This is a genomic window from Nocardia sp. NPDC050175 (assembly GCF_044459885.1).
Classification (GTDB): domain Bacteria; phylum Actinomycetota; class Actinomycetes; order Mycobacteriales; family Mycobacteriaceae; genus Nocardia.
Map to the genome: position 1 here is coordinate 55,318 of NZ_JBITJI010000009.1, position 54,380 is coordinate 109,697.

Sequence of the window (54,380 nt, forward strand, 5' to 3'; positions counted from 1 at the left end):
TCACTTTGGCCAGCGCGGAACTGATGGTCGCGCTGGTCTACGTCGTGGTGGTGTTCATCGGGCTCGGCGTCGCCGTGCTCGCGCTGCTGATCGTGCATCAATTCGCGCGCGGCAAGCTCTGGGCGCGCACCATGCTGACCATCGTCGGCGCGTGGTTGGTGGTGATCGGGGTCGGCGCGCTGTTCGCGTTCGGCGCGGTGGCCGGTGCGGCCTCGCTGGTGGCGGGCGGCGCGGCGATCGTGCAGGCGGTGCTGGCGGGCGGTTCGATCTATTTGTCGCATCGTCCGGAAGCAACCGCTTATTTCCAGATGAGCCGACGGTGAACGGTTGGCGCCCAAGTTTGTCGGGGCACCGTCGGCATGTATCGTGAGGGTTGTCACAGTGGACATGGGAACCGGTAGTTGTTTGTCAGACGTTGTCTTGCATTGCGTAAGAGAATCAGTCAGATGGCTCCGGGGAATCGGAGGCAGCAATGCGAGTGGTGATCCAACAGCCGCAGAGCATTCGGCGGGAATTGGCCGTGCTGAGCCTCTTGGTCCTGTTCGGAGTGCTGACCGTCGTCGTCCTGCTGTGGCCCGGCCTCACTCGCTGATTCTGTCTTCTCCCTTGTTGATTCGCGACGCTGTGGGCGTCGCGTGACCGAGGAACCCGCCGATTCCGGCGTGCTGTTCGCCGAGCCGGGTGCGCGCTGGCGCACCGTGGCCTACGGGCCCATTCTGTGCGTCATCATTCTGATCATCGAAATGGCGACCGGTAGTTCGGTGCACTGGTTCGCCCTCGTCTTCTGCGGCTCGCTGATCGCGATGTTCGTTGTGCTGCAAGTGATCGCGGGGCAGCGCCACGTCAGCGTCGAACTCACCGCGACCACGCTGCGCGACGGCACCGAGACGCTGCCCCTCACGTCGATCGATGCGGTGCTGCCCGAACGCGACGAAGACGCCTGGGACGACGAGGAGTGGGAGGAGGCGCGGGCGCTCGGCGAATTGACCGGCGTGCCACGCCGACGCACCGGCATCGGGTTACGGCTGGCCGACGGCAGCCTGGTGCAGGCTTGGGCGAAAGACCATCGAACGCTGCGCGCCGAATTGACCGCGGCCATCGGCCAAGCGCCCGAACCCGCCGACGAGCCGACGCCCGACACCGACGACAAGCACAGCGAGAACGGAGTGGACCGTTGAGGACCTGGATCACGGTGGCCGCCACCGAACTCGGCCTGGTCGTACTCGGACTCGTCGCGGCCGTGCTGAGCTGGCAGCAGGGCATCCAGACCACCACCTTCGCCGCCATCGGGCAGGCGCCGGAATTCGTCGCGACCCGCTACGTCGCGCCCTGGTTGCTGCTCGCCGCGGTGCTGGTCGCGCTCGCCGGACTGTTCGCGATCGATGCGGTCAACCGGGTCGTGCGCGCGCGCCAGTCCCGCTGACGATCGCCGCCGCGACAACCGTTTCGGCCCGCCGATCGCGGGAATATCGCACCCATGAAGCCCACAGTCACTGTCAAGCGGATTCTCCTCGGTGCCGCGGCCGTCGGCATGATCGGCGCGGCGACGGTGGCCCCGGCGGTCGCGGCCCCCGCCGAGGTTTCCCCTGCTCCACCGACCGCAGTGGTGCCCGTACTCATCGAAACCCCACCCGCACCCTTGCTACACGTCCTACCGGCCCCGCTGGCCTGCCTGGTGACCACCGGCTTCGCCCTATGGTGCATCGGCATCACTTAGAGTCGCAGCAACATCGGCGTCGCGGCACCCGAGTCGGGCCTGGATATCAGGCGTGACGGACAAGAATCTGTGTGCGCCCGTTAGTATTTCGGCCGTAATCGTGTGACTACACCTAGGATTGGGTTTGATGAATCGGCTTGCTGTGAAAGTCTGTGCCGCACTGGCGATTACCGCCGCGATCGGGATCGGTGCCGGGCCGGCGGGTGCGAACCCCGGACTTCCGCTCGAGCCCGCGGGCGACACCTCGATGAGTCAGGTCGACGCACCGGTGCTGGTGCCGGATTCCGGTTCCGCGGGCCCGTACAACGCGTTCATGTGCTACCTGCACACCATTTCGGCCCAGGCGCCGTGCATGTACAGCTGAGCGTGGCTCAGTTCCAGTTCTGATACATGTCGAGCACGCGGCCGTTGCGGGTGCCAGGGGCGTTGACGAAGAGGGTGATCGTCCCGTCGGAATGATTGGCCGCCTCCATGATCGCCTGCCGCAGCGACGCGTGCACGCCGCCGTTCTCGTCCTTGTAGATCCCGGTGTCCGCCTTCAGGCCGACGCCGATCCGGTTGAGCGGCACGAACATGGTGACCACGGCCGGGATCGGGCCGTCGGCCATCGACTTGGTCTCCTCATGACTCAGTTGCAGGCCGATCCGATCGGGCTGCGCGACCGGCTCCACCGCGGCGGCCGTACCGGCGCCGAACACGACGGCCGCACCGACGAGCGCGGTGGAAACAGCAGCACTGACCATGGCAAACCGCATAGAAATCCTCCGGGGCAGATGAATGGTGACGCTCGAGATTACGCATCAGCAATCTCGGGGCGATCGAATACGGCGTAAACAGCGGCCCGGCGTGTTGCGGTCTACGTCACGCCCACTACAGAGCGCTTGCGAGCCGCGAATGCGCGAGGCCGCACACCCTGTCGTCGACCCGTTCCGATCGGGCTGAGACACTGGAGGTCGTGAGTTCTTCTCCGCGCGTGACCAGCGCATCGGTGCCGGTTTCTGCTCAGCTCTTCGACCGGGCGTGCTCGGTGATTCCCGGGGGTGTCAACTCTCCGGTGCGGGCCTTCAACTCCGTCGGCGGCACACCGCGATTCATCGCGTCCGCGCACGGCTACACCCTCGTCGACGCCGACGGCAACGAGTACGTCGACCTGGTGTGCTCGTGGGGCCCGATGATTCTCGGGCACGCGCATCCCGCGGTGGTCGAGGCGGTGCAGCGGGCCGCGGTCGGCGGCCTGTCCTTCGGCGCGCCCACCGAGGCGGAGATCGAACTGGCCGAGGCCATCATCGAGCGGGTCGATCCGGTGGAACGGGTGCGCCTGGTGAACTCGGGCACCGAGGCCACCATGAGCGCGGTGCGGCTGGCCCGCGGCTACACCGGCCGCGCCAAGATCATCAAGTTTTCCGGCTGCTACCACGGCCACGTCGACGCGCTGCTCGCCGACGCGGGCTCCGGCGTCGCGACCCTCGGGCTACCGACCTCGCCCGGCGTCACCGGCGCGCAGGCGGCCGACACCATCGTGCTGCCCTACAACGACCTCGACGCCGTCGCCGCCGCGTTCGCCGCGCACCCCGGCGCGATCGCGTGCGTGATCACCGAGGCCGCCGCGGGCAACATGGGCACGGTGGCGCCGCTGCCCGGCTTCAACGCGGGCCTGCGCACGCTGACCGCCGACAACGGCGCGCTGCTCATCATGGACGAGGTGATGACCGGGTTCCGGGTGAGCCGCGCGGGCTGGTTCGGCCGCGAGGGCGTTGTCGCTGATCTCTACACCTTCGGCAAGGTGATGAGCGGTGGCCTGCCCGCCGCCGCGTTCGGCGGCCGCACCGAGATCATGAACCACCTGGCCCCGCTCGGCCCGGTCTACCAGGCAGGCACGCTCTCCGGTAACCCGGTCGCGGTCGCCGCGGGCCTGGCCACGCTGCGTGCCGCCGACGACGCGGTGTACGCCGCGCTGGAACGGAACGCGCAGCGGCTCGGCGCATTGTTCGGCGAATCGCTCAGTGCCGCAGGCGTCGAGCATCAGGTGCAGTTCGCAGGCAATATGGTGAGCGTGTTCTTCGCCGAACGCCCGGTCACCGACTACGCCGCCGCCAAGGCGAGCCAGACCTGGCGCTACCCAGCCTTCTTCCACGCGCTGCTCGACGGTGGCGTGTACGCGCCGCCGAGCGCGTTCGAGACCTGGTTCGTCTCCGCCGCACTCGACGAGGACGCATTCGACCGCATCGCCGCCGCCCTGCCCGCCGCCGCACACGCGGCCGCGGCCGCCACTCCCGAAGGATCCCGCGCGTGAGCTCCGATCACGATCAGCCCGATGCCGACAAGCGCGAGCTAGCCAAGTCCGCCACCGAAGCCGCCGAGGCAGCTGCCGACACCGCCGGGTCGGTCGCTGGGCTCGGCGCGGCTCCGGTCGCTGAATCCGGTGCCGCCGAGCCGAGTACCGAGCCTGCCGCCGGGGCGATCGCCGGCCTTGGTGCCGGGCCGGTCGTGGACGCCGACGCCGATTCGACCGTGATCGACGCGGGCGCGCACTTCGCCGCCGCCGCATCGGGTCCGGCCGATCCCGCAGTAACGGAAAGCGACAGCGCCGCAACGGATTCCGAGCCGAAGCCGAGTGCCGCGAAGGAACAGCGGATCCACGACGGTGGCACCGCGCCGGTGGAGACGATCGTGCACGTGCTGCGCCACGGCGAGGTGCACAACCCGAACGGGATCCTCTACGGCAGGCTGCCCGGCTTCAGCCTGTCGGTCACCGGCCGCTCGCAGGCCGGCGCCGTCGCGCGGGCGCTGGCCGATCACGACATCGCCGTGGTCATCGCCTCGCCGCTGCAGCGGGCCCAGGAAACCGCGGAACCGATTGCGGCACAACATCATCTGATCGTGCGGACGGACGAGAACCTGATCGAGGCGGGCAATACCTTCGAGGGCCTCCGGGTCTCCGTCGGCGACGGCGCGCTGCGCAAGCCGCGGCACTGGTGGAAGCTGCGCGACCCGTTCACCCCGTCCTGGGGCGAGCCGTACCTGCAGATCGCGCACCGCATGCTGGCCGCGGTGAACAAGGCGCGGGTCGAGGCGGCCGGGCGCGAGGCGGTGCTGGTGTCGCATCAGCTGCCGGTCTGGACGCTGCGCCGGTTCCTGCAGGGCCAGCGGCTCTGGCACGACCCGCGCCAGCGGCAATGCTCGCTCGCGTCGCTGACCTCGCTGGTCTACCAGGGCGACACGCTCGTCGACATCGTGTACTCCGAGCCCGCCGGTGGCTCGGACCCGTCGGTACACGGCGCATGATTTGGCGCACCGCGTCCGTCGCACCGCCTGCCGCCTCGGCACGGCGGGTCGTTGCCGTCCTGCTCGCCTGCGTCGCCCTGGTCGCGGCGCTGGCCGGTTGCTCGGGCGGTAAGGACGCGGTGGCCTCCGGCGGCACCTTCGAATTCGTCTCGCCCGGCGGCAAAACCGACATCTTCTACGACCCGCCGAGCTCGCGCGGCACCATCGGCAAGCTGGCCGGACCCGACCTGATGACCTCGGGCAAAACCACCTCGGTGGAGGATTATCCGGGCAAAATCGTGGTACTCAATCTGTGGGGCCAGTGGTGCGGACCCTGCCGCGCGGAGTCGCCCGCGCTCGAAAAGGTCTATGCGGCAACGAAAGACAACGGCGTCGCCTTTCTCGGCATCAACGTCCGTGACCCGCAGCAGGACAAGGCGCAGGACTTCGTCGTCGACAACAAGGTCGGTTATCCGTCCATCTACGACCCGTCCATGCGCACCCTGCTCGCCCTCGGTGGCAATTTCCCGACCAGTGTCATTCCCACCACCCTGATCTTGGATCGTCAGCACCGCGTCGCCGCGGTGTTCCTGCGCCCCCTGCTGGCCGACGATCTGCAACCGATTGTTCAAAGACTCGCCTCGGAGGAAGCACAGTGAATCGCGATCGTCGTACCCGTACCCTGCGTGCCTGTCGCCACCGGCAGGGCGCCCGCCGAATCGGTGGTGCCTGGGCCGTGGACGACCGATGGAAGGGCATCGCCACCGTGCCGCGCAGCGTAGCGGCGGACTCGCTGCTCGACTTCGGCGTGCTGTTCGACGCCGAGAGCACCGAACAGCGCGTTGTGTTGCGCGGCGACACCGACCCGGCCGAGGAGACGCCGGAGGGGGAGGGCGCTTGAGTCCCCGCGTAACAGCGGTGGCGCGCTGATGGTGCTCGCCGCCGTAGGGGATTCGTTCCAGCAGACCGCCGCGACCGGACCGTTGCTGCTCGCGTTGGGCGCCTGCCTGCTCGCCGGGCTGGTGTCCTTCGCCTCGCCGTGCGTGGTGCCGTTGGTGCCCGGTTATCTGTCCTACCTCGCCGGACTCGTCGGTGCCGAGGCGCCGCCCGCCACACCCGCGCAAGCGGCCGGGGCGCAATCGAGTTCGGTGGCCGTCGAGTCGGCGAAGCAGGCCGCGCGGGCGGGCCGGATGCGGGTGGCCGGTGCGGCGGGGCTGTTCGTCGCCGGGTTCACCGTCGTCTTCGTGCTCGCCACCGCAACGGTTTTCGGGGTCATTCAGACGCTGAACGTGAATCGTGAACTGCTGCAACGCATCGGCGGCGTGGTCACCATTCTGATGGGTCTGGTCTTCATCGGCCTGATCCCCGCGCTGCAGCGCGACACCAGGATGGAACCGCGCAGGCTGACCAGCATCGCGGGCGCGCCGCTGCTCGGCGGCGTCTTCGCGCTCGGCTGGACGCCGTGCCTCGGGCCGACGCTGTCCGGCGTGATGGCGGTGGCCGCGGGCACCGATGGGACCACCGCGGCGCGCGGGGTGGCGTTGATCGTCGCCTATTGCCTCGGGCTCGGCCTGCCGTTCGTGATCCTCGCGTTCGGGTCGGCCAGCGCGCTGCGCGGTGTCGGCTGGCTGCGCCGTAACTCGCGCACCATCCAGATCATCGGGGGCATGCTGCTCGTCGCGGTCGGCGCCGCGCTGGTCACCGGGGTGTGGGACCAGTTCGTCGGCTGGGTGCGCGACGCGTTCGTTTCCGAGGTTGTGCTGCCGATATGAGTATGAACAGCATTGATTCGATGAGGGGTGGTGGTCGGGCGACGGGTGGGCCGGAAAAACCGCTGACCGAACCGGCACCCGTGGCCCGGCAATCCCCGCTCGGCAGGGTGTGGGCCTTTGTCCGCAATACCTGGCGTGGACTGACCAGCATGCGCACCGCGCTGGTGCTGCTGTTCCTGCTCGCGTTGGGCGCGATTCCCGGCGCACTGCTGCCGCAGCGAAACCTCAACGAGCAGAAGGTCGATCAGTACATCGCGAACCGGCCGACGCTCGGTCCGTGGATGGACCGGTTCGAGCTGTTCGACGTGTTCGGCAGCTTCTGGTTCACGGCCATCTATGTGCTGCTGTTCATTTCGCTGGTCGGCTGCATCCTGCCGCGCTGCTTCGATCACTATCGCGCGCTGCGCACCCCGCCCGTGCGGGCGCCGCGCAACCTCAGCCGGTTGCCGCACCACTACGCGGGCAGCGCCGACGAGACGCCCGACGAAGTCGTCGCGCGGGTTCGGAAAGAGTTGCGCGGCTGGCGAACCGAGGTCAGGCCCGGCACTCGCGACGGGGAGATCACCCTCGCCGCGGAGAAGGGGTACACCCGCGAACTCGGCAACCTCGTCTTCCATCTCGCGCTGGTCTGCCTGCTGGTCGCCATCGCGGTCGGCAAGCTGTTCGGCTACGAGGGCAACGTGATCGTCATCGCGAACAACGGACCGGGCTTCTGCACCACCTCGCCCGCCATCTTCGACTCGTTCAAGGCGGGCAACGTCAACGACGGCACCGGCATGGCGCCGATCTGCGTGCGGGTCAAGGATTTCAAGGCCGACTACCTGGAGAACGGTCAGGCCGAGATGTTCACCTCGAACATCGAATACCAGGCAGGCGCCGATCTGCAGAGCAACACCTGGCGCTCGACGGCGATCCAGGTGAACCATCCACTGCGGGTGGCGGGCGACCGAATCTATCTGCAGGGCCACGGTTTCGCGCCGACCTTCACCGTCACCTTCCCGAACGGGCAGACCCGCACCGAGTCGCTGCAGTGGCGGCCCGACGACGCGCGGACCTTCCTGTCCAGCGGCGTGCTGCGGATCGATCCGCCCGGCGGCATGTACGCCACCGACGAGGAGCGGCGCAAGAACCAGATCGCCATCGAGGGCCTGTTCGCGCCGACCGCGCTGTTCCACGGCAGCCTGATGACCTCGTCGTTCCCGACGATGAACGATCCGGCCGTCGCCGTCGACATCTATCGCGGCGACACCGGGCTGGACACCGGAAAGCCGCAGTCGCTGTTCGCGCTGGATCCCGAGCAGGTCAAGCAGGGTCGACTGACCAAGGAGGCCAGGGTCAACCTGCGCCCCGGCGAGTCGACCAGCCTGCCCAACGGCACCAGGGTGACCTTCGACGGCGCACAGGAATTCGCGAACCTGCAGGTGTCGCACGATCCGGCGCAGCAGTGGGTGCTGGTGAGCGCGGTGACCATGATGCTCGGCCTGCTGGTGTCGTTGCTGGTGAAGCGGCGCCGGATCTGGGTCCGGGTCTACCCCGCCGAGGAGCCAGCCGGTACCTTGGGCAAACGACGCACCGTAGTAGAAATGGGCGGGCTGGCTCGGACCGATCAGGCGGGCTGGGGCAGTGAGTTCGACCGACTACGCGCGCGCCTGCTGGACGCCACGCCCGATTCGGCGACGGACGCGAAGACCACGGGAGAGTAAAGATGCCGATCAACGAGACCATCGCGCGCTACAGCGATTTCTCGTTCAAGACCGCGATCGTGGTCTACGCGCTGGTGCTCGTGCTGCTGATCTGGCAGTACGCCACCGCGCGCAGCCGTCAGGTCGCGGAGCGTGAACTCGTCTCGGTCGGTGGACCGGCCAGCGATCCCGCGGTGCCGGGTCGCGTCGTCGGCCCGCCGGAGAAGTCGATGTCCGAGCGCCTCGGCAACATGGCGTTCTCGGTGCTGGTCGTCGCCATCGCGCTGCACATCGGCTCGATCGTGTTGCGCGGCTTCGCGACCCACCGGTTCCCGCTCGGCAACATGTACGAGTTCGTCACCATGGCCACCGCGGCCGCGGTGCTGATGGGCGCGCTGTTCCTGCGCGAACAGCGCTACCGGTCGATGTGGGTCTTCCTGCTCATCCCGGTCGTCATCCTGCTGTTCCTCGCGGGCACCATCCTCTACGCCGACGCGGCTCCCGTTGTCCCCGCGCTGAAGTCGTACTGGCTGCCCATCCACGTCACCATCGTCAGCATCGGCAGCGGCGTCTTCCTCTTCGCCGGCGTCTCCAGCATGTTGTTCCTCTACCGCCTGCGCCAGCCCGAAGGCCAGGAGTCGAACAACATCCTCGGCGTCATCGCGCGCCGCCTCCCCGACGCCCGCACCCTCGACCGCCTCGCCTACAAAGCCACCATCATCGGCTTCCCCCTCTTCGGTGCGGGCGTCATCCTCGGCGCCATCTGGGCCGAGGCCGCCTGGGGCCGCTTCTGGGGCTGGGACCCCAAAGAAACCTGCTCCTTCATCGCCTGGGTCCTCTACGCCGCCTACCTGCACGCCCGCGCCACCTCCGGCTGGCGCGACACCAAGGCCGCCTGGATCAACATCGCCGGCTTCATAGCCATGCTCTTCAACCTCTTCATCATCAACATGGTCATCAGCGGCCTGCACTCCTACGCGGGACTGAACTGAGCGGCTTCTACCTGCGGATTCGGGTCGTCCCCATCATCGGTAGAACCCAGCTCATCGGCTTCGGTACGCAGTGAGTACGCAGTGGAACCGGGCCAATCCCGGATCGCAGCACCGACCGCGAGACGGGTTGTCTCGTCTGCGTCGGGCCACAGATGGGCGTAGTAGCGCAGGGTGGTGATCGCGCTGCCGTGGCGAAGGCGAGCCTGCACGGCCTTGATGTCAGCGCCGCGACGGATCAGCAGGGACGCGTAGAAGTGGCGGAAGTCCTGAAAGCTGAACTCCTCAGGCAGACCCGGAACCTTCGCCTTCGCCGCCCGCAGGTGCCATCCGATCACCCACGGCGAGACCGGCTTGCCGAACTCGTCGCACACGAGGTTCTCGCCAGGGAACGTCCGCGCCGACTCCTCCAGCATCGCGACGAGTTCCGGCGGTACCGGCACCGGTTTGGCACTCGACTCGGTCTCGAGTGGACGCGCTGGCCACTGCACTTCAGGCTGGACGACACCGTTGCCGAAGTCGACATCCTTTGGTCCGAAGTCCGGCGGCCTCCGAGACACGCAGCCCCACGAACGACCCGAGCAGCACCGCAACCCTGAGGCGGGCAGGCATCGCATCATGCAGCGCCCAGACCTGTTCTGATGTAGCCACGTAGACCTTCTGCTGTCCCGTATTCGGTGATGTGCGCCGCGAGCATGGATTGCGCGCCAACAGCCCATCGTGCATCGCGTCGCCCAGGATCTGAGCCAGCCGCGAGTGGAGGCTGTAGACGTAGCTGTCGGCCAGGCCCTCGGCCTTGAGCGCAACCATCCATTTCTTCACGGTGGAGGGCCGAACTGCTGACAGTTGCAGCGACCCGAGCCCAGCGTTGATCTTCTTGACGTGCCAGCCCGCCAGCTCGACAGTCTTTTCGCGATGGTTCGCGTACCCCTTCAGCCAGTCGTTGGCCCACTGCTCCACGGCCTGCTGGGAGTCACGCGGTGCAACGTGAATGCCCTGTACCAGGCTCGAAACCTGCGCATCGAGCCACGCCTTCGCATCCGTCTTCCGGGTGAATCGCTTGCTGTGCTCGATACCACCGTCATCGACATAGCGTGCGCGCCAACGCTTTCCCTTGCCGTCGAGCTTGGAGGGAACCCGCAACACTGTGCCGTCTGGCTGCCGTTCGTCCTTGGTCCATAGGTCCTCTACGCCTGCGCGACGGTTTCGGCGAACCCCGGTCATGCGGCATCACCGAGGACGGCACTTGCTTCCTGCTCTGCGATCCAGGCCAGTACGACCGACTTGCGCCAGACGCGTCGGCGCGCTCCGAGTTTGAAGCTGGCAGGTCCCTGCCCGACATGAGCCCACCACCGCCATGTCGCTTCCGGAATCCCAGTCAACGCTTCGCAGTCCTTCGCCCGCAGGTAAGTCTCATCTTCAAACATGCCGATTCCCTCTTCCCTACGCTGCTACTCGCTGAGTTGCTGAAGTTGCCGAAGTTTCTGGTGGCTCCGGTGGTGGGTCGGCTGCCAGCTGCGCTTTGACGTACTCCGCACGCCACGTCGAACGTTTCGCGATCGAACCCAGGATCAGATGTTCACGCAGGGGCCGGGACTTATCGCCCGGTTCGACCGGCGTCACCTTGAAGTGACTCGTGTCCGGTTTGGTGATTCCGGCGTCGGCGAGCAGTTGCCGAACAAACTCGACCCGGTCCTGCTTGTGATCCATCAAGGTTTTGCCGGACCACTTGCGCGACACCAGCACACGACGACCAGGCAGGCCGAGAGTGTCGCGGCGGTGTGCTTTGCCCCGGCAGCGACCCGGCACCGTCTTGTCGCTGGCACCTTGGGGGACGATGCCGTATTTCAGCCAGACCGCGCAGCGAGGCGAACACGGGGTGTGCTGCAACTGCGCATGCAACCGGTCGTAATGCTCGGTCGCCCGATCCGATTGCGGCTCAACGATTTCCGCGATCGACTTCACCAGGTACTTGGTGACGTAGCCGATGGTCCGACCGGCCTTTTCCGTCCCCGCCCCCCGCGATACCGGTGATCTGCTTGCGATCCATCTGCGGCCCGAACCGCACCGTATGCGCAGGCTCGAGGTCATCGACAGCGTCGAGGATGTCCAGCGCGTCATCCCAATAGGTCAGCGCCTTACCGGTTTCGGGATCTACGAAGGTGGCCTTCTTGTGATCCCACACCGGAATGTGCGTACCGCCGTACACCTGGTCCTCGGCATCGAAGCGAGGCCACCACACCTGATGGTAGGTAGCCGCGGTGACCTGCTTGAGGATCTCGCGGGAAACCACACCACGGATCAGGATGTGCAGGTGCGGGGCACCACGCCGCTGGGGTTCCACCGTTGCGAAGTACTGCACGTCGTAGCCGACGCAGCGGCGCAGGTTCTGAATCCAGCGATCGACCAGCTTGGAGAAGAACACGATATCGCGGGCCGCGCGGGGGTAGTTGTAGTGCTCGGGGTCGACCGGGGAGCCGTCCGAGCAGGGTTGGCCTTTGTCGTTGACTGCGCCGTCGGCGTGGATCTTGCCGTAGCTGTCCATCGTCAAGGTGACGAACATCGAGGACAGGTGCCCGCCGACCGGCCGAGCCTGGTTCAGATGCTCGACAGCGGGTTGATCCCGGTCGTACATGCCGGACAGCCAGAAGTCATCACCGCCGTACGCGCTGCGACTCCCGGATCGGCCTGGACCGTCGCCCAACTCTGGTGTCCACGCGACATCGCACGATCGCGAATCATCGACCGAGACACTGGTGACGTTGACGCTCGCCTTGCGGCATGGGACGCCACACCCCCGTTGGCCGATGCCGATATCAGCGCCGACACCGGAGCGCTAGCCCCCACTGCATGTGCCGACGCGATCCTCCGCACGGTGGAGTCCCGGTGACCCCTTTCGACGTCGTCGTGCCCGCGGCTCACCATCCGGAAGAGCGGTGGCGCCGTTGACTTCCCCGCCACCCGTCGCTATGCCGAACGAGCTGCCGGGACATGGGTCGACTACTTCATCCTCTCGGGTTCCACCACCAGAGGAGACCTTCTCCACTCAGAGCAACGCGCCGCGATCGTCGATCTATGGCTTGAAGTCGCCAAGCCATCCCGGCTTCTTCCGTGTTGCTGGGAACCTGTCGACTTCGACCATGCGGTAAGTCGGGAGGTGACCCCGATGGCTGTGCTGCACCACGTTGAGGGACTCGACGCGTTGGCGTTCCTTCGCCAGCTGCCCAGTCCTGCAACGATCTACAGCCACTCCATGTTCGAGGGTGCGGTATTCGATGCTGCGCTTGCGAAAGTTGCCCGCGCGGCCGATGTCCTGCCTATTGGTGGAAAGATTGCCAAGGTCAACACCGCTGAGGTTGGTGCTATCCATGAAGCCGCGGGCGATGCCTTCCTTAGCCCGCAACCAGCGGACCAGCACGAGCGCTCCGGCGATCACGGCAGCACCTACCAAGACGGTGCCGTAATCGACCGGAGCCTCTTGCTTTTTCCGGCGATGTTTCGCCAAACCCACCACCTCCTCCCTGGGCGCGATGTGTGGACCATGTCCATCGCCCCCCCGGAAAGAGGTGTGTCTGCCCTACGCCATCGCTAGGCCCGAAACCGTTGAAGCACAACAGATTCCCTCGGACCCGCAGCATCCAGCGATCCCCAACCTATTCGTCGTCAGCAACCCTCACCGATAGCGCTAATTGGGCCACCGGAATCGCCCTGGCAGGAGTCTTTGCCGCCCTCTATTTCCGCACCCATGCCCGAGCTGCCACTCTTGCCCTTGCCCGCCGGGCTACCCGGCTTGTCCTTCCCCTTGCCCGCCGGGCTACCCGGCTTGTCCTTCCCCTTGCCTGCCGGGCTACCCGGCTTGTCCTTCCCCTTGCCTGCCGAGCTACCCGGCTTGTCCTTCCCCGGTTTCCCAGAGTCCGACACGGCCGGTTTTTGCGACTTAGCCACTGGCTCCTTCATCACACCGAAGTCCGGGACCTGCGCCGACGCCGCACCGGTGGCAAGACCGGCGCAAGCCACCACGACGAGTAGGCCGCTTCCCAAAGCTGCCAACGTTGTGCGAATCATTATGTAACCCTCCTCGAGTCAGAGCGGACCGATCAACACCGCAACGGCACACCAACCCGTTCGGCGCACACTCTCCTATTCGATCCTGCGGACTGCGCGGATCGAACGGATGTGTAGACGCGCGAACCGCGAGAACTCGCCTACGCAGGTTGCTGCCGAATTCCGCCATTGAGAATCAAGGAGCGCCTACGGCGGGCGCTACCGCGCCCGCAAGGTCAGCTCCATGACACTCTTGGTCGCTTTGGGCATATCCGAGTAAGTGTGGGCACGACGAGAGCCGTTCCCGACCTACCTCCGCAGCCAGGATCGAAGCCGCGGAGCTCGTAACGGGGTGACTGGCTGTGGTGCCGATCATTGGAGTCAGCGAGGAATCGGCCGGCGCCGTGTCGAGGTGGTTGCGCGTGGTTTCGTAGATCCCTGCCTCCTCATGGCCCAATTGTCTGACCTCACTCGGACGAGTCAAGGGAAAGAACGCCCTTGACACGACCTCCCTCCGCTCAGGGGTCGCCAGTATGAGGAAGCAGGGGAAGGGAAGTCGCCGGGATGTGTCCGGGCACGACAAAGCCGCGGGGGTGTCATTCCCGCAGCTTTGGTACGCAATCAGTACGCAGTGGCACCCACCGATGCCCTATTCAGCCAACGCCACAGCCCAGAATCCCCAGGTCAGGCCCACCGCGTCAGTTCCAGCCCACCAGCACAAACGCAGGGACCGATGTTCATCAACATGGTCATCAGCGGCCTGCACTCCTACGCGGGACTGAACTGAGCGGTCTCGTCGATGGCACCACGCTGAGCGGGCGCTGTTGGGTCGCAACAGGTTTGGGCTTATTCGCCATGGGAATGTCAGGTGGACAAGCGGCAGCCCCGCAGCTCGATCGGGCACGAGGGCGGGGCTGCCGGCCACCGGGGCGGGTGCCCCTGCTTACACCTCCAGGTCTTCCTCGATGCCCTTGAGGCGGTGGCGGGCCAGTGCGAGATTGGCTCGGTTGCGGTCCAGCGCGAGATAGAGGAACAGGCCCTTGGACTTTCGGCCGGTCATCGGGCGGATGATGTGGTACTGGCCGGATAGTGTGATGAGGATGTCTTCGATGTTGTCGGCCAGGCCGAGCTGTTCCATGGTGCGCATCTTGGCGCGCACGACCTCGGTGTTGCCCGCAGCGGCGACCTGAAGGTCCAGCGCCTTGGAACTGCCGAGGGTGCCTAGCGCCATGCCGCTGTTGTAGTCGACGACGGCGGCGCCGAGCGCGCCGTCGATCACCATCATGTCCTTCAGTGACAAATCCAGGTTGGACATGCCTATTCCTTTCCTTGGGTTTTCGGTCCCTGGTCTTTGCCGAGGTTGTTCGCCATGGCCGCCATGTGGTCGGCGATCGTGCGGGCCACCGGCCGGGACTCCAGGTGCAGCCTGCCGACGTTCACCTCGGGGCCCGCCAAAACGGTCAATGAGGTCCAGCCCGCCGCGTAGACGACAACGTGCCCCTCGGTGCCGTGCACAACGACCTCGTGGAACCCGCCGCCGTTCGCGGTGATCGCCAACCGATAGGACAGCGAAAGCTGCGCGGCGGCCAGCGCGGCCATTCCGGCGGGCTCGATATGCGCGGGTAGATCGTGCGCGACAAGTAATCCGTCGCTGGACGCCACCACCGTTCCGGTCAGCCTCGGCACGCGTTCGCGTAGCGCCGTCAACTCCGCGAGCACCGCGGCGTTCGGTTCGGGTCCGGACATCGACACCTTGGTCAACCTTCCCATCAGTTCGCCGAGCAGTTTTTTCCGCGCGGTCACGCGTCCTCCAAAGCAGCCCGCAGGCGGACAAGCAAGTCGGGGTCGACCGGCTTCCAGCGGTCCGGGGCCGGAACCGGTGCGGTCGGTCGCACCCGGCGTCGGCGGGGTGGTGGCGTCGCCTCGATGACCGGCGGGGCGGTCGGCGATTCGGCGGGCATGACCTGGACGGGTGGCTCGATGAGCCCGGCCGCGGTCAGTTCCCGCACCGCGACCAGACACCCGTAGCTGGTCCGGCCGAGGTAGTCGCCGATGCCTGCGACGCTGCGTCGAGCGTCCGCGGCGGCGAGCACTTCGGCCTGGCCGCCGGTGAGGACGACGCGCCGGCGCCTGCCGCGGCGGACGGGTACGACCGGCGCGCGATCGACCAGCTGCGCGGGCCATGGCGTCGACTCGGGATCACCGCGCCGCTCGCACTCGTGGACAAGTACGTGCGGGGTGATCCGGCAGACGGTGGCGAGCCAATGTGGTGGCGCGGGCCGGAATTCGGGCACCGAAGGTGACGCGAGCAGGAAGTAGGCGGCATCGAATACCGAGAGCATTGCCAGGGTTTCCAGCCTCGGCTGTTCCAGCAATCGGCCGGCGTCGCCACCCTCGGCTCGGCGCCAGTCGTCCGCGGTCGCCACGCCTGCCTCCATCACGAGCCGGGCAAGTCCGCTCGTGCGCAGGCAGTCGGCCGAGGTGATCGCTCCCTCGGTGAGCTGAAATGCGCCGTCGCCGACGAATAGCACGCCGGTGCCTTTCGCTATTTCCAGTCGCCGCAGTTCGTCGGTCAGTTCAACGGTCATGACCTGGCCCGACGAATTCGGCGAGAATTCCGCGGAGCCGGAATCGCGCCATCGCCAGATTTCCGGTGTCGTCGTCGAATAGGACGTGCATGAAAAGGCGACCGTCGAAGTCGCCGTTCACCAGATTGAGCAGATGGAATCCGTGGGTACCGCAGACGATGAGCTCGGTGAGGTCCTCGCCGTCGCGACCGGTCGTCAGCGCGGGGCAGTCGAGCACCGCGCGCATCACGTCGGTGGTGGCCGCGGCACCTTCGTGCTGGTCGACGACGTCGTGCCGGCCCGCCGCGGCAATTGCCAGGCCGCTCGCGCCATCCACCAGGGTCGCGCTGCGCGCACCGGGAATGTCCATGATGCGTTCCAGACAGCCGTCAACACCGATCACTGCGTCACCACTTGTCGTATCAGGGGTTCAAGAATTCCAGAGATTACACACTGCTGGTGCGTGACGCGCGGTAAATGCCGCAAAACTTTGCTCTAAAAATCGGACCGGGCCGGAAAAGGAAACCTGTCGGTATTCGGACCTTGCAGTATCTATTACCTTTCAGTATTGAATACCTCACGGTTCGCTGATTCGGCTTGCCGCCATAATTTGCCATCGGTCGGGTGCCGGGCTGTGTCGACCACTGGCTCGGTCTTCCGGAATCACTCGGCCCGTGGCGTTGGGGCGGTTCGAGGCGGGTGGTCGAGATCGCGGCCGAGCGGGGTGTGCGGGGCGGGTCAGTGCGGATTGAGCCGACGGCGGCAAACCTCAGCGGGCCGGCTTCGATTCGCGGGCGACCGGTGGGGGGATGGTCAGCGTGACTTCACTGGAATTAGTTCGGCCGAAGAGTCCGTTTTCGGAATAGTGTCCGGCATCACTGAGCTTCTCGGGTAATAGCCAGCGCGCAAACAGTGGCACAGATCACGTGCTACCCGGCGTGCCGTTCCGCGAAACGCCGTGTCCTGTCTACAGGCGATGCGCTGACCCGGCGCACAGACGGTTGAGGAGCGGGCTCTTGGATTCCGATTACTTCACCTATCTCCCGGCTGCGGTGGCTGACGCGGACGGGAGTTTGGTAGAGCAGTTGAATGACGGTGCGTTGCGCAAGCTGGTGCAGACGGCGGCCGGGCTCTCCGTGGAGGCGCAGCACTACCTGGCGATGCTCGCGAATCGACTGCGTGCGAGCGAGGGCTTACACGCGCGCAACTACGCCGATGGTGAGATGTAATGCGCGGGAGGGGATCCGGGCCGAGCGCTCAGCGCTCAGTGGAGTCGGAGTCTCCGTTGCGGTGCTGGCGGGATAGCCGCCAGAGGAACTCGGGGTCGTCGTCGGGTCCGACGACGCGCTTGCGTTGCGGTGAACGCGAGTGGGTTGCGGACGGTCCGGCAGTTCTCTCGGGGCCGAACGCTTTCCAGCACAACACCGCGACTGCCACGACCGCGATGAGTGCCAACAGGTACGTCACGTCGCTCACCTCCTGGTTACGAGGGTAGTCCCGTGCGTAGCTCTCGCACACCGCAGACGTGAAATAGATACGCCGGGTGGGCGCGGGCCCCGGCACGATGGGCCCGCGCGGCCCGCAGTCAGCGTGCGGTCGCCTCAGTAGTGAGCGACTTGAGCAGCTGCATTACCTCTGATTCGCGGAACCGGCGATGTCCGCCCGGTGTGCGCAACGACCCGAGACGCCCGGCATGAGCCCATCGGGTGACCGTCTTGGGGTCGACGTGGAACATGGCAGCAACCTGCCCTGGTGTCAGCAGGGTGTCCTGGCCGCCGACGGTGATCGCACTCATAGCAAACCTCTCCGTTCTCGACAGTTCCCTCATCAGATGGCGTCATCGTTGCACTGAAACCCCTAGGTACTCGAACCACCTACTGTTGGTAAAGGGGAAGTAATAGACAAATCGGATATGCTGCCGACCTCGGCGACAGGCGCGCGCTGAGGGCGGGCAACAGCTTCGCATAGGCTGAGCGACGTGAGTGACGCAACTCCACCGGATGGTGCTCCAGGACAGCAAACCGCTGGCGCGGGTCAGCGCCTTGCCCGCAACCTCGGTCTGTACACGGTCGCCAGGCTGGCCCTCGTCGTGCTGATCACGCTGCTGATCGTGGGGCTGGCCCGGCTGGTCAAGGTGGACATCCCGCTGGTGGTCGCCGCCCTGTTCGCCCTGATCATCGCCATGCCGCTGTCGCTGATGCTGTTCAAACGGCTGCGCGTGCGGGTCAACGAGGACATCGCGGTGGTGGACGAGCGCCGCCGCCACGACAAGGCGCAACTGCGCGCCCGGTTGCGCGGCGATGGCCCTGAGGACAATCAGGGGGCATCGTGAAGTCCTGTGATCGCAGCATCCCGCGCGACTGGGTGGACAACGCGGTCCGGCTGATCGACGCCGACGCCCAGCGCAGTGCCGACACCCACCTGCTGCGGTACCCGCTGCCCGTCGCGTGGAATGTCGAGCTGTATCTGAAGGACGAGTCCACCCACATCACCGGCAGCCTCAAGCATCGGCTGGCCCGGTCGCTGTTCCTCTACGCGATCTGCAACGGCTGGGTTACCGAGGGCACCACGGTGGTCGAGGCCTCGTCGGGCTCGACCGCGGTGAGCGAGGCGTATTTCGCGAAGCTGCTCGGCCTGGATTTCGTCGCGGTGATGCCGGCGAGCACCTCGCCGCAGAAGATCGCGCTGATCGAAGCACAGGGTGGCCGTTGCCATTTCGTGCGGCGCCCGCCCGACATGTACACCGAGGCGGCGCGACTGGCCGCCGAATGCGGCGGCCACTACATGGATCAGTTCACCCACGCCGAGCGCGCCACCGACTGGCGCGGCAACAACAACATCGCCGAATCCATCTTCGAGCAAATGACGTTGGAGTCGCATCCGGTGCCGGACTGGGTGGTGGTCGGCGCGGGCACCGGCGGCACCAGCGCCACCATCGGCCGCTACATCCGATACCGCAGGCACGCAACGAAATTGGCCGTGGTCGACCCGGAGAACTCCGCGTTCTACGGCGGCTACGAGACCGCCGACTCGGGCTACGAGACCGGAATGTCCTCGCGCATCGAGGGAATCGGCCGCCCGCGGGTGGAGCCGTCGTTCGTCGGCCAGGTGGTCGATCGGATGATCGGCGTGCCCGACGCGGGTTCCATTGCGGCAGCTAGGTATGCGAGCAAGGTGCTCGGCCGTCGGGTCGGCGGTTCCACCGGCACCAACCTGTGGGGTGTGTTCGCGATCATCGCCGAAATGCTCGCCGCCGGTCGCGGTGGCAGCGTGGTCACCCTGCTGTGTGACGGCGGAGATCGTTATGCCGGAACGTATTTCGACGACGCCTGGGTCGAGTCGCAGGGCCTGAGCCTGGTCGAACCGACCGCGATCCTTGACAAGTTCGCCGCCACCGGCGAGTGGGCGGGCTGAGGCGCACCGAACCACCCTGATCAACCGAAGGCCACCTTCATTCGGGACATCCACCCGATCGAAGGTGGCCTTCGTGCTGTGTCGGGTGTTCGCCGACCGTGAACAACCTTCGCGTCAATTTTTGTTGACATCCGCCCGGTGCGTCAATCAAAATTGACGACATGACTGAAGCAACCACTCTGGCGGCCGCCGCGGGCAGCCCCGACCCCAAGGTCGGGCTGCGCGCGGTGCTCGCACTGCGGCGGCTGCTCGAACGTCTGGAAGCCATCCAGGTAGCCAATGCCCGCGAACAGGGCTGGTCCTGGCAGGCGATCGCGGAGGCGCTCGAGGTCAGCAAGCAGGCAGCCCACCAGAAGCACAATCAGAGAGGCAGGAACCGCTGATGTTCGAACGGTTCACCAAGTCGGCGCGGACGGCCATCGTGATGGCCCAGGAAGACGCGCGCGAATTGCGCTCGCCGCACATCGAGATCGAGCACGTGCTGCTCGGTCTGCTGTCGCAGGGCGAGGAGGAACTGAAGGCGCTCTTGGCCGAGGCGGGTGTCACGCACGAGAGCGTGATGACCGCGCTGGCGGCGCAGCGCAAGGGCGAACCGCTGGGGAGCGAACCGCTGGGCGAGGAGGACGCCGAGGCGTTGCGCTCGATCGGTATCGACCTCGACGCCGTGCGTGAGTCGCTGCAGGCCAATTTCGGCGAGGACGCGCTCGACCGCCCGATACCGGAGGGGCGGCGGGGTCCGTTCGGTTGGGGTCGCGCGGTCACCTACGGCCACATCCCGTTCACGAGCGACTCGAAGAAGGTGCTCGAGTTGTCCCTGCGGGAGGCGCTGGCCCGCAAGGACAAGACCATCGAATCCGGGCACGTGCTGCTCGGCATCCTGCGCGCGCCCAACCAGACCACCGTGGGCCTGTTCGGTGGCTCGGGGCCGATCCACGACCTGCGGCCCAAGGTGCACGCGCTGCTCGATCGCGCGGCCTGAGATGGGGGACATGTGTCGTCGCGGCGCATCGACGATGTTCGCGGAACCCGCTGCGGTCACGCCGCGCGGCCGCCGTGAATTGCGTTGTGAGACGACACATGTCCGCCCGGTCGCATAACATGCGCAGCCGGACGAAGTCCGTCGTCAGCCGCGCCGGGCCGAGCGCAGGCGAGGCACTCGCTTTAGCATGGGCGCATGCAGCTTCTGATTCGGTTGATCATCAACGGGGTGGCCATCTGGCTGGCCGCCGCCTGGGTCGACAAGATCGACATCATCAGTCCGGCGGACAACGGCAATGTCGGCAAGGTGCTCGTCGTGCTGGCCGTCGCCGCGGTGTTCACGGTGGTGAACGCGCTGGTCAAACCGATCGTCAAGCTGCTGTCGCTGCCGCTGGTGATCGTCACGCTCGGCCTGTTCCTGCTGGTGATCAACGCGCTCATGCTGTGGCTGACCGCGAAGATCACCGAGACCACCGACTACGGCCTGCGCGTCGACGGCTTCTGGGCTGCTGTGATCGGTGGCCTGATCGTCTCGATCGTCAACTGGGTGCTCGGCATCCTCGTGCCGGACGGCGACGACTAGCGCGGCTCGGTCCGTCACACAAAGGTCCGTCACACAAAGCTGATGGCCAACGCGGTGAGCGCCGACCAGGCGAGCATCGCGAGGCCGGAGTCGCGCAGCGCCGGAATGAGTTCCAGGCCGCCCTTGCCGGACCGGACCGGCGCATTGGCGCGCACCGCGAGCGGAATGGCCAGCAGGCCTACCAATGCGAACGGGGTGCGCGCCACCAGGAGCAGTGTGCCGATGAACGGGATGGCGAGCAGCGCGAGCTGCAGCGTCCTGGTCCGCGGGTCGCCGAGTTTGACGGCCAGGGTGACCTTTCCGGACTGCGAGTCGGTCGGGATATCGCGCAGGTTGTTCGCGACCAGCACCGCGCTGGAGAATGCGCCGACCGAGACCGCGAGCACCACGCCCGCCCAGTCGATCTTTTCCGCCTGCACGTACTGGGTGCCGAGCACGCCGACCAGGCCGAAGAACACGAACACCGCGATCTCACCGAAGCCGCTGTAGCCGTAGGGCTTACTGCCGCCGGTGTAGAACCAGGCGCCGGCCAGGCAGGCCACGCCGACGAGCAACAGCCACCACGCCGTCGTCGCGGCCAGGATCAGGCCGATCACCGCGGCGATGCCAAGGCTCAGGATCGCCGCATTGCGCACCGCGGCGGCCGAGGCCAACTTCTGCCCGACCAGCCGCACCGGGCCGACCCGCACGTCGTCGGTGCCGCGAATGCCGTCGGAGTAGTCGTTGGCGAAGTTGACGCCGATGATCAGGGCCAGCGAAACCAGCAGCGCGAGAACGGCTTTCCACCACACGGCACCGTCGAGCGAGGCGGCGGCGCCGGTGCCTGCCAGCACCGGGGCGATTGCGTTCGGCAGGGTGCGTGGACGCGCGCCCTCGATCCATTGCGCTGCTGTAGCCATCCCCGCAGCATAGTGTCGCGGTCGGACATTAGCCGTTCAGAGCCGACGCCCCGCGCCAGCGTGGAGCGCTCAGCCCCCGTTGCTCTCGGCGACCGCCTTCAACCGCGCGAGCCCCTTCTCGAAGTCCTTGCCGACGATCTTGTCGGTCGGCAGGATCTTGGAGAGCACCTTCATCAGGCCCTGCTGCGTCCCGCTCATCCGCCAGACCACCTCGGTGGCGCCGGATTCGGTCGGGTTCAGCTCGAACAGCACCTGATTGGTGGCCTGCCACGGCTTCTCGAAGATCAGCCGGATGCCGATCTCGCGATCGGCGCTGGCGACGACCTCCATGCTGCCCGCACCGGCCTTACGGTTGCCGATCCAGGCGTACTTGGCGCCGATACCGGCGTCCGGGCCGGTGTAGGTGCGCTGCAACTGCGGGTCGAGGTCCTCCCAGGGGGACCACTTCGTCCACTCGTGCAGGTTGTCGATCAACCCGTGAATACGCGACGGCTCGGCCGAGATCACGGCCTGCCGGACCACTTCGAACTCAGCCATGCGGACAGCGTAGGCGACCGACCACTGGAAATGGGGTAAAAAACCATGTCGGCTCGGACCGCCTTACTCGCATACGATTACCGCGGGATGTTGTCGGATCAACGCGGCCCGAATGGCCGCGGTCAAGCGTTGCGGGCGCCCGCAGGTGAACCAGTCGTGGTCGCCCTGCTGGGCGAGATCGCGCTGCGCCGAGACGGCGCGCTGACCGCGCTACCCGGTGCCCGCTCCCGCCTGTTGCTCGCCGCTTTGGCCTTGCGCCCCGGCCGTAGCCGCAGCGCTCAGTCCCTGATCGACGACGTATGGGGCGAACAGCCGCCGCGCGCACCGATGAACGCGCTGCACACCCAGGTGTCCCGGCTGCGTTCCGCGCTGCCCGACGGCGCGCTGGAGATCGGCCCGGCCGGCTATCGGCTGACGTTGCGTGCGGACCAGGTGGATCTGACCCGCGTCGCCGAACTGGCCCGCCTGGCCGGCGATTGCCGGACCGCCGGTGACGACACGGGCTGCCTCGACGCGGTCGCGCAGGCGCGGGCGCTGTGGCGCGGCGAGCCGGGCGCGGATCTGCCGCCGGGTGAGGTCGCGGACGCGCTGCATGCCCTCGCGACGAGCAGGCTCGCCGAACTGGACGCGCTCGAGCTGGCGGCGCGCGAGTCGACCGGCGACCTCGACGGCGCGCTGCGGATCGCCCGGTTCCGGGTGCGCCTCAACCCGCTGGCCGAGCCTGATCAGCTCACCCTGATGCGGCTGCTCGCCGTGGCGGGCCGCCCCAACGAGGCCCTGGAGTCGTTCGCCGCCTTCCGAACTCGGCTGGCCGAGCAGCTCGGCGCGGACCCAGGACCGGCGCTGGTGGAGTTGAATACCGCGATCCTGCGCGGCGATTCGCTCGGCCCGATCGTTGCGGCAGCGCCGACTGCTCCGCAAACCCCCGGCGCGGCAACACCTTCCGGAAACGGCGGCTCGCCACTGCCCGACGCGGATTTCGTTATGCCCGCGGCGATCGGCCTGCGCGCCGCGCCCAATCCACTGCTCGGTCGCGAGGCCGATCTGACCATGCTCGACGCACTGCTGCGCTCGTCGCGGGTGGTCACGGTGCTCGGCCCCGGCGGGTCCGGCAAGACCCGGATCGCCAACGAGGTCGGCGCGCGGACGGCTCGGACCCGCTCGGTGGTGCTGGTGGAGCTGGCATCGATCCGTGCGGAGGACACCGACGTCGTGCTCGAGATCGAGGCCGCGATCAGCGCGGTGCTCGGTCTGAGCGACACGTCGTTCGGCACGCCCCTGCAGAATCGTGAGGTTGTCGCGGCGAGCAGGCAGCGTCTGCGCAACGCGGTCGCCGCGCGTCCGATGATGCTCATCCTGGACAACTGTGAGCATCTGATCGACGCCACCGCGAGGGTGGTCGCCGACCTGATCGGCGTCGCTGATCTGCTGACCGTGCTGACCACCAGCCGCGCGCCGCTGATGATCACCGCCGAGGCGGTATACCCGTTGCCGCCGTTGACCATCGACGCGGCCGGTTCGCCCGCCACCGAGCTGTTCGCGGCACGCGCCAGGTCGGTGCGACCCGGCGTCCGGCTCGATCCCGAGATCGTCGCGCAGCTGTGCCACACCCTCGACGGCCTGCCCCTGGCCATCGAACTCGCCGCCGCGCGGGTCCGGGTGATGAGTGTCGAGGAGATCAATCTGCGGCTGGCGGATCGGTTCGCGCTGCTGCGCCACGGTGATCGCAGTTCGCCCGAACGTCACCGCACCCTGCACGCGGTGATCGACTGGAGCTGGAATCTGCTGGACGCCCCGCAGCAGGTGGCGCTGCGCCGATTATGCCGATTCCCAGCGGGTTTCACGCTGTCCGCGGCCGAGGCGGTGGTCAGCGGGCCGGCGGTGGACGACGTCGCGGCGGCGGTAGACGGCTTGGTGAACCAGTCGCTGCTCACCATGCTGGACGACGAGGTCCTCGGCACCCGCTACCGCATGCTGGAGACGGTGCGCGAGTACGGCGACGAACAGCTGGCCGGTTGCCCGGCCGAGTCCGACCTGATGGCCGAGCGATTGATGTTGTGGGCCAAGAACTATTGCGCCGACGCCGCGGCCCGCTATCTCACCGGCGATCAGGTCGAGCTCGCCCTCTCGGTCGCCACCGAGCTGGACAATCTGCTTGCGGCACTGCGCTATGCGCTCGAACGACGTGACGCCGCCACCGCGTACACGGTGTTCCCGGTGGTCTCCATGCTGTGGGTGCTGCGCGGTTCGCACCTGGAGGTGGTCGCCTGGGCGCCCCGGGTCGCCGACCTCTATCCGGCTGATACCGGACCGGACGCGCCACCCGGCGACCTGGTGTTGATGAGCTATCAGACGATGTTCCTGCACCTGGCCTTCAGTCAGGCCAGCGCGCGTGATCTGGTACGGCTGCGCACACGGATCCGCCGATTGCTGCGCAGCAGAGCCGATATCAGCGTGGCCAACCGCTTCGTCGGCAGCATCGTGTTGACCCGCTCCGACGGCCGCGGGCTGGCCCGGTTGATCGCGAATGCCATCCGGTCGAAGGATCTCGAAACCCGTTCCACCGCATTGCTTGTGCGCGCGAACATCAAGGAGAACCTCGGCGACGTGCGGGGTTCGACGGTCGATGCGGTCCACGCGCTCGACATGGTCGGTCAGGACAATGTCTGGAGCGTGGCCATGGTGTGCAGGCACCTCGGCCAGGTGTACGGCCAGATCGCCGAGTACGACAAGGCCGTGGGGCACTACCGCCGCGGGCTCGGCATGCTGCAGCGGCTGGGGGCCTACGAGGACACCGTCGAGACCCGGGCGATGCTGGTCGCGTCGCTACTCGGCGCTGGTTATCTGCCGGAAGCCCGGCGCGAATTGGAGATCGCGCTAGGCTCGTCGGACCTCGACGGCACGGTGCGTGGCAAGAATCATCTCCTCGCCACGATGATGCAGAGCTCCGCCGAGGTGTCGCTCGCCGAGGGCGATATCGAGGGTGGGCTCAGCCGCTATCAACGGGCCTTGGAGCTGTCCGGCTGGCCGGGCAACGAGGCCAATCCGGGACCGAGCGGGCTCATGCTCGGCGCCGCCGTACTGGACGCGCGCGTGCTGTACGGCGCGGTGGATGGCTGCGGCGAGCTCGTCGACGATCTGGTCGATCTCATGTTGCCGACGATGACGCAGTTCCAGGACCTGCCGCAGGTCGGCGCGGTCGCCTGCGCGATCGGGTCGTATCTGATCGCCGCCGACCAGGATCAGGAACGTGGGCTGGAACTGCTCGCGTTGGCGCCGAGGGTCTTCGGCCGTCAGGACTTTCCGTCGATGCGCTGGTCCACGCACGCCGAATTGGTCGACCGGCTGCTCGGCCCGGGCCCGTTGGCGGAGGCCAGGGCCAAGGTGGCGCGGATGCGTCGGCGGGATTCGTCGGACCGGATCATGCAGATCATGGGGGAGTTGCAGAACGCGCGCTGAGCGGCGAATCTGCTTGTCCGCGAAATCAATCGGGCCCGAATGTCGGTGCCGGTCGGAACACGACGCAACGCCGGCCGACCCATGGTCGACCGGCGTTGCGTTGTCCCTCATCGGTTTTCGGTTGTCACGCCCGGCGCATGTACGCCTTGACGGCCAGCGGGGCGAAGATGGCGATCACCACCACCGACCCGATCAGCGAGTAGGCGAGGTTGGTGCCGTAGATGTTGCCGTTCATCAGGTCCTGGGCCGCGTTGACCATGTAGTAGACCGGGTTCGCGTGGTTCAGGCCCTGCAGCCAGCCCGGCATCTTGCTCACCGGTGCCAGCGCGCCGGACATGAACGTCAGCGGGAACATGATCATCATCGAAATGCCCTGCACGCCAGAGGCACTCTTGCCGGTGACGCCGACGAGCGCCCAGATCCAGCTGACCGCGAACGAGCACACGATGATCACCAGTCCGGCGGCGACCACGCCGACGAAACCGCCGCCGGGCCGGTAGCCGATGGCCAGCCCGACCAGCACGGTGAGCACCGTCGCGATGGTGTAGCGCACCATGTCGGCGATCAGCGCACCGGCCAGGGCCGAAATGCGGGCGATGGGCAGGGATTTGAACCGGTCGAAGACGCCCTTGTCCATATCCTCGCGCAGTTGGGTGCCGGTGACGACCGAGGTCAGGATCACCGTCTGCACCAGGATGCCGGGAATGAGTGTCGGCAGGTAGTCGTGCACCGACCCGCCGATCGACCCGCCGAAGATGTAGGCGAACAACGCGGTGAACAGGATCGGCTGGACCGTGACGTCGAACAGCTGTTCCGGATTGTGCTTGATCTTCAGCAGGCCGCGATAGGCCATGGTGAACGAGTTCTCGATGGTCTTGCGCACGCTGATGTGGTTGCTGACCTCGGGAATGTTGACAGGTGCCGCGCGGCGCGGCGTAACTGGTGCGGTGATCGTAGTCATGCCGCGCTCCGTTCGGTGTCGTCGTCGGCCGGGCGGCCGGTGATGGTGAGGAAGACCTCGTCGAGGCTCGGCTTGCTGACGGTGATCTCTTCGATGCCGATCTCCCACTCGCGCAGGCGAATCAGCAGATCGGCGGTCATCCCGGCATCTTGCAGCGGTGCGGTGAGCCGACCGGCCTCCGGCGTGATCACGGCGTCGACCGCGAGGAACTCGCTGACGATGCGGCGTGCCTCGCCGAGCTGAGCCCGGTCGGCCAGGGTCAGGTGCAGCGACGAGCCGCCGACCGAGGCCTTGAGCTCGTCGGCGGTGCCGTCGGCGATCACCCTGCCGTGGTCGATCACCGCGATGCGGTCGGCCAGCTGATCGGCCTCGTCCAGGTACTGCGTGGTGAGCAGCACCGTTGCGCCCTCGCGGACCAGCCTGCGGATGGTCTCCCACATCTGGGCGCGGGTGCGCGGGTCGAGGCCGGTGGTCGGCTCGTCCAGGAACAGCAGCGGCGGGGTCGCGATCAGGCTGGCGGCCAGGTCGAGCCTGCGCCGCATGCCGCCGGAGAAGTTCTTGAGCGGCTTGGTCGCCGCCTCGACGAGGTCGAACTCCTCGAGCAGGTCGGCCGCCTTGCGCCGGGCGTCGGTCCGGCTGAGGCCGAGCAGGCGGGAGAACAGGATCAGGTTTTCGGTGGCGGACAGGTCCTCGTCGACCGAGGCGTACTGCCCGGTGACGCCGACCAGCGACCGCACGGCCGTCGGTTCGGCGACCACGTCGTGGCCGAAGATGCGGGCGCTGCCACCGTCGAGCCGGAGCAGCGTGGCGAGCATCTTGATGGTCGTCGTCTTGCCGGCCCCGTTCGGTCCGAGCACGCCGTACACCGAGCCTTGCGGAACCGCCAAGCTCACACCGTCGACGGCGCGCTGTTCCCCGAACACCTTGACCAGCCCGTCCGCCTCGACGGCGAGTGCTGAAGTGGGTGCGAAAGAAGTCATGGGTAAACAGTGCGGCCGACTTCTTGCACGGCCCTTGCACGACGATGACATGGTCGCTTGCGTCCGCGGCCCGCACGCTGTCGTGCCACGCGCATGATCGCGTCGGCGCTAGTGACTCGCGTCGGCGAGCAGCTTTTCGCGCAGCGTGGTGCGGTCGGGCTTGCCCGGGCCGCGCATGGGGATCTCGTCGACCAGCGTGAGCTCGCGCGGGGCGGCGATCGAATCCAGTTCGGCCACCACGTGTTCGCGTAGTTCGTCGAGGGTCGGCACCGCGCCGGGGGCGGGTACCACCACGACCGCGACCCGCTGGCCGAGGCGCTCGTCCGGCAGGCCGAGCACCACGCATTCGCGGATGGCCGGGTGGTTCATCAGCACGGCCTCGACGACCTGCGGGATCACCAGCAGGCCGCCGGTCATGATGGCCTCGTCGAGCCGGCCGGTGATGCTCAGCCTGCCGTTGTCGAAGGTGCCCGCGTCCTCGGTGCGGAACCAGCCGGGCTCGGCGAAGGCGGGACTGTCCGGTTGGCCGCGGTAGCCCGAGGCGATCATCGCGCCGCCGAGCAGCACCCGGCCGTCCTCGATGCGCACCTGTGTGCCGTCCAGCGGGATGCCGTCGTACACGCAGCCGCCGCAGGTCTCGCTCATGCCGTAGGTGCGAACGACGTTGATACCGGCCGCTTTCGCGCGCTCGTACACCGGAAGCGGGGTGGCCGCGCCGCCGACCAGGACGCCGTCCAATTGGGCGAGCGCCGCCGCGGCGACGGGTGCGTCGAGCGCCTTGATCAGCTGGGTCGGCACCAGCGCGGTGTAGCGCCGGTCGCCGCGCATGCCGGAGACGGCACCGGCCAGAGCCTCGGGCAGGAACCCGCCCGACACGTCGAGGATGGTCGGCTGGGTGCCCGCCAGGATGCTGCGCAGCAGGACCTGAATGCCCGCGATGTGATGCGTCGGCAGGGCCAGCAGCCAGCTGCCCGGACCGCCGAGCCGGTCGTGCGTTGCGGTGCCGCTGGCCCGCAGCGCGGCGGCACTGAGCATCGCGCCCTTGGGCACGCCGGTGGTGCCGGAGGTGGTCACCACGAGCGCGACATCGTCATCGATCGTCTCGCCGGGCGCGAGCGCGTCACTGAGTCGCCTGGCCTCGCGGCGGTCGCTGGTCGGGATCGGCAGCCACGCGGGCCCGCTGCCCTCCAACGCTTCTCGCAGATGGGGAAGGACCTCGCCCGCGCCGGAGCCGGTCGGCATAGGCAGCGTGCGAAGAGTGCGGCTCACGACGCCACCTCGCTAGCGCTAGGTTCCATCGTTCGCACTGTGTCGATGGCTCGCCGGAACGACCGCACCCCGTCAACGCTCGGATGCCCGCCGGGCTCACTCACGACCCCACCTCGCCGGCGCTCGGCCCCATCGTTCCCAGAGGCGCTGTGCCTACGGCTCGCCCACTGCGCTCGCTCACGGTAGCGATCGTGTCATGGCCGCGTCGCCGAACGCGGAACGGGTGGTCGGTTTGCTGGGGCGGCAGGAGACATGTGTGGCCGCCCCCAGGAAATGGGGCTCAGGTACGCCAGGCATCGAGACTGCGATTCACTCGTCGGACGGGTTACGCACGGAGGCCGGGCCGGACATCGGCGGTCGGGGGCCATCCGAGCGCTATCGTCCTCGCCACGGCAGCCCTTGGCAACTCGGTCCACCGGCGGATCACACCTGCGAATGTAAGGTCAGTCCGCTGACCTGCGCGAATCGCGGCGGATCGGATGATCCGGCGGTATCTCGACCAGCACGATCGGCACCCCGTCCGGGTCGCGCACCCACATTTCGATCAGTCCCCACGGCTCCTGAACGGGTGCCCGGTCGATGGCGACGCCCTTCAGCGCGAGCTCCGCCGCGGCGTCCGCGGCGTCGCGCACCTGGAGCCAGATGGCTCCGTCGAACGCGGACGGCCGACCCGATCCGCCGTGCGCGGCCACCTCCACCAGCGACTGTCCAGCGAAGAAGACCGTGCCGCCCGGATACTCCCGCGCGATGGCCAGCCCGAGCCCGTCGCGATAGAAATCGAGCGTCCGCGCGTAGTCGGCAGGCCGCAAAATGATTCGGCTGCTGAGGATGTCCATGTCAGAAGTACCAGGGGTAGGGGGTCCAGTCGGGCTTGCGCTTCTCCAGGAAGGCGTCGCGGCCCTCGACGGCCTCGTCGGTCATGTAGGCCATCCGCGTCGCCTCGCCCGCGAACAGTTGCTGGCCGACCAGTCCGTCGTCGAGCAGATTGAACGCGTACTTCAACATCCGTTGCGCCTGTGGGGATTTGCCGTTGATGTCGGCGGTCCAGTCCAGCGCGACGTCCTCCAGTTCGGCATGGTCGACGACCTTGTTCACCGCGCCCATCTGGTGCATCTCCTCGGCGGTGTACGGGCGGCCGAGGAAGAAGATCTCGCGGGCGAACTTCTGGCCGACCATCTTCGCCAGGTAGGCGCTGCCGTAACCGCCGTCGAAGCTGCCCACGTCGGCGTCGGTCTGCTTGAAGCGGGCGTGCTCGCGGCTGGCCAGGGTGAGGTCGCAGACCACGTGCAGGCTGTGCCCGCCGCCCGCGGCCCAGCCGTTCACCAGCGCGATGACCACCTTCGGCATGAACCGGATGAGTCGCTGCACCTCGAGGATGTGCAACCGGCCCGCGCGGGCCTGGTCGACGGTGTCCGCGGTGTCGCCGCTGGCGTACTGGTAGCCGTTGCGGCCGCGGATCCGCTGATCGCCGCCGGAGCAGAAGGCCCAGCCGCCGTCCTTCTCGCTCGGGCCGTTGCCGGTGAGCAGCACCGCGCCGACATCCGAGGTCATCCGGGCGTGGTCGAGCGCCCGATAGAGTTCGTCGACCGTATGCGGGCGAAACGCATTGCGCACCTCGGGACGATCGAAAGCGACACGGACAGTGCCCTGTTCGATGTGCCGGTGGTAGGTGATGTCGGTCAGATTCTCGAACCCGGGGACGGGCCGCCACAACTTCGGATTGAACGTCACGCCAGTGATTATTGCCCTTGGCTCTGAGTCGGCTGATTCGGTGTGTGAAAGTGCCACGACTTGACGGTGTAAAACAACGGGTTACCGTGCATATATGAGTGATGCAGTGAAACCGGTTATCGATCGCAGCGCGGTGGATGAGTCCCGGTACGAGAAGCACGGGGGATTCCCGAAGGTGTCCCGCGCGAAGATCGGGCGGAATTTCGGCCCGTTCGTCGAGGCGATGCGGACGCTGCAGGATCTCGCGGTTTCCGTCGACGCGCCTGACGAGGTCTTCGGTGCCGCGCTCGACCAAGCCCAGGAACTCATCGCGCTGCTCGAGCCGTACCGCGCGCCCGAGCTACAGGGCCCAGCGGGCCGCGCCGTCGAATTGCCCGGCCGCGGAAGCCTTCTGCTGCTGCCGTGGCAGGTGGTCGAGGCGGGTCCGGACGGCATCCAGATGACCGGTGAGTTCCGCCGCTTTCATCTCGGCGGCAACGGCGCGGCGCACGGCGGCGTGCTGCCGCTGCTGTTCGACGATCTGCTCGGCATGATCGTGCACTACGCCGGACGGCCGATCAGTCGCACCGCGTATCTGCATGTGAACTATCGCAAGATCACTCCGCTGCAGACGCCGCTGACCATTCGCGGTCGTGTCGATCGCACCGAGGGCCGCAAGACCTTCATCACCGCCGAATTGCTCGATGAGCAGGGCAATCTGCTCGCCGATTGTGAAGGATTGATGGTGCAGTTGCTGCCGTGGCAGCCTTGAGCCGGTGAGTGCCGCGACCAGTTGCGCGAGGATGCGTATAGTTGCGCCTGCTCGTTCATCGAAACCTATTCCGGAGGACCTGAAAGTGGTTGCAGCACTGTCTGAATCCCTGCTCGACGACGCCAAGCGCCCGGCTTTTCTTGCCGATGCCGTCGAGGTTCTTGATGCCGAGGTCTCGGACAAGGGTGGTGCGTCCGGCCTGGCAGTGAAGGGTGGCTACGCGGCGGTCAAGAAGATCAGCCCGTCGATCGTGCCGGACGCGCTGGCGTCGTTGGCGCCCAAGCTCGTTGCGCAGCTCGACCCGTTCTGGCAGGAATTCGCCGCAACGGGTTCGGGCACGTTCGGCGATCTGCTGGTCGCCAAGTCCGACCAGGTCGCCGAGGCGCTGCTCTCGGTCACCGACGCCCGCGCCGACGCCTCCACCCGGCCCGCGCTGAAGAAGGTCTACTCGTCGATGCGTTCGTCGGCGAAGAAGAACGTCATCGAGGCGCTGCCGCGCGTCGGCGACCTGATTCAGAAGCACGCCAACTGAATTAACACCGTGCACGTCGAACGCGTCGCACATCGACCGGCCGCCCGCGGCCGGGCTTTCCGATGTGCGGCGCGTTCTGCTGTCCGGCCCGGCCCGCCGGGTGTGAGCAGGGCGACGGAGACGGAACGCCCACTGTCTGAGAGGCTGGAGACGTGAACCCGTCTACAGCACAAGCGCAGGTCGTGGTGGACGAACTCGCGCGTGGGGGTGTGCGGGATGTTGTCCTGTGCCCTGGATCGCGCAACGCCCCGCTGGCCTTCGCGCTGCAGGCCGCCGACGCGGCCGGCCGGCTGCGGCTGCACATGCGCATCGACGAGCGGACCGCAGGCTTCCTGGCCATCGGCTTGTCGGTCTCCAGCCGCCTCCCGGTGCCCGTGGTGATGACGTCGGGTACCGCGGTGGCCAATCTCGGCCCCGCCGTGCTGGAGGCCAATTACGCACGCATTCCGCTGGTCGTGCTCAGCGCCAACCGGCCGTACGAGATGCTCGGTTCCGGCGCGAATCAGACGGTGGAGCAGCTCGGACTGTTCGGTAGCCAGGTCCGTGCCACCATCAGCCTCGGTCTGGCCGAGGTAGAGGCGCTGACCGACGACTGCGCGGAGTACGGGCATCAGAACAGCCAGTGGCGCTCGGCCGTCTGCCGGGTGCTCGCGGCGGCCCGCGGCACCCGCTCCGGCAATGCGGGTCCGGTGCACTTCGACATCCCGCTGCGCGAGCCGCTGGTGCCCGACCTCGCACCGGGTGAGCTGGCGCCGGGCGGGCGCGCGGACGACCAGGCCTGGACCAAGACCCAGTACGCCACGCTCGATGTGCCGCTCGATCTCGATCTCACCCCCGACACCGTGGTCATCTCCGGACACGGCGCCGGGCTGCGCCCGGAACTGGCCGACCTGCCCACCGTCGCGGAACCCACCGCCCAGATGCACGGCCCGGCGCTGCATCCGCTCGCGCTGCCGCTGCTGAAGCCGCGCCAGGCCATCATCACCGGGCGGCCGACCCTGCATCGTCAGGTGTCCAAAGTCCTTGCTGACCCGGCGGTTCGGGTCTACGCGCTCACCACGGGCCCGCGTTGGCCCGATGTCTCCGGCAATGTGCTTGGCACCGGCACCAGGGCGGTCACCACCGGCGCGCCCCGGCCGGAGTGGCTGGCGTACTGCCGCGAGCTCGACGCGAAGGCGAATCAGGTGGTGCGCGAGGAACTCGACCATCACCCGAAGCCGACCGGGCTGCATGTGGCCGCGGTGGTGATGAACGCGCTGCGTGACGGCGATCAGCTGGTGCTCGGCGCGTCCAATCCCGTGCGGGACGCCGCCTTGGTGTCGCATCCGCGTCCCGGCATCCGGGTGCTGTCGAACCGCGGTGTCGCAGGCATCGATGGCACGGTATCCACCGCCGTCGGGGCGTCGTTGCGGCACGAAGGTCGCACGATCGCGTTGATCGGCGACCTGACGTTCCTGCACGACGCGTCCGGCCTGCTGATCGGTCCCGGCGAGCCGCGGCCCGCCGATCTGACCATCGTGGTGGCCAACGACGACGGCGGCGGCATCTTCGAGCTGCTCGAGCAGGGCGATCCGCAGTACGCGGGTGTCTTCGAGCGCGTCTTCGGCACGCCGCACGGGATGGACCTGGCCGCGCTGTGTGCGGCGTACCGGATCCCACACAAGCAGGTCGATCCCGATCAGCTTGCGGTCGAACTGACCGGAAACGCGCATGGCACACGGGTATTGGAAGTGGCTACCGAGCGCTCCAGCTTGCGCGAGTTGCACGCGACGGTGCGTGCCAAGATCTCTCCGTAGCTGAGTCCGTGTGCCGCATGCTTTTTCGGGTCAGGCAGGTTCGTCGTCGAACGGGACGGTGATCGACTGTTCGATCACGTCGGCCGGATCGGCACCCCATGCGTCACGGGCGATGGTCTCGGCAATCTCCTGGTGGACGCCGCCGTCCAGCTCGGGGCCGTCGTTCAGGTAGTCGGCGTCGTTCGGATACGCGGGGATCGACTGTTCGGCGAGATCGGCTTCCGGAATCGCGTAAATATCGGCGGACGTGCTGCGATCGGTCATGGTGCTCCTCGCTGCGATGGCCTCGATCGCGGTCGTACCCGTCGTGGCGCGCCGCGATCGAGGCGGACAACAGTTCCAGCACTGTCGAGCATGCGCCAGGTCCGGCCCGCGAGCAACCCCATGGCGTCCGATCACTCGCCGTCGAGCGCCCCGGTTCCGCTGGCGGGATATTCGACCAAGGCCAGCGTGCGGGCGGCCATGAACCGTGCGGTCCGCACCGGCGTTCCGGTTCGGGTTACTTCGGTCACTTCCACCACTCCGCGCGCTATGCGCACGTCGACTCGTCGCCCCGCACGGGTGGCTACCACTTCATAATTGCGAGACCCGTCGCCGAAGTCGACGACGATCTCCACTCGATCACCCTTCATCTACCAATTGTCCTCTTTTCCAGCGCTTTTCGCTGTCACGACTTGGTCGCGGTGCGGTGCCGCAGGCGGCGTCGGACGGTAGTGGCAGGCAGGCGAATTCGGTCGACGCCGCTTGCGCCGCGGGCAATCGATCGGGCTGCTGGAATTCGCACCGATGAATCCTGTTGTGCCGCGTCGTCTGCACACACAGGAGACGTCCAGCCCGCTCAGGAGTTTCAATGAACCAGGAATTCGATTTCGAACCGGCCGCCGCGGCACTCGAGGCCGTGGTCGTCCGCATCACCGATGATCAGCTCGCCGCAGGCTCGCCGTGCGTGGACACCAGCGTGCGCGACCTGCTCGCCCACGTCGTTGATCTGACCGAGGCGTTCCGGCAGGCCGCGACGAAGGAGGCGGTCGGCGGTTCGGTCGCGCCGTCCATCGGGGTAGAACGCGCACTGGCCGGTGATTGGCGCACCCGAATTCCCGAGCAGCTGAAGGCGCTCGTCGGTGCCTGGCGTGAGCCGACCGCCTGGGACGGCGTGACCGAAGCGGGCGGCGTCAGCGAGCAGGCACCGGTGATGGCCAGGATCGCGCTGGACGAACTGGTCATCCACGGCTGGGATCTGGCCAAGGCCACCGGCCAGCCGTTCACCGCCACCGCGGCTGACCTCGCCACGCTGCTCGACATGCTCAACGGCGTCCCGGCCGAGGGCACCCCCGGGCTCTTCGGTCCGGTGGTCCCGGTCCCCGCCGAAGCGTCCGCGCTCGACCGCGTGCTCGCGCTCACCGGTCGCCGCGCCGACTGGACCGCGTAGGCGAGACCGGTGTGACGAATGTGCCTGCGGTGACGGCGTTTACGGCGGCGCGGGCGGCGGCGGTCGCGACGTGGTCATCGATCGGATCGCCGCTGGCCAGCAGGCGGTAGTACAGCGGGGCGGACACCGCCGACAGCACGGCGCGCGCATCGGTGCCTGCGGGCGCCTCGCCGCGTTCGATGGCCCGTTCGACGCAGGGTGACCATTCGGTGAGGCGGACGTCGTAGAAGCGGCGCAGGGCGGCGGCGGCGGACTCGTCACAGGTGGCCGCGGCGATGACGGCCTGAAAGAGCTTGCCCTGGCGCGGATCTGTCAGCGTCTCGGCGACCAGGCGGGCGTTGGCGGTGAGGTCGCCGAGCAGTGATCCGGTGTCGGCGTGCGGCACGGACTGTTCGGCCATGTCGACCAGGAGATCGGTGACCAGGCCGGTCGGCGTGCGCCAGCGCCGATAGACGGTGGTCTTGCCGACCTCGGCGGCGGCGGCCACCTCGGCGAGGTCCAGGTGGGCGAAGCCGCGCTCGGCCAGCAGATCGCCGGCGACCTGCAGCACGGACTCGCGGACCCGGGCCGTGCGTCCACCAGGGCGAACCGAGCCGGGAGCGGCCTCGTCGTCAGTCATAATGGGTCTCCAGTTTCATTTAGAGCCGAAAGGGTGTACCGTTCGGCGTGTTAACGGAACTATAGACCCCTTAGGGGTCAACATGGAGTATCGGCGGCTCGGCGCATCAGGTCTGCACGTTCCGGCCCTGAGCTTCGGCGCGGGCACGTTCGGCGGACGCGGCGAGCTTTTCAGCGCCTGGGGTGACACCGATGCCGAGCAGGCGCGGCGACTGGTCGACATCAGCCTGGCGGCGGGCGTCACCATGTTCGACACCGCCGACGTCTACTCCGACGGCGCCTCCGAGGAGGTGCTCGGCGCGGCGATCAAGGGCAGGCGCGATCAGCTGCTCATCTCCACCAAGGCGTCGCTGCCCACCGGCCCGAGTCCGACGCAGGCCGGTTCCGGGCGGGCCAGGCTGATCGGCGCGGTGGAGGCCGCGCTGCGCAGGCTCGGCACCGACTACATCGACCTGTTCCAGCTGCACGCGTTCGACGCGGGCACCCCGGTCGAGGAAGTTGTTGCCGCACTGGATGATCTGGTCCGCGCGGGCAAGATCCGCTATCTCGGCGCCTCCAACTTCGCCGGCTGGCAGCTGATGAAATCCCTTGCCGCCGCGGACAAGCACGGCCTGACCCGCTACGTCGCGCACCAGGTGTACTACTCGCTGGTCGGTCGCGACTACGAGTGGGAGCTCATGCCGCTCGGTCAGGACCAGGGCGTCGGCGCTGTCGTCTGGAGCCCGCTCGGCTGGGGTCGGCTCACCGGCAAAATCCGCCGGGGCCAACCGCTTCCGGAAGGTAGCCGCCTGCACCAAACCGCCGAGGCGGGCCCGCCGGTCGATGACGAGAAGCTGTATGACGTGGTCGATGTGCTGGACGAACTCGCCGCAGAAACCGGCAAGACCGTGCCGCAGATCGCGCTCAACTGGCTGCTGCGCCGCCCCACCGTGTCCACCGTCATCATCGGCGCGCGCAACGAGGACCAGCTACGCCAGAACCTCGGCGCCATCGGCTGGGAGCTCACCACCGACCAGGTCGCCCGCCTGGACAAGGCCAGTGCCACCACCCCGCCCTATCCCTACTACCCGTACTACCGCCTCGGCGACTTCACCCGCTTGAACCCGCCTGCGGTGTAGCTAGTAGACGTCGCGGACGTAGCGCTTTTGCGCGACAAGCTGTTTACGGAAGGCGAGGGCACCCGCTTCATCGAGGTTGCCGTGGACGCGGGCGATGCGCAGCAGCGCGTCGTCCACGTCCTTCGCCATTCTCGTTGCGTCGCCACAGATGTAGAGGTGCGCGCCGTCGGCGAGCCAGGACCAGAGTTCGGCGCCGTGCTCGATCATCCGGTGCTGCACGTAGATTCGCTCGCGTTGATCGCGGGAGAAGGCCAGGTCCAAGCGGGTGAGGAAGCCGGAGCGGAACATGTCTTCGAGTTCGGTGCGGTAGTAGAAGTTTCGGGCGGCGTGCTGTTCGCCGAAGAACAGCCAGTTGCGGCCGGCGCAGCCGAGTTCCCGGCGCTCGTGCAGGAAGCCGCGGAACGGCGCGATGCCGGTGCCCGGGCCGACCATGATCATCGGTGCCGCCGGGTCGGCGGGCGGGCGGAAGTGCGGTGCCCGCTGCAGGAAGATCGGCACCGCGGCGGGCGCGGTGCCCGCCCGGTCGGCGAGGAAGGTCGAGCAGACGCCGCCGCGGCGGGCCGCGGAGCCGGTGGCGGCCGGATCGCCGTAGCGCACGATGCCGACGGTCAGTTGCACTTCGCCGGGGCTGACCAGCGGGCTCGACGAGATCGAATATTGGCGCGGCTGCAGCTTTTTCAGCGTGCCGAGCCAGTCGACCAGATCGGCCCGCACCGGGAAGTCGCGCAGCACGTCCACGGCCTGCCGGTCCCACAGATAGTTATCGAGCTCGTTGCGATTGTCCCGGCGCAGCAGCTTCGCCAGCCGGACGTTCGGATTGCGCTCCGCGATGAAGGTGAGCAGGTCGTTGCTCACCTTGCTGATGTCGTAGTGCGTGCGCAGCGCCTCGCCCAGCGACAGTTCCCGATCGTCGAGCTCGATGACCCGGCGTCCGTCCAGTCCCGTGCAGGCGAGCCATTCGTGCACCAGCACCGTGTCGTTGGTCGGCCAGACGCCGAGCGAATCACCCACCTCGTAGTCGGCTTCCAGCCCGCGCAGGTCGAAGCCGAACTGCCGCACCTCTTTCGCCGAGCTGCCGAGGGTGAGCGATTCGTTGCGCACCAGCGGCGCGAGGACCGGCGCCTGCCGGGTGAACGGCGCGATCTCCCGGCGGGCGCGGCCCGGTGCGGGGGCGGCGGCGCGGGTGAGCACCGCCGTCATGGTGCTGCTGCGGGTGCGGGCCGTCCGATCCTGCGGCGGTGGGCTCGGATCATGTTCCGGCGCATCGCCTTCCATCGACTCGCCGAGCACGGCCACGACCGCGTCGAGCCAGCGCTCGGCGGGCTCCTGAAAGTCGGGTTCGCTGTCGACGCGCGGAAGCAGCCGCGTCGCACCGTATTCCGCGAACTTCTCGTCCAATCTACGGCCGTGCCCACAGAAGTCGTCATAGGAGGAGTCGCCGAGCGCGAATACCGCGTAGCGCACGCCGGTGAGCTGAATCGCGTTGCCGTCGAGCCGGTTCCAGAAGTCGGCGCCGTTGTCCGGCGGCCCGCCGTCGCCGAACGTGCTGCTGATCACCAGTACGTCACCGGCGAGCCCGTCGACCGCGCATGAGTCCATGTCGAGCAGCCTTGGCGCGAAACCACATTCGGCCAGCCGTGCGGCGACCGTCGCCGCGAGTTCTTCCGCGGACCCGGTCTGCGATGCCCACAGCACGGTCACCGAGTGCGCTGGCGGCGCATCGGGAGCTGCGGCGGCGCGGGAGTACATGCCGGCCAGCACGCCGTCGATCCACAGCCTGCTCTGCGCGGACATCGGCGCGGCGGCGGGCAGCACGGGCAGCCCGGTCACCGGAATCGCCTGTAGCGCCGCCAGATATCCACTGAGATAGATCCGCTCGGCCTCGGTGAGCATCGGCGTCGCGGCCGCATCCAACCCGAACGCCGCGGCCAACGGGTGCGCCGTGGCCTGTGCGGGCGTCGGCACCGCGGGCGCTTCCGGCGGATCGGCCTCGGGTACGGCTACCCGGCGCAGCGAGACCGCGCAGGCCTTGAACTCCGGTTGCAGCGAGGCCGGATCGACGGCGTCGTTGGTGACCGCGTTGATCGTCAGATACTCGCCGTGCTCGTCGTTCCAGTGGAACGGCGCGAAGCAATCGCCGGGCCGGACCCGGTCGCTGATCTGTACGCCCAGCACGGCCCGCCCACGTCGCGAAGCGATTTCGAGCTGATCGCCCGCTCGCACTCCGAGCCGTTCGGCGTCGGCCGGATGCACCTCGACGAACGGCTGCCCGGTGATCTTGTTCAGCTTGTCGATCTTGCCGGTCTTGGTCATGGTGTGCCATTGATGCTGCAGCCGGCCGGTATTGAGCAGGAACGGGAAGTCGTCGTCGGGCATTTCTTCCGGCGGCAGGTGCGGGCGCGGCCAGAACACGGCCCGTCGGCTGGGCGTGGCGAACGCCAGTCGCGGCTGACGGCCGTCCGCGTCGATATACAGATTCTGACTGACACCATCGTTGACGTAGCGAATCGGATTGCGCGAGCGCGCGCTATCCGGACAAGGCCACTGCATCGGGCCGTCCTCGAGCCGCTCGAAGTCCATGCCGCGCAGGTCATATCCGGTGACCGGATTGGCGAACCGCTTGATCTCGGCGAAAACCTCGGCGCTGGAGCCGAACTCGAATCCGGCGAAACCCATCGCGGTGGCCACCTGGGCGATCAGCAGCCAATCCGGGCGCGCGTCGCCGATCGGATCGACGGAACGCTGCAGCAAGGTGACGGTGCGCTCCGAATTCACCATCACCGCATCGGCTTCGGCCCACAGCGTCGCGGGCAGCAGCAGGTCGGCGTAGGCATTGGTGGCGGTCTCGGTGTAGGCGTCCTGGGCGATCACCAACTCGGCGGCCTCCAGCCCGTCGAGCACCGTCTTGCGGTTGGCCACGGTGGCAACGGGATTCGTGCAGATGATCCAGGCCGCCCTGATCTTGCCTGCGGCCAGTTCGCGGAACATCTCGATGGTGCCCGGCCCCACCTCGTCGCGCACCGTGCCGGGCGTGAGTCCCCACGCGGTTTCGACGAAGGCGCGGTCGGCGGGGGAGAGCACGCTGCGCTGGCCGGGCAGGCCGGGGCCCATGTAGCCCATTTCCCGCCCGCCCATCGCGTTCGGCTGCCCGGTCAGCGAGAACGGCCCGCTGCCGACCCGACTGATGGCGCCGGTCGCCAGGTGCAGATTGCAGATCGCGTTGGTATTCCAGGTGCCGTGGGTGGACTGATTGAGTCCCATCGTCCACAGCGACATCCATTCGCCCGCCGCACCGATCCACCGTGCGGCAGTACGGATATCGGCCTCGGCGAGCCCGGTGATCTCGGCGACCTTCGCGGGTGGATAGTCGCCGAGGAACTCGGCCATCCCGTCCCAGCCCTCGGTGTGCTCGGCGATGAAATCCCGGTCGATGTCACCGTTTTCGACGAGCAGGTGCAGCAGACCGTTCAGCAGCGCCAGGTCGGTGCCCGGCGCGATCTGCAGGAACAGGTCGGCGCGGGCCGCGGTGTCGGTGCGCCGCGGATCGACGACGATCAACTTCGCGCCTGCCTTGAGCCGATCGGCCATGCGCAAGTACAGAATCGGGTGACAGTCGGCCATGTTCGCGCCGATCACGAAGAACAGATCGGCGTGCTCGAAGTCGTCGTAGGAACCGGGCGGACCGTCCGCGCCCAGCGATTGCTTGTATCCGGTGCCCGCGCTCGCCATGCACAGCCGCGAATTGGCCTCGATGTGCACGGTCCGCAGATAGCCCTTGGCCAGCTTGGTGGCCAGGTATTGCGCCTCGAGCGACATCTGCCCGGAGACGTACACCGCGATCGCGTCGGGTCCGTGCTCGTCCAGGATCGCGCGCAGTCGATCGGCCGCCTCGCGCACCGCGTCGTCGACCGGCACCGGCACTGGTTCCCGACCACGTTCGGGCCGTCGGTACGCGGTCTCCATCCGGCCGGGCGTGCGCATCAGTTCCAGGTGGGTGGCGCCCTTGGTGCACAGCCTGCCCGCGTTCGCCGGATGCAGCTTGTCACCGCTGACCTTCGCGATGACCGGCGCCCCGTCGGCGCCCGCCCGGGTCTGCACCGTGATGCCGCAACCGACGCCGCAGTACGAGCAGGCCGTCCGTGCGGTGCCGTCCGCGGGTTTTGTGCCAGCGTCCACCATGCCCCCGATCATGGTCATCGCCGATTTCGGCGGGTTTACCCCGCGTTATCGACAGATGACAATGACCCTCACCAGCACAAAAGCGGTCGGTGAGGTGTGACGGAGATCGCTGGTCAGCCGAGCTTGTAGGCCCGGTGCAACGCGACGATCCCGCCCGTGAGATTACGCCACTTCACCGAGGACCACCCGGTGTCGGCGATCCGCAGCGCCAGTTGCCGCTGGTTCGGCCAGGCCCGAATCGATTCCGCGAGATAGACATACGCGTCGGGATTGCTGCTGACCGCGCGGGCCACCTTCGGCAGCGCCTTCATCAGATATTCCATGTACACCGTCCGGAAACCCGGCACGATCGGCGTGGAGAACTCGGCGATGACCAGCCGGCCGCCCGGCTTGGTCACCCGCAGCATCTCGCGCAGCGCGGTGTCCGGATCGGCGACATTGCGCAGACCGTAGGAAATGGTCACCGCGTCGAACGATTCGTCCGCGAACGGCAGTGCCATCGCATCGGCCGCCACCATCGGCACCTTGCGGTGCTTACCCGCGGCCAGCATGCCCTGGGAGAAGTCGGCGGCCAGGCACCAGGCGCCGGACTTCGCCAGATCGAGCGTGGACACCCCGGTACCCGCCGCGAGGTCGAGCACCCGCTCGCCCGGCCGGGGCGCCAGCGCCTTGCGCACCGACCAGCGCCAGTAGCGATCCTGACCACCGGAGATCACAGTGTTGGTCAGGTCGTACCGTTTCGCGACACCGTCGAACATCGACGCAACCTCATGCGGCTGCTTGTCGAGCGAGGCTCTGGTCGATTCTGTTTTAGCCACGCCTGACCCTAACGTCCACGGTGCGGCGTGCCGAGCCAGGTACGGAGATCGCTCGATCACATCGAAGCCTGGTCGAGCCGCGTCCGTTATGCCGTATGCGGAAGCCGCATTCGGGTGCCGGTCACGTCCGCGTAGTGCCCCATCAGCTCGGTGCAGATGGCGGGCCAGGTGCGGTGCAGCACCGATTTGCGTGCGGCACCGGCGAATCGGGCCCGCAGCACCGGATCATGCAGTGCCGCAACGGCACTCGGCAGCAGTTCGGTGAAACGGTCGACCGGGAGCAGATAGCCGTTGCGGCAGTGCGCGATCAGGTCGCGCGGGCCGCCCGCGTCCGGGCCGATCACCGGGATGCCGCAGGCCAGCGCCTCCTGTACGCCCTGGCAGAAGGTTTCGTGCTCGCCCGCGTGCACCATCACGTCCAGGCTCGCGTACGCCTGGGCCAGGGTGTCGCCGCCGAGCTCGCCGGTGAACACGGCGGTCGGCATCATCCGCGCGAGCCGGTCCCGTTCCGGCCCGTCCCCGACGATCACCAACTGGATGTCCGGGTTGTTGCCGAGCACTGCGAGCCGCTCGACGTGCTTCTCCGGCGCGAGTCGTCCGACGAAGCCGACCACCAGCTTGTCGCCGTCGAGCCAGGAGTCGCGCAGTTCCGTGCGGCGTGCGGCCGGGTTGAACCGGTCGATGTCCACGCCACGGCCCCAGCGGTGCACGCGCGGAATGCCGTGCTGCGCCAGGTCGTCCGCGGCCGCCCGGGACGGCGCCAGCGTCCTGGTCGCACCCTCGTGGATGCGTCGCGTCCAGGCCCACGCCGCCCGGCTGGCCAGCGCCAGCCCATAGCTCTTGGCGAATCCCGCGACATCGGTCTGATACACCGCCACCGTCGGCAGGTCCAACCGCATCGCCGCCGCGAGTCCGCCGGCCCCGAGCAGGAACGGCGAGGCCAGATGCACCACGTCCGCGTCGAATTCCTCGATGGCCGAGACGATGCCGGGCTGCGGCAGCCCCACCGGCAGCGAACTGATCTTCGGCACCATCACCGCGGGCACCCGGTGCACCCGGAACCGCTCGTGCCAGCGCGCGGCGGGCGGCAACCCGCGCGTGGTGTCCGGGGCGATGATCAGCGCGTCGTGGCCGTGCCGGTCCAAGTGTTCGACCACCCGCAGCACCGAGTTGACCACGCCGTTCATATTCGGCAGAAACGACTCCGCAACGATCGCTACACGCACCCTCTCAGGGTGACCGCCGCAGCGCGCCGTGCCCCCACACGGGCGTTAAGGAAACCTAAAGATCGAGCGAACTCCTCGGGCCGACCGCCAGTAGTTCAGCTCGATTTCGGGCGTCGCCTGCCTAGCCGGGCCAGCAGCCACAGCGTCGGCAACGCGATCAACCACACCACCACGATCACCGACAGGGCGGGTGGAATGGCAACGCGGACATCGCGTCCCTCCACCCGCACCAGATCGGGATCGGCGCGGTTGTACTCGACCCGGATGCGCTCACCCGCGGTGAGATTGGTCGGATACAGCACGCCGACCTTCGGATTGTGGGTCTCCCCGTCCGGGGTCACGTACATGACCGCCGAGCGCAGCCGCCCCGCGGAGAGCACCTCGGCGCTGGCCACACCCTTGTCCGAGCTGATCAGGTAGTCGTTGCGCCAGGCCGCGCACACCAGCAGCACGACGAGCACGCTGACCACCGCCGCCGCCGTGAGCACGCCGATCCTGGCCCGCCGCAGGCGGATCGACCGCCGATCAGACTGGGTGGTTTCCAACACTGCAACAGGCTACCGACCGACTCGGATACGGTGTCGCGCATGTCCCGAAAATTCAGCTTCACCGTGCCTTATGCCGTCCCGGTCGAAGATCTTCACCGGGCACTTACCGACGACAAGGTCTGGCAGGCCCGTTTCGCCGACGCCGCGACCGCGACACTGGACCTTTCCCATCCCGACGGTGCGGACACCATCCGCATCCACATGACCGAAAAGGCTTCCGAGGACAAGATTCCGAGCGTGGTGAGCAAGGTGCTGAAGAGCCAGCTCACTCTCGAGCGCACCGATAACTGGGCAGCGTTGGCCGGCGAGGTCGCCAAGGGCTCGTTCGAGGGCGCGACCACCGGCATCGCCACCGAGATGTCGGGCACCTACGAAATGCGTTCGACCGCAGAGGGCTCCGAGATCGAGGTGGTCGGCACCGTGCAGGTCAAGGTGCCGGTGGTCGGCGGCGCCATCGAACCGCTGGCCGAGCAGCTGCATCATCGCGTGCTCAACAGCGAGCGCACGTTCATCGAGGAGTGGGTCGCCGCACAGGCGACTGCCTGATCCAGTCGAGGCCCTGCCTGATTCGGCACAGGTCTGCCTGAACTAGGCACTGCCCCGCCGTCCCGGTCTGCGCCGGGACGGCGGGCCCCTCCACTACTCGAAGGCCGCGGGGGAGTAGTCCTTCTGCTCCACCAGCACCAGCCAGTTCCCGGAGTTGTCCCGGATGATCGCCTCGGTGCCGTAGGGCCGGTCCGCGGGCGGCTGGACGAACTCCACACCCTTCGCGGTGAGCTCCTCGAAGGTCTGCTGGCAATTCTCGGTGCGCAGCCCGAGCGCGCCGTGCGTGCCGTTCGCGAGCGCGCGGCGGATGGCGTCGGCCAGGTTGTCGTCCAGTGGCGGACCGGGGACCATCAACGTCACCTCGAGCTCCGGATGCGCCGGGTGCGCGACGGTGACCCAGCGGAACCCGTTGTCGCCCATGGTGATATCAGTGACCTCGACGAAACCCAGCTTGTCGACGTACCACTGCTTGGCCTCGTCCTGGTCGGTGACGTACACGGTGACCAGGGAGACGTTCGTGATCGTTGTCATGCGACCAGGCTATGGGCGGGCGGTGCCGGGTGGCTTCTCCGAAATTGCGCGATCTCAGCCGTCCCGTTTGCGGTCGCTGAGGCCGTGCATGAACACATAACACCCGGGAATGCGCGGCGCCCCGTCGGCGAATTTCGCCTGATACGCCGAGGGCGTGACGCCGACCAGCTGACGGAATTTGCTGCTGAACGAACCGAGGCTGCTGTACCCGACCAGCATGCACACCTCGGTGACCGTGACATTGGACGAGCGCAGCAGATCCTGCGCGCGCTCGATCCGCCGCTCCGCCAGATACGCGGCCGGCGTCAGCCCGTACACCGCGGCGAACGCCCGCAGGAAGTGATATTTGGAAACCCCTGCGGCAGCGGCTAATTCATCGAGACGCAGCGGGTCGGCATACTGTCGATCCGCGAGATCGCGCGCCCGCCGCAGATGCGGCAGCAAATACAGCGCGGGCAAGCCACCTTGTTGTCCGCCCATAGTCGATAACCCGTCGTCGCGTGGGCAAGGCAAGCATCAGCCTACCGCCGGGCGCATCCGGGAAACCGCAGGTCCTGGCGTCAGGAAAAGGGCGGCAGGTCGTCGCTGCGCATCGACATCCGCCCGGCCGCCCGCCACGCCCGCGCGGTCAGGTCCACGTCCTCGTCGGTGACCAGATTGCCCATCACCCGAACCGCCGTGCGCTGCAGGTACTTCGACCGCATCACCGGCGGCCCGCCGACCGGCACCATCCGCGGATGGGTGGCCAGACCGGCGATCCGGCGCGCCACCGAGAAGGTGCGGCCGTACTTCGCGCGCAGCAGTTCGGGCCAGACGCGGGTGAGGTCCGGCTCGTCGAGCAGCCCGGCCAGCATGTGCCCGCCCTCCAGGCCGTAATCGATGCCCTCGCCGTTCAACGGATTCACACAACCCGCGGCATCGCCGACCAGCACCCAGTTGCGTCCCGCCACATTCGACACCGCGCCGCCCATCGGCAACAGCGCCGAGGCCACCGCGCGCAACGAACCCTCGAACTCCCACTCGTCGAAGCGCTGCTTCGTGTAGTGCTCCAGCAGCGGCTTCAACGCGGTATGCGACGGCCGTTTCTCGGTGGCCAGCGATCCGACCCCGATGTTGACCTCACCGTTGCCGAGCGGGAACACCCACCCGTAGCCGGGGACCAGCGCATCGTCGGCGTCGCGCAGTTCGAGATGCGAGGTGATCCACTGGTCGTCGCTGCGGCCGGACTTGATGTAGGCGCGGGCCGCCGTGCCGTACGCGTACTGCCGATGCCAGGTGCGGCCGAGCAGCCGTCCGATCGGCGAGCGCACGCCGTCGGCGACGACGAGCGTCGCGCACTCGATGGTGTGCGTACCCGCCGCTGTCCGCACGATCACACCCGTGACGCGGTCGCCATCCCGCGTGACATCGACCACCTTCGTGCCGTCGATCATCCGCGCGCCGGACTTCATCGCGGTCTCGCGCAGCTTGTCGTCGAGTTCGGTTCGGGGAACGGCACTTCCGTAGGTCGGGAAGGAACCTGAGGGCCACGGCAGCAGCGCCTCCCTGCCGAAACCGGTCATCCGCAGGCCGTGGTTGACGGTGTGTGCGCGCAGCCAGTCGCCGAGGCCGAGGTGTTCCATTTCGGCCGTCGCGCGCGGGGTCAGCCCATCGCCGCAGGTCTTGTCCCTGGGGAAGACGGCGGAGTCGAGCAGCACCACGTCGCGACCGGCCCGCGCGGCCCAGGCCGCCGACGCCGAGCCGGCCGGGCCCGCGCCGATCACGAGCACCTCGGCCGTGGCGGGCAGCGCGTCCCCGCTCGCGGGGGTGACTTCCGGTGAACCCATGGTCCCAATACTTGCAGGGCAATCTTGTTCGTGTCGACGGTGGGCGCGTCACCGGCGACGCGGCGTGGCGAGGCGCGCGGACGGTGACGTGCAAAAGTGTCTGATACACCGCATAGTGATGGTGTTCATGGGCCATCGGCTGGGGACACGCTAGGTTCTCTATCGTGGGGTCGGACGGATCGGTGGGAGAAGAAATGAGCACATCGGCTGTGAAGGACGAGAGCACGGTGGTGGCCGGGGTCGACCTCGTCGACGTCGAGCTCGCGGCAACCGTGCGCAACGGCCTGGAAGAGGTCGAGAAGCTCCTGGTCACCGAGCTGTCCGACGGCGAGGAATTCCTGCAGGAGGCGGCGCTGCACCTGGCCAAGGCCGGCGGCAAGCGGTTCCGTCCGCTGTTCACCATCCTCACCGGCCAGCTCGGCCCGCGCCCGACCGATCCCGCGCTGATCACCGCGGGCACCGTCGTGGAACTCGTGCACCTGGCGACGCTGTACCACGACGACGTGATGGACGAGGCCACCATGCGCCGCGGCGCCCCGAGCGTGAATTCCCGCTGGGGCAACAACATCGCGATCCTCGCGGGCGACTATCTGTTCGCGCACGCATCGCGGCTCACCTCGACCCTCGGCCCGGATGCCGTGCGGATCATCGCCGAAACCTTCGCCGAACTGGTCACCGGCCAGATGCGCGAGACCATGGGCGCCCGCGAATCCCAGGACCCGGTCGAGCACTACCTGCGCGTCGTCTGGGAAAAGACCGGCTCGCTCATCGCGGCCGCCGGTCGATTCGGCGGCACCTTCTCGGGCGCGAGCCTCGAGCACGTCGAGCGGCTGGCCCGGCTCGGCGACGCGGTCGGCACCGCCTTCCAGATCTCCGACGACATCATCGACATCTCCTCGGCCGCCGAGCAGTCCGGCAAGAACCCCGGCACCGACCTGCGCGAGGGCGTGCACACCCTGCCGGTGCTGTACGCGCTGCGTGACGAGGGCACCGAGGGCGACCGCCTGCGCAAGCTGCTCGCCAATCCGCTGCAGACCGACGCGGAGGTGGAAGAGGCGCTCGACCTGCTGTCCCGCTCGCGCGGCATGGTGCTGGCCAAGGAGAAGCTGCAGGGCTACGCCGATATCGCGCACGCCGAACTCTCCGCCTTGCCCGCGGGACCGGCCAACGACGCCCTCGAACACCTGGTTCGCTACACGATCGAGCGTGTCGGCTGACTCGAGCAGGAACTTTGGTTCGTGCTCCTATCGTTGACCTGTTGTCAACACTCAACGATCGGGGAGTGGGCAAAGGAGACGTATGCACGGGCACGGGTATGCGAACGGACTGAAGACGTTCGGGTTGATGATCGGCCTTTCGGCGTTGATCGTGTTCGCCGGTGCGCTGTTCCGCAGTCCGACGATCCTGATCATCGCCATCGTGCTGGCGGTCGGCATGAACGCGTATGCGTACTTCAACAGCGACAAGCTCGCGTTGAAGGCCATGCACGCGCAGCCGGTCAGCGAGCTGGAGGCGCCGGTGATCTACCGGATCGTGCGCGAGCTGGCGACCACCGCGCGCCAGCCGATGCCGCGGCTCTACATCAGTCCGACCAACGCGCCCAATGCCTTCGCCACCGGCCGCAGTCCACGGCACGCCGCGGTCTGCTGTACCAGCGGCATCCTGCAGATCCTCGATGAGCGCGAGCTACGCGCGGTGCTCGGCCACGAGCTATCGCACGTCTACAACCGCGACATCCTGATCTCCTCGGTCGCCGGCGCGCTCGCCGCGGTCATCTCCGGCCTGGCCAACCTGGCCTTCTTCGCGTCCGCGTTCGGCGGCAACCGCAACGGCGAGGGCCCGAACATGCTCGGCGTGCTGCTCGTCTCGCTGCTCGGCCCGATCGCCGCGAGCCTGATCAAGCTGGCCGTCTCCCGCTCCCGCGAATTCCAGGCGGACCAGTCCGGCGCCGAACTCACCGGCGACCCGCTCGCCCTCGCCTCGGCCCTGCGCAAGCTGGAGCGCGGCGTGCAGGCCGCCCCCTTGCCGCCTGAGCCGCAATTGACCGCGCAGTCACACCTGATGATCGCCAACCCGTTTCGCGCGGGTGAGCGCGCCGCCCGCTGGTTCTCCACCCATCCGCCGATGGCCGAGCGCATCGCTCGCCTCGAGGAAATGGCCGGCGGCCCGAAGAATTACTGAGGGTTTTCGGCGGCGAGTTCTTCCTCGAACGCACGGAAGGTGTCGACGAACAGCTGCCGCTGTTGCGGCGTCAGCGGTTCGAGCACTCTGCGCCACGCGCGGGCGCTGCCGCCGAGCCATTCGTTGATCGAATCCGTATGTGCCGCAGCGATTCCCACGATCGTGCGGCGACGGTCGCGGTCGTCCGCGGTGCGCTCCAGCAGCCCGTCGCGACTCAGTTCGCTCACCATCGAGCTCACCGTCGTCGGCGCGACTTCCAGGCGCGCGGCGAGGTCGTTCACCGTCTTCGGACCCTCGAAAACCAGGATCGCCAGCAGCGACAGGTGCCGGGGCGCGAGCGCGAACTCCCGGAGTGCGTCCGGGACTCGTAATCGCTTGGCGCGCCCGACAACCCGTGGCATGAGCAGCAGCAGCGTGCGGATCCCCGCGTCGACGCCGATCCCGCCCCGTTGCTCTTCGGTCGACATCGTCGGTACCCGCGAGCTCGCTATCGGTAGTTGACGAACTGCAGGGCGATGCCGAAATCCTCGCCCTTCAACAGCGAGATCACCGCCTGCAGATCGTCGCGCTTCTTGCTGCTCACCCGAAGTTCTTCACCCTGGATCTGCGCCTTGACGCCCTTGGGGCCCTCGTCGCGGATCTTCTTGGTGATCTTCTTCGCGTGCTCGGTGTCGATGCCCTGCACCAGCGTTCCGGTGATCTTGTAGGTCTTGCCGGACGCGACCGGCTCGCCGGCGTCGAACGCCTTGAGCGAGATGTCGCGGCGAATCAGCTTCTCCTTGAACACATCCAACGCCGCCTTGACCCGCTCCTCGGCCTCCGCCGTCAGCACGATCTTGTCCTCGCCGGACCACTCGATGGCCGCACCGGTGTTGCGGAAGTCGTAGCGGGTGGTCAGCTCCTTCTCCGCCTGATGCAGCGCGTTGTCGACCTCCTGACGTTCGACCTTGCTGACGACATCGAATGACGAATCGGCCACACTTCGCTCCTGTCCTGGCGGTCCAACTGCTCGCTCGACCGGTTGATCGGTCACCGTTAGTTGTACCCCGGAGCGCGACCGTAGTCCCGCCGCATGGCCGATGGCCAGCCGGTTTGCATTCAGGGTGCGGGTCCGTTGTATTCTGCTCTCCGCACTCAGTGCACGGCAGATTGCCCGAGCGGCCAATGGGAGCGGACTGTAAATCCGTCGGTGAAAACCTACGTAGGTTCGAATCCTACATCTGCCACCGGAGACCCCCGCAGATCGAAGTTCTGATCTGCGGGGGTTTTTCGTTGCCGCCTGCCGGTCGCAGGCTCTCGTGCTCGCCAAGTGCCGGATCGCCCTCCGAAAAAGGCTTCTGACCACCCGGTTTGGAGCTCTGACCCTTGGGTGTGTAACCTCGTTCAAGACTTCGCCGCGCCGGGGTCGGGAGTTCAGAGCCTGGTGCGAAAGTAGTCATGCCCCCTTAGCTCAGTCGGTAGAGCGTTTCCATGGTAAGGAAAAGGTCAACGGTTCGATTCCGTTAGGGGGCTCGCCGGATTGCCGGTGGTGACCGACTCGGCATCGCATATAGTTCCCACTCTGGTGGGGCCGGGCGCGGCACTACAGCAATGCGACCCCGTGGCGGTGTAGCTCAGTCGGTAGAGCAAACGACTCATAATCGTTGTGTCGCCGGTTCAAGTCCGGCCATCGCTACCAAACCGATCAGACCAACTGGTTGACCCGAAAGAAGGAATATCGTGGCCGCGAAGTCCACCGATGTCCGGCCAAAGATCACCTTGGCCTGCGAAGAGTGCAAGCACCGCAACTACATCACCAAGAAGAACCGGCGCAACGACCCGGATCGGCTGGAACTCAAGAAGTTCTGCCCGAACTGCGGCACGCACCGGGGACATAAAGAATCCCGCTAGTCCGCCACGCGTGATGCTGCCGCGTGGATCGGCGTCGAGAGCTTGATCGTTCTCGACAATCTCGGATCGTGACAGTGCGAGGGCCGGACGTTTGTCCGGCCCTGACGCATTTCTCGGACGAGTAGCGCGGTAGTAGACGCTCCGCCGGCTCCGGATATCGGGGTCAGATAGGTACAGTCCACCCGTGACAATCAACACCGGTACAGATGAAGCGGTTCAGGCGGTCGAGAACTTCGACCCCGCAGCACACGCGGCCTCGATGGTTGGTCACCACTACCGCGTCGACGACTACTACGAGGTCGGCCGCGAGAAGGTGCGCGAATACGCGCGCGCTGTGCAGGACTACCACCCGGTGCACTGGGACGAGGACCTGGCGCAGGAGTACGGCTATGACGGCCTGCTCGCGCCGCTGACCTTCATCTCCCTGGTCGGCATTCTGGCCCAGCGCAAGCTCTTCGAGCAGATTGTCACCGGCTACGACCTGAGCCAGATCCTGCAGACCGACCAGATCCTGGAATTCCACCGGCCGATCAAGGTCGGCGACCAGCTGGTCTGCGACGTCTACCTGCACTCGTTCCGGCAGGCCTTCGGCGGCGACATCATCGTCACCAAGAACATCGTCACCGCGCAGAACGACGAGCTGGTGCTCACCACCTACACCACGCTGATCGGCCGCAGCGGCGGCGATATCGACCCGAATCTCAACGACGTGGTCCGCAACGTGCTGATGCACGGCATCGGCGAGGACGCACCGGACCATCGCCCGCGCGCCAACGCCCCGGCCCCCGTGGTCGCCGCCAAGGTGCCCGAGGTCGCGCCGAGCAAGCGCGCCATCAACTTCGACGACATCGCGGCAGGCGACGAACTGCCCAGCCGCATCGTCCGGCTGACCCGCGGTGACCTGGTGAACTATGCCGGTGTCTCCGGCGATGCCAACCCGATCCACTGGAGCGACGAGGTCGTCAAGCTCGTCGACCTGGAAGACGTGGTCGCGCACGGCATGCTCACCATGGGCCTCGGCGGCGGCTTCGTCACCTCCTGGGTAGGCGATCCCGGCGCGGTCAAGGAGTACAACGTCCGCTTCACCAGTCCCGTCTATGTGGGGACCGATGAGGCCGCCGAGATCGAATACACCGGTAAGGTGAAGTCCGTGGATCCGGAGACGCGGACCGCGGTCGTCGCCATCGTGGCGAAGTCGGCGGGGCGCAAGATCTTCGGGCGCGCGACGGCAACCGTCCAACTGGCCTGACCTGGTCGCTTGACCCTGATTGGCTAACGACGCGGGCGGTAACGTACACTCAGATTTCTGGGGTCACCAGCCGCTGCGCGCTGCTCTGTAGGGCTGGTTCCAAGCGAATCCGCACGGATTCGCCGAGGGGCCGGCAACTGCCGGAGTGGCGCGCGTGTTGTGTGGCACCAGAACTGAACAACTGAATACCGAACAGTGGTTGGAAAGCCGGCATGGTTCCAACCGAAGGGGCGTAGCTCAACTGGCAGAGCAGCGGTCTCCAAAACCGCAGGTTGCAGGTTCAAGTCCTGTCGCCCCTGCCTTCCGTAGCGACTGCTTGCAGGTCGCTCGAAAGAACCGGCATGCCAGCGACGAAAGGGATCGACGTGAGCGAGCGGGAAGATCGCCTGGGCGCACATGCGACCGACGACGGCGATGACACCGCCGGAGGCGCTCGTCCGAGTGGCAAGCGAACCGCTCGGCGGACTCGCAGCGCGTCGTCCGACACGGGTTCGATCGCCACTCTGGATCGACCTACGTCGCGCAGGGCAGCCAAGACCGATCGGGCCGAACGCGGAACGCGTAATCCGTTCAAGCGTTTGATCAAGTTCCTGCGTGAAGTAGTCGCGGAACTGCGCAAGGTGATCTGGCCCAACCGGAAGCAGATGGTCACCTATACGAGCGTTGTTCTGGTGTTCGTGATTTTCATGGTCGCGTTCATCAGCGGGTTGGATATCGCGTTCATCAAGGGTGTCAACTGGCTGTTCGGCTAGTAGAAACGCGCCGAAGGCGGCCGATCCCCGGGGCGGACCGGGCGGAGTAGTTCCGCCTTGCGCCCGGCCCCGGCACGCAGAGGATGTACGTGACGACACAGGAAGCGAGTGCCCCAGTGAGCACCCCGGAGAACGACACAAACGAAGAGTTCCCGGTCGAGGACGCGGTGGTGGATCCCACGACCGAAGACGCCGCGACCGTCGAAGACTCCGAGGACGTGGACTCCGAGGAAGCCGCTGACGCCGAGGTCGCCGAGTCGGAGACCGAAGACGAGGCCGCTGCCGACGCCGCTCCGATCGACGAAGAGCCTGCCGACCCGGTCGCGGAGATGAAGTCCGCGCTGCGTCGTGCCCCCGGTGACTGGTACGTCATCCACTCCTACGCCGGTTACGAGAACAAGGTGAAGGCCAACCTCGAGACCCGCGTGCAGAACCTGGACCTGGAGGAGTACATCTTCCAGGTCGAGGTGCCGACCGAAGAGGTCACCGAGATCAAGAACGGCCAGCGCAAGAACGTCAACCGCAAGGTGCTGCCCGGCTACATCCTGGTCCGGATGGAACTCAACGACGAGTCGTGGGGCGCGGTGCGCAACACCCCCGGTGTCACCGGCTTTGTCGGCGCCACCTCGCGTCCGTCGCCGCTGTCCATCGACGACGTGGTGAAGTTCCTCGTCCCCGCCGCCCAGCAGAAGAAGGCGCCTGCCGCCGCCGGTGCCGCGGGCTCGGGCGATTCCGGCACCGAGTCGGTGTCCAAGCCGACCATCGAGGTCGACTTCGAGGTCGGCGAGTCGGTCACCGTGATGGACGGCCCCTTCGCGACGCTGCCCGCCAGCATCTCCGAGGTCAACGCCGAGCAGCAGAAGCTCAAGGTGCTCGTGTCGATCTTCGGCCGCGAGACCCCGGTGGAGCTCGGCTTCACCCAGGTCGCGAAGATCTAAGACGTTCCGTCCTCGACGGAATGAATCGGCCCGGACCACGGGTTGATTCACCAGGACTTGCAAAGAGCAAGGAAAACAGACACCTAGGAAAGAAAGATGCCCCCCAAGAAGAAGAAGCTCGCCGGGATCATCAAGCTTCAGATCCAGGCCGGCCAGGCGAACCCCGCCCCTCCGGTGGGTCCGGCGCTCGGTCAGCACGGCGTGAACATCATGGAGTTCTGCAAGGCGTACAACGCCGCGACCGAGTCGCAGCGTGGCAACGTCATCCCGGTCGAGATCTCGGTCTACGAAGATCGCTCGTTCGACTTCAAGCTGAAGACCCCGCCCGCCGCTCGGCTGCTGCTCAAGGCCGCCGGTGTGCAGAAGGGTTCGGCTGAGCCGCACAAGACCAAGGTCGCGAAGATCACCATGGACCAGGTCCGGGAGATCGCCAAGACCAAGGCCGAAGATCTGAACGCCAAGGACATCGACCAGGCGGCGAAGATCATCGCGGGTACCGCTCGTTCGATGGGTATCACCGTCGAAGGCTGAGCTACCTAGCTCCAGGTGGGAGGGCCGGCCAGGCCCGATAACCACGGCTGAAACCAGAAACTAAGGACAGAGAAT

The 54,380-nt window shown here is 67.2% G+C and carries 65 protein-coding genes and 4 tRNA genes (1 of these 69 running past the window's edge); 36 read left to right on the top strand and 33 right to left on the bottom strand.

Features of this window, described 5'->3' with window-relative positions; translation table 11 throughout:
• The 5 genes from ACIBK2_RS28905 to ACIBK2_RS28925 all read left to right on the top strand — a co-directional run.
• Positions 1–323: the 3' portion of a hypothetical protein gene (locus ACIBK2_RS28905; RefSeq protein WP_396971610.1), read on the top strand. The gene continues 202 nt to the left of window position 1, outside the view; the window shows 323 of its 525 coding nt (coding positions 203–525); the start codon falls outside the window, past its left edge; it ends in the stop codon at positions 321–323.
• A gap of 312 nt (positions 324–635) precedes the next feature.
• Entirely contained in the window at positions 636–1,178 is a 543-nt protein-coding gene (locus ACIBK2_RS28910; protein WP_396971612.1) for a hypothetical protein, read from the top strand.
• Positions 1,175–1,423 carry a hypothetical protein gene (locus ACIBK2_RS28915; RefSeq protein WP_396971614.1) on the top strand — a complete coding sequence of 83 codons (249 nt, stop codon included), beginning with the start codon at positions 1,175–1,177 and terminating at the stop codon, positions 1,421–1,423. The genes ACIBK2_RS28910 and ACIBK2_RS28915 overlap by 4 nt, the downstream gene beginning before the upstream one ends.
• A 54-nt stretch (positions 1,424–1,477) precedes the next feature.
• Positions 1,478–1,717 carry a hypothetical protein gene (locus tag ACIBK2_RS28920; RefSeq protein WP_396971616.1) on the top strand — a complete coding sequence of 80 codons (240 nt, stop codon included), beginning with the start codon at positions 1,478–1,480 and terminating at the stop codon, positions 1,715–1,717.
• 127 nt (positions 1,718–1,844) lie between these two features.
• Entirely contained in the window at positions 1,845–2,081 is a 237-nt protein-coding gene (locus ACIBK2_RS28925; RefSeq protein ID WP_379291154.1) for a hypothetical protein, read from the top strand.
• A gap of 7 nt (positions 2,082–2,088) precedes the next feature.
• Here the strand turns inward: ACIBK2_RS28925 and ACIBK2_RS28930 are convergent, their stop codons facing one another.
• The gene (locus tag ACIBK2_RS28930) at positions 2,089–2,472 is read right to left on the bottom strand and encodes a hypothetical protein (protein ID WP_396971618.1); all 384 of its coding nucleotides are present in this window, start codon (positions 2,470–2,472) and stop codon (positions 2,089–2,091) included.
• Positions 2,473–2,672: 200 nt separating this feature from the next.
• Between ACIBK2_RS28930 and hemL the strand changes: the two genes are divergently transcribed.
• From hemL to ccsB, 7 genes are all read left to right on the top strand, one after another.
• Positions 2,673–4,010 carry a glutamate-1-semialdehyde 2,1-aminomutase gene (gene hemL, locus ACIBK2_RS28935; protein ID WP_396971620.1) on the top strand — a complete coding sequence of 446 codons (1,338 nt, stop codon included), beginning with the start codon at positions 2,673–2,675 and terminating at the stop codon, positions 4,008–4,010.
• Positions 4,011–4,351: 341 nt separating this feature from the next.
• Positions 4,352–5,002, top strand: coding sequence for a histidine phosphatase family protein (locus ACIBK2_RS28940; RefSeq protein ID WP_357385890.1), 651 nt, complete (start codon positions 4,352–4,354; stop codon positions 5,000–5,002).
• Positions 4,999–5,640 carry a TlpA disulfide reductase family protein gene (locus tag ACIBK2_RS28945; RefSeq protein WP_396971622.1) on the top strand — a complete coding sequence of 214 codons (642 nt, stop codon included), beginning with the start codon at positions 4,999–5,001 and terminating at the stop codon, positions 5,638–5,640. Before ACIBK2_RS28940 ends, ACIBK2_RS28945 begins: the two co-directional genes overlap by 4 nt.
• A 77-nt stretch (positions 5,641–5,717) precedes the next feature.
• Positions 5,718–5,882, top strand: a complete 165-nt coding sequence (locus tag ACIBK2_RS28950; protein WP_379291148.1) for a hypothetical protein — start codon at positions 5,718–5,720, stop codon at positions 5,880–5,882.
• A gap of 28 nt (positions 5,883–5,910) precedes the next feature.
• Positions 5,911–6,753 carry a cytochrome c biogenesis CcdA family protein gene (locus ACIBK2_RS28955; protein WP_379291146.1) on the top strand — a complete coding sequence of 281 codons (843 nt, stop codon included), beginning with the start codon at positions 5,911–5,913 and terminating at the stop codon, positions 6,751–6,753.
• A gap of 20 nt (positions 6,754–6,773) precedes the next feature.
• Positions 6,774–8,456, top strand: coding sequence for a cytochrome c biogenesis protein ResB (locus ACIBK2_RS28960; RefSeq protein WP_396971624.1), 1,683 nt, complete (start codon positions 6,774–6,776; stop codon positions 8,454–8,456).
• 2 nt (positions 8,457–8,458) lie between these two features.
• Positions 8,459–9,427 (top strand): c-type cytochrome biogenesis protein CcsB, encoded by a 969-nt coding sequence (gene ccsB, locus ACIBK2_RS28965; RefSeq protein WP_396971626.1) that lies wholly within the window; start codon positions 8,459–8,461, stop codon positions 9,425–9,427.
• On the opposite strand, the gene ACIBK2_RS28970 is transcribed toward ccsB, so the two are convergent.
• The 11 genes from ACIBK2_RS28970 to ACIBK2_RS29020 form a co-directional block, all read right to left on the bottom strand.
• On the bottom strand, positions 9,409–9,867 hold the full coding sequence (locus tag ACIBK2_RS28970; RefSeq protein ID WP_396971628.1) for a tyrosine-type recombinase/integrase: 459 nt from the start codon (positions 9,865–9,867) through the stop codon (positions 9,409–9,411). The two genes, ccsB and ACIBK2_RS28970, sit on opposite strands and share 19 nt — an antisense overlap.
• Before the next feature lie 49 nt (positions 9,868–9,916).
• Positions 9,917–10,648: a hypothetical protein gene (locus ACIBK2_RS28975; protein WP_396971630.1), complete on the bottom strand. Its 732-nt coding sequence runs from the start codon at positions 10,646–10,648 to the stop codon at positions 9,917–9,919.
• The gene (locus tag ACIBK2_RS28980; protein WP_396971632.1) at positions 10,645–10,851 is read right to left on the bottom strand and encodes a helix-turn-helix transcriptional regulator; all 207 of its coding nucleotides are present in this window, start codon (positions 10,849–10,851) and stop codon (positions 10,645–10,647) included. Before ACIBK2_RS28980 ends, ACIBK2_RS28975 begins: the two co-directional genes overlap by 4 nt.
• Before the next feature lie 16 nt (positions 10,852–10,867).
• On the bottom strand, positions 10,868–11,389 hold the full coding sequence (locus tag ACIBK2_RS28985) for a replication initiator (protein WP_396971634.1): 522 nt from the start codon (positions 11,387–11,389) through the stop codon (positions 10,868–10,870).
• Positions 11,364–12,128, bottom strand: coding sequence for a replication initiator (locus tag ACIBK2_RS28990; RefSeq protein ID WP_396971636.1), 765 nt, complete (start codon positions 12,126–12,128; stop codon positions 11,364–11,366). Before ACIBK2_RS28990 ends, ACIBK2_RS28985 begins: the two co-directional genes overlap by 26 nt.
• A 369-nt stretch (positions 12,129–12,497) precedes the next feature.
• Positions 12,498–12,935 carry a hypothetical protein gene (locus ACIBK2_RS28995; RefSeq protein WP_396971637.1) on the bottom strand — a complete coding sequence of 146 codons (438 nt, stop codon included), beginning with the start codon at positions 12,933–12,935 and terminating at the stop codon, positions 12,498–12,500.
• A 152-nt stretch (positions 12,936–13,087) separates the two neighbouring features.
• Complete coding sequence (locus ACIBK2_RS29000; protein WP_396971638.1) at positions 13,088–13,489, bottom strand: hypothetical protein; 402 nt, start codon at positions 13,487–13,489, stop codon at positions 13,088–13,090.
• Between the two features lie 922 nt (positions 13,490–14,411).
• A complete protein-coding gene (locus ACIBK2_RS29005; RefSeq protein ID WP_396971639.1) occupies positions 14,412–14,783 on the bottom strand; it encodes a hypothetical protein in 372 nt (123 codons plus the stop codon).
• Between the two features lie 2 nt (positions 14,784–14,785).
• Entirely contained in the window at positions 14,786–15,271 is a 486-nt protein-coding gene (locus ACIBK2_RS29010) for a roadblock/LC7 domain-containing protein (RefSeq protein WP_396971641.1), read from the bottom strand.
• Positions 15,268–16,056, bottom strand: coding sequence for a hypothetical protein (locus ACIBK2_RS29015; RefSeq protein WP_396971642.1), 789 nt, complete (start codon positions 16,054–16,056; stop codon positions 15,268–15,270). Before ACIBK2_RS29015 ends, ACIBK2_RS29010 begins: the two co-directional genes overlap by 4 nt.
• Entirely contained in the window at positions 16,046–16,438 is a 393-nt protein-coding gene (locus ACIBK2_RS29020; protein WP_396971644.1) for a hypothetical protein, read from the bottom strand. The genes ACIBK2_RS29015 and ACIBK2_RS29020 overlap by 11 nt, the downstream gene beginning before the upstream one ends.
• Before the next feature lie 613 nt (positions 16,439–17,051).
• Between ACIBK2_RS29020 and ACIBK2_RS29025 the strand changes: the two genes are divergently transcribed.
• Entirely contained in the window at positions 17,052–17,264 is a 213-nt protein-coding gene (locus tag ACIBK2_RS29025; RefSeq protein ID WP_357385491.1) for a hypothetical protein, read from the top strand.
• A gap of 28 nt (positions 17,265–17,292) precedes the next feature.
• Here the strand turns inward: ACIBK2_RS29025 and ACIBK2_RS29030 are convergent, their stop codons facing one another.
• Both ACIBK2_RS29030 and ACIBK2_RS29035 read right to left on the bottom strand, forming a co-directional pair.
• Positions 17,293–17,502 (bottom strand): hypothetical protein, encoded by a 210-nt coding sequence (locus ACIBK2_RS29030; protein WP_357385493.1) that lies wholly within the window; start codon positions 17,500–17,502, stop codon positions 17,293–17,295.
• A 118-nt stretch (positions 17,503–17,620) separates the two neighbouring features.
• Positions 17,621–17,830 carry a BldC family transcriptional regulator gene (locus tag ACIBK2_RS29035; RefSeq protein ID WP_040739417.1) on the bottom strand — a complete coding sequence of 70 codons (210 nt, stop codon included), beginning with the start codon at positions 17,828–17,830 and terminating at the stop codon, positions 17,621–17,623.
• 183 nt (positions 17,831–18,013) lie between these two features.
• Between ACIBK2_RS29035 and ACIBK2_RS29040 the strand changes: the two genes are divergently transcribed.
• From ACIBK2_RS29040 to ACIBK2_RS29060, 5 genes are all read left to right on the top strand, one after another.
• The gene (locus ACIBK2_RS29040) at positions 18,014–18,367 is read left to right on the top strand and encodes a DUF4229 domain-containing protein (RefSeq protein WP_396971646.1); all 354 of its coding nucleotides are present in this window, start codon (positions 18,014–18,016) and stop codon (positions 18,365–18,367) included.
• Positions 18,364–19,449 carry a PLP-dependent cysteine synthase family protein gene (locus ACIBK2_RS29045; RefSeq protein ID WP_396971647.1) on the top strand — a complete coding sequence of 362 codons (1,086 nt, stop codon included), beginning with the start codon at positions 18,364–18,366 and terminating at the stop codon, positions 19,447–19,449. Before ACIBK2_RS29040 ends, ACIBK2_RS29045 begins: the two co-directional genes overlap by 4 nt.
• A 161-nt stretch (positions 19,450–19,610) precedes the next feature.
• Positions 19,611–19,832 (top strand): helix-turn-helix domain-containing protein, encoded by a 222-nt coding sequence (locus ACIBK2_RS29050; RefSeq protein ID WP_357385499.1) that lies wholly within the window; start codon positions 19,611–19,613, stop codon positions 19,830–19,832.
• Complete coding sequence (locus tag ACIBK2_RS29055) at positions 19,832–20,428, top strand: Clp protease N-terminal domain-containing protein (RefSeq protein WP_396971649.1); 597 nt, start codon at positions 19,832–19,834, stop codon at positions 20,426–20,428. The genes ACIBK2_RS29050 and ACIBK2_RS29055 overlap by 1 nt, the downstream gene beginning before the upstream one ends.
• A gap of 195 nt (positions 20,429–20,623) precedes the next feature.
• Positions 20,624–21,010, top strand: coding sequence for a phage holin family protein (locus ACIBK2_RS29060; protein WP_150399786.1), 387 nt, complete (start codon positions 20,624–20,626; stop codon positions 21,008–21,010).
• Between the two features lie 29 nt (positions 21,011–21,039).
• Here the strand turns inward: ACIBK2_RS29060 and ACIBK2_RS29065 are convergent, their stop codons facing one another.
• Positions 21,040–21,909 (bottom strand): 1,4-dihydroxy-2-naphthoate polyprenyltransferase, encoded by an 870-nt coding sequence (locus tag ACIBK2_RS29065; protein ID WP_396971651.1) that lies wholly within the window; start codon positions 21,907–21,909, stop codon positions 21,040–21,042.
• Positions 21,910–21,978: 69 nt separating this feature from the next.
• Positions 21,979–22,446, bottom strand: a complete 468-nt coding sequence (locus ACIBK2_RS29070) for an SRPBCC family protein (RefSeq protein ID WP_396971653.1) — start codon at positions 22,444–22,446, stop codon at positions 21,979–21,981.
• Positions 22,447–22,602: 156 nt separating this feature from the next.
• On the opposite strand from ACIBK2_RS29070, the gene ACIBK2_RS29075 reads away from it, so the two are divergent.
• Positions 22,603–25,905: a BTAD domain-containing putative transcriptional regulator gene (locus ACIBK2_RS29075; RefSeq protein ID WP_396971654.1), complete on the top strand. Its 3,303-nt coding sequence runs from the start codon at positions 22,603–22,605 to the stop codon at positions 25,903–25,905.
• 124 nt (positions 25,906–26,029) lie between these two features.
• Here the strand turns inward: ACIBK2_RS29075 and ACIBK2_RS29080 are convergent, their stop codons facing one another.
• The 5 genes from ACIBK2_RS29080 to ACIBK2_RS29100 all read right to left on the bottom strand — a co-directional run bounded on the left by ACIBK2_RS29080 (position 26,030) and on the right by ACIBK2_RS29100 (position 30,846).
• Positions 26,030–26,866: an ABC transporter permease gene (locus ACIBK2_RS29080; protein ID WP_396971656.1), complete on the bottom strand. Its 837-nt coding sequence runs from the start codon at positions 26,864–26,866 to the stop codon at positions 26,030–26,032.
• A complete protein-coding gene (locus ACIBK2_RS29085) occupies positions 26,863–27,846 on the bottom strand; it encodes an ATP-binding cassette domain-containing protein (RefSeq protein WP_396971658.1) in 984 nt (327 codons plus the stop codon). Before ACIBK2_RS29085 ends, ACIBK2_RS29080 begins: the two co-directional genes overlap by 4 nt.
• A 108-nt stretch (positions 27,847–27,954) precedes the next feature.
• Positions 27,955–29,088 carry an o-succinylbenzoate--CoA ligase gene (gene menE / locus ACIBK2_RS29090; RefSeq protein ID WP_396971978.1) on the bottom strand — a complete coding sequence of 378 codons (1,134 nt, stop codon included), beginning with the start codon at positions 29,086–29,088 and terminating at the stop codon, positions 27,955–27,957.
• A 470-nt stretch (positions 29,089–29,558) separates the two neighbouring features.
• On the bottom strand, positions 29,559–29,951 hold the full coding sequence (locus ACIBK2_RS29095; RefSeq protein WP_396971660.1) for a VOC family protein: 393 nt from the start codon (positions 29,949–29,951) through the stop codon (positions 29,559–29,561).
• Between the two features lies 1 nt (position 29,952).
• Positions 29,953–30,846: a 1,4-dihydroxy-2-naphthoyl-CoA synthase gene (locus ACIBK2_RS29100; protein ID WP_357385521.1), complete on the bottom strand. Its 894-nt coding sequence runs from the start codon at positions 30,844–30,846 to the stop codon at positions 29,953–29,955.
• Between the two features lie 94 nt (positions 30,847–30,940).
• Here ACIBK2_RS29100 and ACIBK2_RS29105 point away from each other — a divergent pair, with 94 nt between their 5' ends.
• The 3 genes from ACIBK2_RS29105 to menD all read left to right on the top strand — a co-directional run bounded on the left by ACIBK2_RS29105 (position 30,941) and on the right by menD (position 33,925).
• Positions 30,941–31,597, top strand: a complete 657-nt coding sequence (locus ACIBK2_RS29105) for a PaaI family thioesterase (RefSeq protein WP_396971661.1) — start codon at positions 30,941–30,943, stop codon at positions 31,595–31,597.
• An 85-nt stretch (positions 31,598–31,682) separates the two neighbouring features.
• Positions 31,683–32,129, top strand: a complete 447-nt coding sequence (locus ACIBK2_RS29110) for a DUF6918 family protein (RefSeq protein ID WP_379291251.1) — start codon at positions 31,683–31,685, stop codon at positions 32,127–32,129.
• A 152-nt stretch (positions 32,130–32,281) separates the two neighbouring features.
• Positions 32,282–33,925: a 2-succinyl-5-enolpyruvyl-6-hydroxy-3-cyclohexene-1-carboxylic-acid synthase gene (gene menD / locus ACIBK2_RS29115; RefSeq protein ID WP_396971663.1), complete on the top strand. Its 1,644-nt coding sequence runs from the start codon at positions 32,282–32,284 to the stop codon at positions 33,923–33,925.
• A gap of 30 nt (positions 33,926–33,955) precedes the next feature.
• Here the strand turns inward: menD and ACIBK2_RS29120 are convergent, their stop codons facing one another.
• Both ACIBK2_RS29120 and ACIBK2_RS29125 read right to left on the bottom strand, forming a co-directional pair.
• Positions 33,956–34,189, bottom strand: a complete 234-nt coding sequence (locus tag ACIBK2_RS29120; protein WP_396971664.1) for a hypothetical protein — start codon at positions 34,187–34,189, stop codon at positions 33,956–33,958.
• Between the two features lie 131 nt (positions 34,190–34,320).
• The gene (locus tag ACIBK2_RS29125; RefSeq protein WP_396971666.1) at positions 34,321–34,557 is read right to left on the bottom strand and encodes a hypothetical protein; all 237 of its coding nucleotides are present in this window, start codon (positions 34,555–34,557) and stop codon (positions 34,321–34,323) included.
• Between the two features lie 218 nt (positions 34,558–34,775).
• On the opposite strand from ACIBK2_RS29125, the gene ACIBK2_RS29130 reads away from it, so the two are divergent.
• Positions 34,776–35,354 (top strand): TIGR03086 family metal-binding protein, encoded by a 579-nt coding sequence (locus tag ACIBK2_RS29130; RefSeq protein ID WP_396971668.1) that lies wholly within the window; start codon positions 34,776–34,778, stop codon positions 35,352–35,354.
• On the opposite strand, the gene ACIBK2_RS29135 is transcribed toward ACIBK2_RS29130, so the two are convergent.
• Positions 35,323–35,973, bottom strand: a complete 651-nt coding sequence (locus ACIBK2_RS29135) for a TetR-like C-terminal domain-containing protein (RefSeq protein ID WP_396971670.1) — start codon at positions 35,971–35,973, stop codon at positions 35,323–35,325. The two genes, ACIBK2_RS29130 and ACIBK2_RS29135, sit on opposite strands and share 32 nt — an antisense overlap.
• 82 nt (positions 35,974–36,055) lie before the next feature.
• On the opposite strand from ACIBK2_RS29135, the gene ACIBK2_RS29140 reads away from it, so the two are divergent.
• A complete protein-coding gene (locus tag ACIBK2_RS29140; RefSeq protein ID WP_396971672.1) occupies positions 36,056–37,090 on the top strand; it encodes an aldo/keto reductase in 1,035 nt (344 codons plus the stop codon).
• Here ACIBK2_RS29140 and ACIBK2_RS29145 read toward each other — a convergent pair whose 3' ends face one another.
• From ACIBK2_RS29145 to ACIBK2_RS29160, 4 genes are all read right to left on the bottom strand, one after another.
• Positions 37,091–41,269 (bottom strand): molybdopterin-dependent oxidoreductase, encoded by a 4,179-nt coding sequence (locus ACIBK2_RS29145; RefSeq protein WP_396971674.1) that lies wholly within the window; start codon positions 41,267–41,269, stop codon positions 37,091–37,093.
• A gap of 113 nt (positions 41,270–41,382) precedes the next feature.
• Entirely contained in the window at positions 41,383–42,087 is a 705-nt protein-coding gene (locus ACIBK2_RS29150; protein ID WP_396971676.1) for a demethylmenaquinone methyltransferase, read from the bottom strand.
• Between the two features lie 86 nt (positions 42,088–42,173).
• Positions 42,174–43,313 (bottom strand): glycosyltransferase family 4 protein, encoded by a 1,140-nt coding sequence (locus tag ACIBK2_RS29155; RefSeq protein WP_396971678.1) that lies wholly within the window; start codon positions 43,311–43,313, stop codon positions 42,174–42,176.
• A gap of 95 nt (positions 43,314–43,408) precedes the next feature.
• On the bottom strand, positions 43,409–43,861 hold the full coding sequence (locus ACIBK2_RS29160) for a DUF3592 domain-containing protein (RefSeq protein ID WP_379291088.1): 453 nt from the start codon (positions 43,859–43,861) through the stop codon (positions 43,409–43,411).
• Positions 43,862–43,900: 39 nt separating this feature from the next.
• Here ACIBK2_RS29160 and ACIBK2_RS29165 point away from each other — a divergent pair, with 39 nt between their 5' ends.
• Complete coding sequence (locus tag ACIBK2_RS29165) at positions 43,901–44,407, top strand: DUF2505 domain-containing protein (RefSeq protein ID WP_396971680.1); 507 nt, start codon at positions 43,901–43,903, stop codon at positions 44,405–44,407.
• A 93-nt stretch (positions 44,408–44,500) separates the two neighbouring features.
• Here ACIBK2_RS29165 and ACIBK2_RS29170 read toward each other — a convergent pair whose 3' ends face one another.
• The 3 genes from ACIBK2_RS29170 to ACIBK2_RS29180 form a co-directional block, all read right to left on the bottom strand.
• The gene (locus ACIBK2_RS29170) at positions 44,501–44,938 is read right to left on the bottom strand and encodes a VOC family protein (RefSeq protein ID WP_396971682.1); all 438 of its coding nucleotides are present in this window, start codon (positions 44,936–44,938) and stop codon (positions 44,501–44,503) included.
• Positions 44,939–44,992: 54 nt separating this feature from the next.
• Positions 44,993–45,418, bottom strand: coding sequence for a helix-turn-helix transcriptional regulator (locus ACIBK2_RS29175; protein ID WP_396971684.1), 426 nt, complete (start codon positions 45,416–45,418; stop codon positions 44,993–44,995).
• A gap of 80 nt (positions 45,419–45,498) precedes the next feature.
• Positions 45,499–46,764 carry a geranylgeranyl reductase family protein gene (locus ACIBK2_RS29180; protein ID WP_396971685.1) on the bottom strand — a complete coding sequence of 422 codons (1,266 nt, stop codon included), beginning with the start codon at positions 46,762–46,764 and terminating at the stop codon, positions 45,499–45,501.
• 194 nt (positions 46,765–46,958) lie between these two features.
• On the opposite strand from ACIBK2_RS29180, the gene ACIBK2_RS29185 reads away from it, so the two are divergent.
• Together ACIBK2_RS29185 and htpX are read left to right on the top strand one after the other, a co-directional pair.
• Positions 46,959–47,981, top strand: coding sequence for a polyprenyl synthetase family protein (locus tag ACIBK2_RS29185; protein WP_396971686.1), 1,023 nt, complete (start codon positions 46,959–46,961; stop codon positions 47,979–47,981).
• An 82-nt stretch (positions 47,982–48,063) separates the two neighbouring features.
• Positions 48,064–48,945: a zinc metalloprotease HtpX gene (htpX, locus tag ACIBK2_RS29190; protein ID WP_396971688.1), complete on the top strand. Its 882-nt coding sequence runs from the start codon at positions 48,064–48,066 to the stop codon at positions 48,943–48,945.
• On the opposite strand, the gene ACIBK2_RS29195 is transcribed toward htpX, so the two are convergent.
• Together ACIBK2_RS29195 and ACIBK2_RS29200 are read right to left on the bottom strand one after the other, a co-directional pair.
• Positions 48,939–49,412, bottom strand: a complete 474-nt coding sequence (locus tag ACIBK2_RS29195) for a MarR family winged helix-turn-helix transcriptional regulator (protein ID WP_396971689.1) — start codon at positions 49,410–49,412, stop codon at positions 48,939–48,941. The two genes, htpX and ACIBK2_RS29195, sit on opposite strands and share 7 nt — an antisense overlap.
• Positions 49,413–49,432: 20 nt before the next feature.
• Positions 49,433–49,924, bottom strand: a complete 492-nt coding sequence (locus tag ACIBK2_RS29200) for a YajQ family cyclic di-GMP-binding protein (protein ID WP_357385561.1) — start codon at positions 49,922–49,924, stop codon at positions 49,433–49,435.
• A gap of 164 nt (positions 49,925–50,088) precedes the next feature.
• On the opposite strand from ACIBK2_RS29200, the gene ACIBK2_RS29205 reads away from it, so the two are divergent.
• From ACIBK2_RS29205 to rplK, 9 genes are all read left to right on the top strand, one after another.
• A tRNA-Tyr gene (locus ACIBK2_RS29205) sits at positions 50,089–50,171 on the top strand.
• A gap of 213 nt (positions 50,172–50,384) precedes the next feature.
• Positions 50,385–50,457, top strand: a tRNA-Thr gene (locus tag ACIBK2_RS29210).
• Between the two features lie 90 nt (positions 50,458–50,547).
• Positions 50,548–50,623 (top strand) — tRNA-Met (locus ACIBK2_RS29215).
• 41 nt (positions 50,624–50,664) lie between these two features.
• Entirely contained in the window at positions 50,665–50,835 is a 171-nt protein-coding gene (rpmG, locus tag ACIBK2_RS29220; RefSeq protein WP_150399758.1) for a 50S ribosomal protein L33, read from the top strand.
• A gap of 190 nt (positions 50,836–51,025) precedes the next feature.
• Positions 51,026–52,084 (top strand): fused (3R)-hydroxyacyl-ACP dehydratase subunits HadA/HadB, encoded by a 1,059-nt coding sequence (locus ACIBK2_RS29225; protein WP_396971981.1) that lies wholly within the window; start codon positions 51,026–51,028, stop codon positions 52,082–52,084.
• 226 nt (positions 52,085–52,310) lie between these two features.
• Positions 52,311–52,383 (top strand) — tRNA-Trp (locus ACIBK2_RS29230).
• 42 nt (positions 52,384–52,425) lie between these two features.
• Positions 52,426–52,836 carry a preprotein translocase subunit SecE gene (secE, locus tag ACIBK2_RS29235; RefSeq protein ID WP_396971690.1) on the top strand — a complete coding sequence of 137 codons (411 nt, stop codon included), beginning with the start codon at positions 52,426–52,428 and terminating at the stop codon, positions 52,834–52,836.
• A 116-nt stretch (positions 52,837–52,952) separates the two neighbouring features.
• Positions 52,953–53,774, top strand: a complete 822-nt coding sequence (gene nusG / locus ACIBK2_RS29240) for a transcription termination/antitermination protein NusG (RefSeq protein WP_396971983.1) — start codon at positions 52,953–52,955, stop codon at positions 53,772–53,774.
• A gap of 96 nt (positions 53,775–53,870) precedes the next feature.
• The gene (gene rplK / locus ACIBK2_RS29245) at positions 53,871–54,305 is read left to right on the top strand and encodes a 50S ribosomal protein L11 (protein WP_150399757.1); all 435 of its coding nucleotides are present in this window, start codon (positions 53,871–53,873) and stop codon (positions 54,303–54,305) included.
• Positions 54,306–54,380 lie beyond the last annotated feature (75 nt).

Coding starts and splice junctions, on each gene's coding strand:
- rplK (WP_150399757.1), top strand. CDS start 53,871: ATGCCCCCCAAGAAGAAGAAGCTCGCCGGGATCATCAAGCTTCAGATC.
- ACIBK2_RS29060 (WP_150399786.1), top strand. CDS start 20,624: ATGCAGCTTCTGATTCGGTTGATCATCAACGGGGTGGCCATCTGGCTG.
- ACIBK2_RS29120 (WP_396971664.1), bottom strand. CDS start 34,189: ATGACCGATCGCAGCACGTCCGCCGATATTTACGCGATTCCGGAAGCC.
- ACIBK2_RS29085 (WP_396971658.1), bottom strand. CDS start 27,846: ATGACTTCTTTCGCACCCACTTCAGCACTCGCCGTCGAGGCGGACGGG.
- ACIBK2_RS28930 (WP_396971618.1), bottom strand. CDS start 2,472: ATGCGGTTTGCCATGGTCAGTGCTGCTGTTTCCACCGCGCTCGTCGGT.
- ACIBK2_RS29135 (WP_396971670.1), bottom strand. CDS start 35,973: ATGACTGACGACGAGGCCGCTCCCGGCTCGGTTCGCCCTGGTGGACGC.
- ACIBK2_RS28960 (WP_396971624.1), top strand. CDS start 6,774: ATGAGGGGTGGTGGTCGGGCGACGGGTGGGCCGGAAAAACCGCTGACC.
- ACIBK2_RS29125 (WP_396971666.1), bottom strand. CDS start 34,557: ATGAAGGGTGATCGAGTGGAGATCGTCGTCGACTTCGGCGACGGGTCT.
- ACIBK2_RS29015 (WP_396971642.1), bottom strand. CDS start 16,056: ATGACCGTTGAACTGACCGACGAACTGCGGCGACTGGAAATAGCGAAA.
- ACIBK2_RS29055 (WP_396971649.1), top strand. CDS start 19,832: ATGTTCGAACGGTTCACCAAGTCGGCGCGGACGGCCATCGTGATGGCC.
- ACIBK2_RS29145 (WP_396971674.1), bottom strand. CDS start 41,269: ATGGTGGACGCTGGCACAAAACCCGCGGACGGCACCGCACGGACGGCC.
- menE (WP_396971978.1), bottom strand. CDS start 29,088: ATGCCGACCGGCTCCGGCGCGGGCGAGGTCCTTCCCCATCTGCGAGAA.
- ACIBK2_RS29165 (WP_396971680.1), top strand. CDS start 43,901: ATGTCCCGAAAATTCAGCTTCACCGTGCCTTATGCCGTCCCGGTCGAA.
- ccsB (WP_396971626.1), top strand. CDS start 8,459: ATGCCGATCAACGAGACCATCGCGCGCTACAGCGATTTCTCGTTCAAG.
- ACIBK2_RS29180 (WP_396971685.1), bottom strand. CDS start 46,764: ATGGGTTCACCGGAAGTCACCCCCGCGAGCGGGGACGCGCTGCCCGCC.
- htpX (WP_396971688.1), top strand. CDS start 48,064: ATGCACGGGCACGGGTATGCGAACGGACTGAAGACGTTCGGGTTGATG.
- ACIBK2_RS29105 (WP_396971661.1), top strand. CDS start 30,941: ATGAGTGATGCAGTGAAACCGGTTATCGATCGCAGCGCGGTGGATGAG.
- ACIBK2_RS29005 (WP_396971639.1), bottom strand. CDS start 14,783: ATGTCCAACCTGGATTTGTCACTGAAGGACATGATGGTGATCGACGGC.
- ACIBK2_RS29065 (WP_396971651.1), bottom strand. CDS start 21,909: ATGGCTACAGCAGCGCAATGGATCGAGGGCGCGCGTCCACGCACCCTG.
- ACIBK2_RS29185 (WP_396971686.1), top strand. CDS start 46,959: ATGAGCACATCGGCTGTGAAGGACGAGAGCACGGTGGTGGCCGGGGTC.
- ACIBK2_RS29080 (WP_396971656.1), bottom strand. CDS start 26,866: ATGACTACGATCACCGCACCAGTTACGCCGCGCCGCGCGGCACCTGTC.
- ACIBK2_RS29170 (WP_396971682.1), bottom strand. CDS start 44,938: ATGACAACGATCACGAACGTCTCCCTGGTCACCGTGTACGTCACCGAC.
- ACIBK2_RS29130 (WP_396971668.1), top strand. CDS start 34,776: ATGAACCAGGAATTCGATTTCGAACCGGCCGCCGCGGCACTCGAGGCC.
- secE (WP_396971690.1), top strand. CDS start 52,426: ATGCCAGCGACGAAAGGGATCGACGTGAGCGAGCGGGAAGATCGCCTG.
- ACIBK2_RS29175 (WP_396971684.1), bottom strand. CDS start 45,418: ATGGGCGGACAACAAGGTGGCTTGCCCGCGCTGTATTTGCTGCCGCAT.
- ACIBK2_RS28920 (WP_396971616.1), top strand. CDS start 1,478: ATGAAGCCCACAGTCACTGTCAAGCGGATTCTCCTCGGTGCCGCGGCC.
- ACIBK2_RS29195 (WP_396971689.1), bottom strand. CDS start 49,412: ATGTCGACCGAAGAGCAACGGGGCGGGATCGGCGTCGACGCGGGGATC.
- ACIBK2_RS28980 (WP_396971632.1), bottom strand. CDS start 10,851: ATGTTTGAAGATGAGACTTACCTGCGGGCGAAGGACTGCGAAGCGTTG.
- ACIBK2_RS28925 (WP_379291154.1), top strand. CDS start 1,845: ATGAATCGGCTTGCTGTGAAAGTCTGTGCCGCACTGGCGATTACCGCC.
- ACIBK2_RS29070 (WP_396971653.1), bottom strand. CDS start 22,446: ATGGCTGAGTTCGAAGTGGTCCGGCAGGCCGTGATCTCGGCCGAGCCG.
- ACIBK2_RS29140 (WP_396971672.1), top strand. CDS start 36,056: ATGGAGTATCGGCGGCTCGGCGCATCAGGTCTGCACGTTCCGGCCCTG.
- ACIBK2_RS28955 (WP_379291146.1), top strand. CDS start 5,911: ATGGTGCTCGCCGCCGTAGGGGATTCGTTCCAGCAGACCGCCGCGACC.
- ACIBK2_RS29050 (WP_357385499.1), top strand. CDS start 19,611: ATGACTGAAGCAACCACTCTGGCGGCCGCCGCGGGCAGCCCCGACCCC.
- ACIBK2_RS28975 (WP_396971630.1), bottom strand. CDS start 10,648: ATGACCGGGGTTCGCCGAAACCGTCGCGCAGGCGTAGAGGACCTATGG.
- ACIBK2_RS29000 (WP_396971638.1), bottom strand. CDS start 13,489: ATGATTCGCACAACGTTGGCAGCTTTGGGAAGCGGCCTACTCGTCGTG.
- ACIBK2_RS29035 (WP_040739417.1), bottom strand. CDS start 17,830: ATGAGTGCGATCACCGTCGGCGGCCAGGACACCCTGCTGACACCAGGG.
- ACIBK2_RS29095 (WP_396971660.1), bottom strand. CDS start 29,951: ATGGACATCCTCAGCAGCCGAATCATTTTGCGGCCTGCCGACTACGCG.
- ACIBK2_RS28945 (WP_396971622.1), top strand. CDS start 4,999: ATGATTTGGCGCACCGCGTCCGTCGCACCGCCTGCCGCCTCGGCACGG.